Here is a 48,802-nt window from a genome sequence, read left to right on the forward strand (position 1 = left end):
CCACCAGGTTGGGGTCCTCCCGCATTTAACCCCCAAGAGACCCTTGTTGAATCCGGCGGGCAGCGCTGGCACCTGCGTAATAGCCATGGAAACCTTGGGAATTCCTTTAACCGATACAAACCCTTGGAATACCTTTAGCCGGCAAGCTATTTCGGGCATGAGCATTGTGAGGCCGTATTTGACCGGCTAGGGTTTGGATTCCTACCAGCCACCGCGGCGCAGGGTGCGTCGACCGGACCTTATAGGAGTCCTAGATGCGCGTCGTTCCTGGCTTCGCCTTGGGCAAAAACGGTACCCATAGGCAACGCTTTAGCCGTTCCTTCTCGAGGCACCGGTGGATTTCCCTGGCGTCCGTCCTTTTCCTCATGGCCGGCACAATTTCCCTTATTGCCGGCCCCGCGGAAGCCGCCACGCTGACCTTTTCAACGACGGCTGACGCCGTCGTAAAGCGTGACAGTCCCACCATCAACTTCCGCACGGCGACCGGCCTCAAGGCCGATAACTCGCCGGTCGAAATGATCTTCCTCAAACTCACGGTAACCGGTACTGCCGGCAGCACCGTGACCGGCGCCAAGCTCCGGCTGTTCGCTACGGATCCATCCAACTCAGGCGGCCAAGTCCGACGGGTCCTCAACAACTCCTGGAGTGAGAACACGATCACCTTCAACAACGCGCCCGTTGCGGAAACGCCGATTGTGGCGTCGCGCGGCGCTGTTGCCGATAACACCTATGTGGAGTTTGATCTCTTCGGCGCGATTAAGGGTGACGGGACGTATTCGTTCCGCATCAGCAACACATCCTCTGACGGCGTCATTTACAGTTCCAAGGAAACTTCCGTCACCACGCAACGGCCTCGATTGACTGTCACCACGAACGCGACGCCGCCGCCCCCGCCTCCGCCGCCACCGCCGCCGCCTCCGCCCCCCGGCGACAATCCGTGCGGCACGGCAACCGCCCCGCCGGCGAAATACGACCACGTCATGTGGGTGATTTTTGAGAACAAGACCTATTCACAGGTCATCGGGAACGCCAGCGCGCCGTACATGAGCACGAAAGCGAACCAGTGCGCCTCGGTTTCCACCTGGAGTGACGCCGGCCTGGGTTTGCCCTCGTTGCCGAGCTATCTGGCCATGACCTCGGGCAGCACGCAGGGCGTCACTTCCGATTCGAACCCCTCGGGCCTGCCGCCCATTACGGCCGACAATATCTTCCGGCAGGTGCGTACGTCCGGCCAGTCCTATAAGAGCTATATGGAGGACATGCCTTCGAATTGCCGGCTGAGCGCGTCCGGCCTGTATGCCGAGCGGCACAACCCCGAAATCTACTACCAAGGGACGGGGGACCGGGCGGCATGCGCGGTCAACAATGTGCCTCTGGGCACCGTGAGCGCCGGGCAGCTGGCAGGCGACCTGGCCAACAACACCCTGCCGAATTTCTCCGTGGTGGTGCCGAATGTTTGCAATGACATGCATGACTGCAGCGTCGCGACGGGCGACACCTGGCTTTCGCAATGGCTGCCGGTCATCTTGAACAGCCAAAGCTACCGGGCGGGACGAACGGCGATATTCGTACTTTTTGACGAAGATACTCCGATCCCCAATTTCGTGGTGGCTCCATCCGTGGTCCCGGGCACCGTTATCCAGGGCAACTACAACCACTACTCCCTGCTCCGGTCCACCGAAGAAATGCTGGCCATCGGCCCGAAGTTGCAGAACGCCAGCACGGCCCTGAGTTTCCGGTCGCCGCTGCGCATCTAGGCGTTGCGGGAGATTCCCAGCAGAGTCCCGGAAGGCTCCCGGCTCCGGCGGAACGAACTCCCAGTTGCACTCGTTAGAATTCGACGGGGCTGGATTCCAAAAGACCAGCCCATCGCTTCGTTCTAAGGACACCTCAATGCCCGAGCGCACTATCGTCATCACCGGAGCCAGCGACGGCATCGGCGCGTCCGCCGCGCGGACCTTCGCCCGGCAGGGGGAACGTGTGGTCGTCGTCGGGCGTTCCGAGCAGAAGACCGAGACGATCGCGAACGAATTCGGCGCCGATTTCTTTGTCAGCGACTTCGCCGACCTTGCCCAGGTGCGGACCCTGGCGGTGCAGCTGAAGGAAAAGTACCCGCGGATCGACGTCCTGGCGAACAACGCCGGCGGCATCATGGGACCCCGCGAGCTCACCGTGGACGGCCACGAGAAGACCTTCCAGGTCAACCACCTGGCCCCGTTCCTGCTCACCACCGAGCTGATTGAGGTGCTGACCGCAAGCCAGGCCACCGTCATCAACACCTCGAGCGTCGCGAATTCGGTCTTCGCCAAGTTCGACATCGACGACCTCGACGCGGCCACGAGCTACTCCACCAACCGCGCCTACGGCAACGCCAAGCTCGCCAACATCCTCTTCACCACCGAACTGCACAACCGCTACAACACCGAGGGGATCTCCACGGCGGCGTTCCACCCCGGCGGCGTGGCCACCAACTTCGCGGCCGAGTCCACGAGCCCCATGCGCCTGGCCTACAAATCCTTCCTCAAGCGCTTCATGCTGACCCCTGACCAGGGCGCGGACACCCTTGTGTGGCTCGCCAACGCCACCCCGGGCCACGACTGGATCTCCGGCGCTTACTACGCCAAACGGACGCTCTCCAAGGCCAACAGGCAGGCCTACGACGCGGGCCTGGCCAAGGCGCTGTGGCAGCGCAGCGAGGCGATGGTGGCCCAGGACCTCGACAAGCTGGACCCCCGCCCCTGAGCCTCACCGGAAACGCCGAAATCGTGGGTTAGCATTTTCCTGCCCCTCGCCGATCCGCGGCCGAGGGCTTCTACCTGGGGGAGTGCTCTTAAACGTGCGCCTGAAGAAATTGCTTATCGCGTCCCTGGCGGCATCCGCCGTCGTCCTGAGCGCTACGGCCGTGCCGGCATCCGCCGCGCCCGCGCCGAAGTCGTACAAGAACTGCACGGAGCTGAACAAGGTCTACCCGCACGGCGTCGGCAAGAAGGGCGCCCGCGACAAGACCAGCGGAAAGCCGGTCACCACGTTCCGCGTCGACAACACCCTGTACAGCTACAACGACGGCGGCGCGCGGCACTGGGGCGAGTACGACCTGGACCGTGACAACGACGGCATCGCCTGCGAAAGGCGCTAGGTCCGGTCCAACGATTGGCCAAGAACGGCCGCTAAGCCATGCTGCTTAGCGGCCGTTTGCGTCCAATGGCGGGGTGCAGCATCGATGGGGCGCGGTAGGCGTCGACTGAGGGTGCCGCACGCCTACCGCGCGGCGTCGACCTTGTCCAGGGCGTTCAGGGCACTCTCCATGGTCCCGGCCAGGTGGCTGGCGGGGGCCGGCTTGGCGAACAGGTAGCCCTGCAGGGAGTCGCAGCCGCGGTCCATCAGGTACTTGGCCTGCGCGGGCGTCTCGATGCCTTCCGCCGTGACCTTCAGGCCGAGGGCATGCGCTGCGCTGATCATGGTGGCGAAGAAGGGGAGCTGTTCCTGGCCGGTCTTGATCATGGCCACGAAGGAGCGGTCGATCTTGACCTTGTCCAGGGGCAGTTCCTGGAGCCGGCCGAGCGTGGAATATCCGGTGCCGAAGTCGTCCATGGCAATCCGGACGCCGGCGCCGCGCAGCTGCCGCAGCTGGCCCAGCACGTCCGAGGAGGCGTCGAAGAACACGCTCTCCGTCAGCTCAAGGGTGAGCTGGTGCGGGTCAATGCTCGTGGACGCGGCAATCGCGAGCACGTCCGCGGCGAAGTCCCGGTGCTGGAACTGCAGGCCCGAGACGTTCACGGCGACGCTGTAGGCAGGGTCGCCGGCCAGCCACGGCCGGATCTCGGCGCAGGCGCGGCGCAGGACTTCATCGCCGATCTCGCGGATCAGGCCGCTCTGCTCCGCGACGGGCAGGAACTGGTTCGGCGGCACCAGCCGGCCGTGCCGTTCCCACCGCGCGAACGCCTCGAACTGCACCACCGAACCGATGCCGGGCGACACCACGGGCTGGTAGTGCACAGAGATCTGGCCCAGTTCGACGGCGCGCCGGAGCCCGGAGTCGCCGTCGGCCTTGTGGGCCGCGGTGCTCAGCATCTCCGGCCGGAACCGCAGCCAGTTGTTTTTCCCGGCAGCCTTGGCTGCGGTCATGGCGGCGTCGGCCTGCCGCAGCAGTTCCGCCCCGTCCAGCGTCTGCCCTGACTTCGACGCCAGGCCCATGCTCACGCCGGGCCGGACCATGGAGCCGCCCACGCGCAGGGGCGCGTAGAGGGACTCGGCGATCCGCTTGGCCACCGCGTCCGCGTTGAGGCATTCGGTGAGCAGCACCGCGAACTCGTCGCCGCCGAGCCGGGCCACGGTGTCATGCGGGCGGACGCAGTTGCGCAGCCTGCTCGCCACCTCCACCAGCAGCTCATCGGCCGCGGAGCGTCCCAGCACGTCATTGAGGTGCCTGAAGTCATCGAGATTCAGCAGCAGGATGTCCACCGGATCCGGGCGGCGCAGGGCCGCGGCGAGCCGTTCGTTGAAGAGGGGGCCGTTGGGCAGCGCCGTCAAAGGGTCCCGGAGCGAGCCGGCCTTGAGTTCGTCGTCGTGCTCGGCAAACGCTGCGGGCGCGGCAGCCGCTGGACCTCCGGAAAGAGAAGCTCCCGCTGAACCGGAAGTACGACGGCGGGCAAAGTCGCCGCTGAGGGAACGGCCGGCGCTGCCGGCGCCCGGGTTCCCTCCGGCGGCGCCGCGGATGGAGAGGGCAACGGACGTTCCGGCGTTGGCCGCTCCGGCCGGGGCGGGGACCAGCGAGCAGGTGATTTCGACCGGGAGTTCGGTGCCGTCGGCGCGGCGGCCCGAGCCGGCAAACCGGGGGCTGGCGGACGCGGAGCTGGAGAACGGCGAACCAGGGCTTGCGGCCTTGCCCAGCCCGGCCAGGACGCCGTGGAATTCCTCCCGCGAGGCCTCGGCCAGGAGCATGCTGTGGTCCGCGCCGAGCAGCTGCGCCCGGGAGTAGCCGAAGAGCCGTTCCGCGGCCGCATTGAGGAAGGAAATGGCTCCGTCCTGACCGACCAGCAAAAGTGCGTCCGGGCTGTACTCCAGCAGTTGTTGTGCGAAACCAGCTTCCACGATGTCTAACAGCCCCCCGGCGATGAATACGGATAGCGGGCACCTTGCGGAGAGCAGGCGCACTGCGCTGACTGAATCATATGCGGTGCGGGCTCCCCGGACGTGATGGCCATCATGCCGCAACAAAATGTGTCGGACCCGCCGGCTGCGGCGGCCTACCCGGGCACCAGGAGTGCGTTGCACTGCAGCCTGGCCGCAGTGCAAGTTCGCCCGGAATGTCAGGTGCCGGGAGGCCGGTACTTAATCTGTTCGGCTTTCCGCAGGGCTTCCATCGTTTCGTCGACGGTCAAGAGCACTGTCGTTTCGAAAGAGCTCAGTGCGCCTCCTCCGCTGATCGCCAATGCAACCGCGGCCATGGACACGTTGTCGGGAGCCTCCCACAAGTTATAGCCGTCGTGGGCGCCGAATGCGTACCAGAATCCATGGAGTTTTCCGCCGACCGATTCGATGTAGGCTTGGGCGGCCTTTCCGCGGTCCTCGGGGTTGCTCATCAGCCTCGCCCAGGTCTCCGGTGTGTAGCTGAACTTCGACAGATAGAGCGGCATCGTCTCTTCCTTTCGTTCGCTTTCGGATGTGCGGATTCACCAAGAATGGCAGTCTGCTGCCACGCCAGCAATGAGGAACATCTACGTTGGGCAGCTGAATTATCGGCCGGAGACCAGCACCGGAGACGTTCAATGCCAGCCCGGCTATCCGGGCAGCGGCACGCCCTCGAGGTCAGCGATGGCCGCCGCCGAATTCCGGACGGCGCGCTGCCTGGCCGCCCCGGGTTCAGGGCGGGAGAAGAGGAAGCCCTGCAGGGCATCGCAGCCGTGGTCCATGAGGTAGCGTGCCTGCGCCGGTGTCTCGATGCCCTCGGCCGTGACCTTCAGCCCCAGGCTTCGGGCCATGTGGATCATGGAGGTGAGGATGGGCAGCTTTTCGGCGCCGGTCTGCAGCATCGACACGAAGGACTTGTCGATCTTCACCACATCCACGGGCAGGTCCTGCAGGCGGCCCAGCGAGGAATAGCCGGTCCCGAAGTCGTCCAGGGCCACCCGGATGCCGGCCTGGCGCAGGGTTTCGAGCTGGCCGATCACGTGGGAGTGGGCGTCGAAGAACACGCTCTCGGTCACCTCCAGGACCAGCTGGCGCGGGTCCACGCCGCTCCAAGCCGCAATGTCCAGGACGCGCTCGGCGAAGTCCCGGTGCTGCAGTTGCACGCCGGAGACGTTGACGGCCACGCTCCGGAACGGGTCCTCCCCAAGCCACGGGGCGAGCTCGGTGCAGCTGCGCCTGAGCACCTCGGCGCCGATTTCCCGGATCAGGCCGCTTCGTTCGGCGGTCTCGATGAACTCGTCCGGCGGAATCAGCTCACCGTCCCACTCCCAGCGGGCCAGGGCCTCGAACTGCACCACCTCGAGCCGGTCACTGGAGATGACGGGCTGGTAGTGCACGGTGATCTGCCCCAGCTCCACCGCCCTCCGCAGCCCGGCCGTGAGCTGGGTGCGCTCCAGCAACGCGGCCAGCATCTCGGGCCGGAAATGCACATAGCAGTTCTTCCCGGCCTCCTTGGCCGCGTACATGGCCAGGTCCGCCTGCCGGAGCAGCTCCGACGAGGTCTCCGTGCCGGCGTCGCGCGAGGCCACGCCCAGGCTGAGGCCGGGCCGCATGAGCGTTCCCTCGATGGAGACCGGGGCGTTCAGGGTGCTGACCACGCGCTGGGCCACGGTGTCGGCGTCCCGGCAGCCGACCAGCAGGACCACGAACTCGTCCCCGCCCAGCCGGGCGACCGTGCCGTGCGGACCCACGCAGTTCTGGAGCCGGCGGGAAATCTCGACCAGCATCTCGTCGCCGGCATGGTGGCCCAGCACGTCGTTGACTTCCTTGAAGTCGTCCAGGTCCAGCAGCAGCACGTGCACCGGTTCCGGGGTCAGCAGTGCCGCGGCGGCCCGTTCGTTGAAGAGCATCCGGTTGGCCAGCCCGGTGAGCGGGTCCTGAAACGCGAGTTCCTTGAGCTTGCCGGCCTGCTCGGCCAGTTCGTCCATGGCGCGGCGGGCCTGGTCCTGGGCGCGCCGGCGCGAGGTGATGTCCCGGAAGTTCCAGATCCGTCCCACGATCGCGTCCGCCACCTTCTGCGGCCGCGAGTACAGCTCCACGGTGCGGCCGTCGGCGAACTCCAGGACGTCGTGGCTTTGCATCAGGCTGTCCGCGTAAAGCGCTTCAACTTTCTGCAGGAAGGAGTCGGGATCCACCAGCTGGTCCGCAATGAACCGCACCAGCGCAGTGGGGTCCTCGGCCGCGATCAGTTCCGGCGGCATGCCCCACAGCTTCAGGTACTGGTCATTGATCCCGGTGATTTGGCCTTCGCTGGAGAGCACGACGATGCCGTCCGACGTCGATTCCAGCGTGGCGTCCACGAGGGAGAGGGCCAGCCGCCGGCCGGAATCGGGGTCGTTGCGGTGCTCGGCGTCGCGGACGGCTACCGCCATGGCCGTGCCGCCGTCGACGCTCACCAACGAGCACGTGATCTCCAGGGCGAGGTCCGAGCCGTCCCGGTGGAGTCCGGCGGCGGCGAACGGCCGGCTGCCGGCCGGGCTTTTGCGTCCCAGCCGGCCAAAGACCCGCAGGAAGCCGCCGCGGGCTTCCTCCGAGAGCAGGATGGTGTGCTGAACGCCGAGGAGTTCCTCGCGGGGGTAGCCGAACAGCCGTTCCGCGGCCGAATTCACGAAGGCGATGGTCCCGTCCGCGGTCAGCAGCAGAAACGCATCAGGACCCTGCTCCAGCAGGTCTTCACCAAATCCAGTTCCCACGACGATACCGGCCCCCAAGCGACGGAAGTTCATAGAGCGATGATGTTCCCGGCCGAGGTGCCCGGAGCAATGCATTTCACTGAATCATAGGGTCCTTCGGCCCCGTGTCCAGCACATCGGCCATGGAACTTTGCGGGTCACCGGTTGCCGGGCACCCGATCGCCCCGCAGCGCGGCGATGGCCAGGGCCGCCCGGTCCAGCGCGGGCTGGAGCGTGGCCTCCGGCTGGGGGCCCGAGAACAGGAAACCCTGCAGGGAGTCGCAGTGCAGCTTCATCAGGTAGCCGGCCTGGGCCGCTGTTTCCACGCCCTCCGCGGTGACGGTCAGGCCCAGTCCGTGGGCCATCCCGATCATGGCGTTCAGGATGGGCAGCTGCTCGGTGCCGGAGTTGATCATGGACACAAAGGACTGGTCGATCTTCAGCGTGTCCACGGGCAGGCCCTGCAGGCGTCCCAGGGAGGAGAAGCCGGTGCCGAAGTCGTCCAGCGCCACCCGGGCACCGGCCGCGCGCAGGGTCATGAGCTGCTGGATCACATGGCAGTCGTCCTCGAAGAAGACGCTCTCCGTGACCTCCAGGACCAGCTGGCGCGGGTCCACGCCGCAGGATTCCGTCACGGCCAGGACCAGCTCGGCGAAGTCCCCGTGCTGCAGCTGGACACCGGAGACGTTTACGGCCAGGGACCGGGAGGAGTCCTGGTCCAGCCAGGGCTTGAGCTCGGTGCAGCCGCGCAGCAGCACCTCGGTGCCGATCTCGACAATGAGGCCGCTGCGTTCCGCTGCCGGAATGAAATGCTTGGGCGGAACGAGCGCCCCGTCGCGCACCCAGCGGGCCAGGGCCTCGACCTTAGTCACGGTCCCGCTGCCCGCGGAGACGATCGGCTGGTAGTGGACGGCGATCTGGCCGTTGTCCACGGCGTGCCGCAGGCCGGCCTCGAGGTCGTTCCGGTCGACGAGGGCCTTCATCATCTCCGGCTTGAAGCGCATGTACCGGTTCTTCCCGGCGGCCTTCGCGGCGTACATCGCGACGTCGGCACGGCGCAGGAGCTCGGAGGCGTCCACGACGGCCTCTCCGATCGAGGCGAGCCCCAGGCTGAGGCTGGGCCGGAGCATGGTGCCGTCGATCCACACCGGGACGCGCAGCGAGTCGACGATCCGCGCTGCGACCGCCTCGGGCTCCAGCGAGTCGAGCAGGAGCACCACGAACTCGTCGCCGCCGAGCCGGGCCACAATGTCGCTCGGGCGCACGCAGGCCCGCAGCCGCCGGCCGACCTCAATGAGCATCTGGTCCCCGGCATGGTGGCCAAGGATGTCGTTGACTTCCTTGAAATCGTCCAGGTCCAGGAGCAGGACGTCGACGGCGCCGCCGTGCCGGTCCGCCAGGGCGCTGGCGAGGCGGTCGTTGAACAGCTGCCGGTTGGACAGCCCGGTCAATCCGTCCCGGAACGCCAGCGCCTTCAGCTGGGCGGACTGTGCGGCGAGGTCTGCCATAGCCTGGGTGATCCGGTCCTGGGCAACCTTGGCCGCGGTCACATCCCGGAAGCTCCACACGCGTCCGACCACCTGGTCCGCGACTTTCTGCGGGCGGGAATAGCGTTCAAAAGTCCGGCCGTCGCGGAATTCCAGGATGTCGTGGCTTTCCGCGGCGGGATCGGCGTAGAGGGCCTCGACCTTCTCGACGAACTGGGCCGGATCCCGCAACTGGTCCAGGACGAAGGCCATGACCGCCTCGTCGTCCCCGGTGGCCAGCATCTCCCGCGGGATGCCCCACATGGTGAGGAACTGATTGTTGACGCCGGCGATCTCGCCCTCGCTGCTGACCACCAGGATGCCGTCGGCGGTGGATTCGAGCGTCGCGCTCAGCAGCGACATGGCCTCGCGGAGGCTGTCATCGTTCTCCGGCCGGTGCGAGGTGTCCCGGACCGCGGCGATCATGCTCGCGGAACCATTACCAGTCCCGTCCCGGGCGCCTGTACCGGTGAAGAAAATAGATCCGGCCACCTCGGCCTGGAACTCCGTACCGTCCCGCCGGACCCCGTAGGCCTCCACAGGCGCAGTGTCGGTGTCAGTTTCGGCGGCAGCGGCGCCGCCGTCGGTGTGGGCGCCGCGGCGGAGGTTGAAGAACAGCCGCTCGAGTCCGTTGCGGAACCCCTCGGCCAGGAGCATGCGGTGGTCCGAACCCACGAGTTCCCCGCGGGCGTACCCGAACATTCGCTCCGCGGCGGTGTTGACCATCCTGATGGTCCCGTCCTCGGCCACCACCAGCAGGGCGTCGGGGCTGGATTCCACCAGGTCCCCGTAGCCCGGGACCGCGGCGGAAACCCCCTGGGGGACTGTCCTGGGGACTGCGCCGGGCGCTTCCTCCGGGTACGACGACGCCGTCACCCGGCTACCGCCGCGCGAACCTGAGACCACCAACGAGACATTTAGAACCCTCCCCTCGGGAAATCATAGGCGCCGGGAGCCTGCCTTGGGTGTCAAGAAGGTGTCAACACGTGGGCGGCGCCGGATCCCTGCCCCTGTGGGAGGACCAAACGGGCCAGTTGCGCTATCACCTAGGGTGCTTAAAACCCCGGTTTGGCAGCCCCAAGTGATAGGGCAACGTGGGGGGAGCGGCCCACCTGGGACTCACCGATCACGGCCTTGTAGTGGTCAACGAGTTCGGCGCCGAGCACGGACCACGTCCGGCCCTGGACCGAGGCGTGCGCGGCCGTGGCGAACGCGCGGCGCTTGGCGTCGTCGCCCATCAGGTCCGTCACCCGGGAACGGAACCCGGCGAGGTCGCCGGGTTCGTACAGCCAGCCGGTCCGTGAGTTCTCCACGAGGTCCAGCGGGCCGCCGCGGCCCGTGGCCACCACCGGCACCCCGGACGCCATGGCCTCCTGGATGGTCTGGCAGAAGGTCTCGAACTCGCCGGGATGGACGAAGAGGTCGAAGGACGCCACTGCCCGGGCGAGGTGGTCGCCGCCGAGGAACCCGGTGAAGACTGCCTGCGGCAGGGCAGCTTCCAGAGCGGCCCGCTGGGGCCCGTCGCCGACGATCACCAGCCGGGTCCCGGGAACATCCGCCAGCACCGCCAGATCCTCCACCTGCTTCTCCGCCGCCAGCCGGCCCACGTAGCCGATGAGGCGCTCGCCGCCGGGCGCCACGGAAGCCCGCCAGCCGGCGTCGCGCTTCGCGGGGTTGAACCGCTGCGTGTCCACGCCGCGCCGCCACATGTCCACGCGCGGAATGCCGCGGCCGCGGAGCTGGTTGAGCGCGAAAGTGGAAGGGACCAGAGTGCGCGAGGCCAGCATGTGGATCTGGTCCACCCTGTTCCAGGCCCAGTTCTCCAGGAACGGGACACCGTAGCGCCCCGCATAGCCGGGCACCTCGGTCTGGTAGATGGCGACCGTGGGGATTCCGAGCTGGTGGGCGGCCTGCGCTGCCCGCCAGCCGAGCACGAACGGGGACGCGAGGTGCACGACGTCGGGCGCGTAGTCGGCAAGGATTCGCTTGACCCGATACACACCGCCCATCGCCACCCGCAGGTTCGCATAGCCGGCCAGCGGGACCGAAGGGAGCCGGAGGACGTGGGCGCCATAGACCTCGTCCGGTACATCCGTGTCCTGCGTGGACGGCGCGATCACCAGCACCTCGTCCCCGCGCTCCTGCAGATGCTCCAGCACGCGCAGGATGGAGTGGGTAACCCCGTTCATGAGCGGCAGGAATGATTCGGCGACGATTGCGATCCTCACCCCTCCACGGTGCGGGCGGCGGTTTGCGGCGCGGGGGAGCAGGCGTGGCCGGGAGGGGAAGAGTGGGTTAACAGGTGGGCGAACTCAGGAGGGAACCGCCACGGGCGGGCAGAAAGGCGGGCGGTTGCCGGGATCTAGTCGGGCACCCTCAAGTGGGCGCAGTCCAGCGCGGCCATGCGTCCACGGCGCAAACCCCACGAAGCAGCGGTGCCGGATGGCATGACGAAAGTCGAGCTACAGCGGGTCGGGCCAGTTGCCGACCGGGAAGCGGGCACGGATGCCGGAAACCGGACCGCAACGCGCACGCTTGTTGCCTTCCATCAGAAATACCTCCAGAGGCTACGGAACTTCAGAATACGCCCGTCGCCTCCTACCGTCCAGAGGGTCAATCGGCCTTGAGGACATCCGGAAGTTCGTCCACAAACACCGTCTGCGGCGGCTCAAAATAGATGACCAGGACCTGCTCGCCGACGGCGAAAACGCTGGTCTTGTCGAAGGGGTGCGCGTGGAAGGCACTGGTTCCGCCGCGGACGGGCAGCATGACCTCGCCGATGGTGCCCGGGCCGATCCGTCCGGTGACGCGCCCAATCTTTCCGGTCAGGCTCCGGTCGACATCCTTATGCATCAGAACCCCATTACATCAGAATCCCAGTTCATCAGGTCCTCCGGCTCTCCGCGCGCACGGCCGCCCCCTACGCCTCGGGCGCCTTCGCGGGCCGTTTGCCGCCATCCCGGGTGTTTTTGAGGGCCGTGGAGAGCGCCGGGAGGTAGTCGCCCACCTGTGCCAAAATCCCGCCGATCATCCGGTTGACCCCTTCGCCGCCGTTGAGAACGGTCATCTGGCCGACGTGCGCGAACGGCTCGGCCGCCGCCGCCACGATCGCCGGCATGTTCTCGGCGAGCTGCTGGGAGATGACGGCGTCCTGGTTGGTGCCCAGTGCTTCGGCGCGGGCCTTAATGCCCTCTGCCTCTGCCAGTGCCTTGGCTTTGATGGCGGAGGCGGCGGCATCGCCGCGGGCCTTCGTGGCGGCGGCCTCGGCCTCGCCGGTGACCTTGGTGGCCCCGGCCGCTGCTGCTGCCGCCGTCGCGTTCGCCTGGGCCTGCACCTCGGTCCGCCGGGCGTTGGCCTGGGCCTCTAGCTCGGTGCGCCGGGCCAGCGCCTCGGCAGCGCTGATGTCCGCGGATTTCTGGCCTTCCGCGTCGGTGCGCTTGGCGTAGGCCCTCGCGTCGGCGGGCTTGCGGACGGTGGTCTGCAGTTTCTGTTCCTCGCGGTCGGCCTCGAGCTTGGCCACCTCGGTTTCCTGGACCACCACCTGCTGGCGCGCCGTGGCGTCGGCCAGTGGCCCGGCCTGGGCCGCGTTCGCCTTGGCGCGCTCGGCATTGGCCTGCGCCTCGGACTGCCGGATGGCGGACAAGCTCCGGGCGTCGGCAATCAAGGCCTCGGCCTCCGCTTCCTTTTCCGCCGCCTCGCGGTTCCGGGTGGCCTCCGCGATGCGGGCCTCCATCTTGACCATGGCAATGTGCGGCTTGGCGATGTTCTGGATGTAGCCCGTGGGGTCCTGGAGGTCCTTGATCTGCAGCGAGTCGACGACGAGGCCCAGCTTCTCCATTTCGACGCCGCTGGCGCTGCGGACCTGGGAGGCCAGCTTGTCGCGCTCGCGGATGATTTCCTCGACCGTCATGCTGCCGATGATAGAGCGCAGGTGGCCTTCGAAGACGTTGTATACCTGGCTTTCCATCTTGGGCTGCTGGCCCAGGAACCGCCGTGCGGCGTTGGCAATGAACGGCGGGGCATCCCCGATCTTGTAGATGACCACGCCGTCGACAATCACCTGGATGCCCTGGGAGGTGACGCAGGAGACCTTGAGCTCGGTTTCGTTCAGCGTCAGGGACAGCGGCCGCACGGTCTGCAGGCCCGGCAGCACCAGGGCCCCCTTGCCGGTGACGATCTTGAAGTCCATCCCCTCCCGGGTTTCCAGCGTGCCGCGCGTCAGCCCGGAGATGATGAGGGCCTCGTTAGGTTCCGCCACCTTCCACATCAGTTTTGTTGCCACCCAGATGACGCCGACGACGGCGACCGCCCCCAGGATGATCGAAATGAGCGGATACAAAAATGACAAGTCCGGCATAACCAGGTCCTTTCACGGCGGTGGAAAAGATATAAAGCAAAGCCCCAAACGATGCTGCTGGCAGTCCCCGGCCGGCCCTGGAGACAGGAATTCCCACGCCGCCCAGCCAGCTGTTGTACACAGTCTGTGGTGCTTCCGGCCGGGAAGTCCAGCAATTCGACGGTGTCCGGGCATATGCCCAAGTCCCGCCGGTGCCTAAAGCCCCTGTTGGGAGCCTCCGCCGCCGTGCCAGCGTGGAAGAGGGTGCGAGCGCGGAAGGGTTTGAACGAGCCTGCCTGTCTGGGGGAGCGGGGAAGGGCCGAGGTCATGAGTGCCTGCCCGTGAAAGGAGTGATGGGTGATGCTCGGCTCTCCTCTCGGGATGACCCGGACCACCGGGATCGCGTGGGACATCTGGCGGGCCGGGCGGGCAAGCCAGGACGAGATCGGCCGCCGGCAACGGGACCGGCTCGCCGCGCTGGTTGAGTGCGCACGGTCCTCCTCCCCTTACTACCGCAGGCTGTACCGGGACGTCCCGGACATGGTCTCGGACTCAGCCACGGACCGGGCCAAGGATCTGGCCAGGTACTTAGGGGAGCTGCCTCCTGTGGGCAAGCGCGAGCTCATGGAGAACTTCGATGACTGGGTGACCGACCCCCACATCACGCTCGCCGGGCTGAAGGACGACCTGCTGGGTGACCCCTCACGGATCGGCAGCCTCTACCGCGGGCAGTACCTCGTGGTGACGACGTCGGGGTCCACCGGTGAGCCCGCGGTCCTGGTACATGACCGGACCTCGCAGCTGGTGGCCAGTCTCCTGGGCCCGATCCGCGAACGGCGGACCTTGATGGCGGCTAAGGAGGCGCGGGCTTTCCTGCGCCGGGGGCTGCGGGCCGCGGCGCTGATCGCGGACGGGGACCACTTTGCCGGCGTCGTGCTGACCGAAGCTGCTCGCCGGCGCAGCCCCCGCATCGCCCGCCGGGTGCGCGTATTCTCCGTGCTCCGGCCGCTCCCGGACCTCGTGGCGGACCTCAACGACTTCCAGCCGACCGTGCTCTACGGGTATCCGAGCGCCATGGCGCAACTGGCCGCCGAACAGCAGGCGGGACGGCTCCGGATCCATCCGCTCCTGGCGGTCGCGTCCGGGGAGGGCCTGGCGGCCCGCGCCGCGGCCGAGATCGAGGCGACCCTCGGCTGCCGGGTCAGCGTGCGCTACCTTGCCTCGGAGGCGCTCGCCTTGACCAGCCGCTGCCGGCAGGGACTGTTGCACGTCAACGCGGACTGGACCATCGTGGAGCCGGTGGACGACGCCTTCCGGCCAGTCCCGCCCGGCGAGCTCTCCCACACAGTGCTGGTCACCAACCTGGCCAACCGGGTCCAGCCGCTGATCCGGTACAACCTGGGCGACCGGGTGCAGCTGGGTGCCGGCCCGTGCGCCTGCGGCAGCCCGTTTCCCACGCTGCGGGTCGAGGGCCGCAGCGGCGACGTGCTGACCTTCGCTGCCGCCGACAGGGCAATGTCGGGAGGGACAGGGTTGGAAAGGACAGAGTTGGAAGGGGCAATGTTTGACGGGACAGCGTTGGACGGCAAAGTGGTGACCGTGCTGCCGTTGGCGCTGGGCACGGTGATCGAGGAGACCGCTGGCGTCCGCCGGTTCCAGGCGATCCGCACCGGGCCGGGCTCGCTCACGGTGCGGCTCGAGCTGTGGCCGGAGGCCGCGACGGCGGCCGTGCGGACGGCGGTGGGGGAGCGCCTGGGTGCGTTCTTCGCGGCCCAGGGCGCCGCCGGCGTCGACGTCCGGTTTAGCGATGAGCCGCCCCGGCCGGATCGCAGCGGCAAGTTCCGCGAGGTGTGGTCCGCCTGAGCCGGCTGCGGCCGTCGCTGCCGTTAGGTCTGTTGGTGCTGTTAGTGCTGTTCCAGGATCCGCCGGGCGTCCTGCTGGGCCTGGAGCTGCTCCGGGGTCACGGATTGTCCGGTCAGGAACCCGGCGGCGGCCATGATCCGGCGCAGCTCCGCGACGCTTCGCGGGGTCCGCACCCCGTGGTGCGCCATGGCGTGGCAGTTGGCGCAGAGCGGGACGAGGTCTGTGACGGGGTCCAGTTCATACCTGCTGCCCAGCTGTGACACCGGGACCAGGTGGTGGACCGGAATGAAGTCCTTGCCGATCTCGCCGTAGGCGATTTCAAACGAGAATCCGCATGCGGCACAGCTGGTCCCGTGGTGGGCGACGCAGACCCGCCGGGCGTCCGGACTGAGTTCGTACTTGTTGACTTCGACCCGGGTGACCGCGGCCGCCGGGACGGTGCCGGGCACGGGCTGGGTGGGGTCCGCCGGCACCGGGCCGAACTCGCCCCAGAGTCCGCGGAGCAGGGGCTCGACGGCGGAGTCGACAGCCAGCGCGGGGCCGTGAACTGCTTCCCAGTCGATGCCTGGCACGGCCTCGGCGAGGACCGCGGGCGGGATCTGGTCGCCGGCGGGCAGGAGGGCGTCGAAGTCCACTTGGATGCAGAGCGCGGATGCGGCCTGCGCGCCGGGCTGTGCGTCGTCCTGTGCGCCGGCCCGGGCGGCGCTCGCGGAGTCCGGTGCCTGGGCGCGGGGAGCCGGCCGTTCCGAGACGATAACGCCATGGCCGATCAGGCCGCACCCGTGGCGGCCCTGGAGCACCAGCCACGCGTCCGCGCCGGAGGCAGCCGCCCCGGCGGCGTCCGCGCCGGCCGCGCTGCCGGGTCCGCTGCCGAGACCAGCCCCGACGTCCCAGCTGGCCAGGTGCCGGCCGGTTTCGGCAACCTCTTCCAGCACGGCCGGGTAGGTCCAATCGTTCCATTCGTCGGGGTTCCAGACGAGGATGATTGCTGTCATCTGCCCATTGTCGCAGTCACCTCTGCCTGATGGTCAGAGCAACGGCTGATTGTCACGACTACGCCTGAATGTCAGGACTACGCCTGATTGTCACTGCTACGGCCGATTGCCACACCGGCGGCCCCCACTAGCCTGGACTGCCTGCGGCATTGTTCAGCGGCCCGGTCGGCCCGGTCTTGCAGGTGGCGTTGAGGGTGTCCTCCGCGATGGACTCCATTTGGTGCAGAATGTGCGTGTCGCCGCGTGGGAGCGGTTCCGGCGGGTAGGCCACGGCCATGGTGAGCTGCCGGGTTCCGTCCGCGCTGGTCATGGTGATGGTGCCGTAGCCGGGCACGTCGCCGGGATGGCCGTAGTAGAAATCGTTGGTGCACAGATCGTTCCAGCGGACCACGCCGAGTCCGTACCTGGCGTAGAGCGGGCTCTCCATTTGCGTGATCGTGGCCGGTTTGAGCAGCTTGTTCTGCAGCAGCGCGCGGTAGAACGTATTCACGTCCCCCACGGAGGACACCATGCCGCCCGCCGCGTTGTCGATCTGGGCGGCCGGATAGGTGACGTCGAGTTGTTTGCGGTCCAGGGCGATGTAGCCGTGGACCATGGACAGCGGCGCCGGCCCGGCCGCCGTCATCAAGGTCTCGCTTAAGCCCAGCGGCTCGATGATGTCGGTGCTGATCACCTCGCCGATCCTCCGGCCGGTGAGGCGCTCGACGATCAGCGCCAGGGCAATGTAATTCGAGTTGGAGTACTCAAATCCCTGGGCCAGCTTCGCCTGCCAGGAGATCCGTCCCGCCATGGCCAGCAGATCCGCCAGGCTCACCTTGGTGGTCAGGGCTTTCCGCACCGTGGCCGGATCGAACAACGGCCCGTCCACGGACGGCATGCCGGAGCGGTGCTGCAGCAGTTGGCGGACCGTGACCGGCCCCGGCGGGTGCATCACCTTGTTGAACTCCGGCAGGTAGGTGCTGACCGGCGCGTCCAGCTCCAGCCGGCCCTCCTCGGCCAGTTTGAGCACGCAGACGGCCACCATGGACTTGGTGACGCCGCCGATGTGCACCGGGTCCGTTATCTCGGCCCGGGACGGGCTGTTCAGGTTTCGGACCCCGTAGGCCGCGGACCACTCGTCCCCGCCCACACGGACCTGGATGAGGACGGCCGGGGCGCCGTCGTCGAGCAATCTCCTGCTGAACTGTTCGAGCACGGTCCGGTAGCCGGAATCGGGCGACACCGGCGCCGGAGGTTTCGGCCCGGGGATGCAGCCGCCGAGGGCGGCCGTAAGCACGACGGCGAGGATTGCGGCCGTGAGCCGGCGGAATGATGCGCGGATCCAGACCATCGGCATGAGGTCCTTCTTGCAGGTCGGGGGTGCAGTCAGGGCAGGAAGATGCCCCCAGCCAGGCACAGTCCTAATGCTTGTGATGGTCCTCAGACGGGGTGCAGCCGTCAAGGGCCAAAGGGGTGTGATCATGCGAAAACGGCCGCCAAGCAGTTGTGCTTGGCGGCCGTTTTTCGGCAAGCCGGCGACAGGGAGAGTCAGCCCGTGGCGCCGGCGCCTAGAGGCGCACGCGCCACCACAGGGTGGTCGCGGTGCAGGTTTCCGAGGGCTGAGGCGCCCTGCGGCGACCCCAGTTCCTCGAAGAATTCCACGTTGGCGCGCACGTAGTCGGCCCACTCGTCTGGGACATCGTCCGAGTAGTAGATCGCCTCGACCGGGCAGACAGGATCGCAGGCGCCGCAGTCCACACATTCGGACGGGTGGATGTAGAGGGAGCGTTCACCCTCATAGATGCAGTCCACCGGGCATTCGTCGATGCAGGCCTTGTCCTTGACATCCACACAGGGCTGGGCGATCACGTACGTCATGGCTGGCTACACACCCGTGTAGACGGTCTTGCCCCACGTGAAGAAGTCCAGTGCGGACTTCCCCTGCTCACGGAACGTGTTGGTGGAGGAGTCCTTGACGCCGCCGAACGGCACGTTCAGGTCCAGGCCCGCCGTCGGACGGTTGACCTTGATGACGCCGGCCTGCGCCCGCGCCGCGAAGTCCGTGGACAGCGCCAGGGAGTCGGTGCAGATGCCGGCGGTGAGGCCGTAGCGGGAATAGTTGATCGCGGCCAGTCCGGCCTCGTAGTCGGCGACCTCCAGCACGGCCACTACCGGTCCGAAGATCTCCTCGGTCACGGCGGCGTCGTCGAACGGCAGTTCGGTGAGCACCGCGGCCGGGAACAGCAGCGGCCCGGCGGGGTCGCCGTCGTATGCTCCGGCCAGGAGGACAGCGCCGCGTTCGACGGCGGAGCGCACGGCTGCCTGGTTCTGCTCGAACTGCTGCGGGCTCACCACGGCCCCCATGGCGGATTCCATGCCGTCGCCGGGGGTGTAGGCGGCGGCTTCCTCGGTGAGGGCCTCGAGGAACGCGGACCGGATGCCGGGCGTGACATAGACGCGGGACGTCGCGGTGCATGCCTGGCCGGTGAGCCCGAACGCGCCGGCGGCGACCACCTTGGCAGCCTTGCGGGGGTCGGCGTCGTCCAGGACCAGCACGCCGTTCTTGCCGCCCATTTCGAGCTGCACGCGGGCGCGGCGGGCGTTCAGGATCTCCTGCAGGCCCAGGCCCACCGCCGTCGAGCCGGTGAACGACAGCCCGGCGACACGCGGGTCGCGGGCCAGGGCGTCGCCCACCACGCGGCCCTTGCCGTGCACCACGTTGAACACGCCGGCCGGCAGCCCGGCGTCCTGCAGGGCGCGGGCGAGGTGCGTGGCGGAGAGCGGGGTGAGTTCGGCCGGTTTGATGACGACGGCGTTGCCGCTGATCAGCGCGGGGGCGGACTTCCACGCCGGGATGGCGATGGGGAAGTTCCACGGGGTGATGAGCCCGACGACGCCGAGCGCCTCGCGCCGGGTGGTGATGGTGGTGTCCGGCAGGCCGCTGGGCAGGACTTCGCCGGTGGCGGCCCAGCCGAGGGAACCGAAGAAGCGCAGCACGTCGGAGGCGCGCTTGACCTCGCCCTTGGCCTCGGCGAGGGTCTTGCCTTCCTCGCGGACCAGGTCCTCGGCGATGGCGGTCTGGCGGTCCAGGAGCAGGTTGCCGGCGGCCATCAGGATGGCGCCGCGGGAGGGGGCGGGCAGCGCGGCCCAGCCCGGCTGCGCGGCGGCGGCCGCGGTGATGGCGGCGTCGACGTCGGCGGCGGTGCCGCTGGGGGAGAGCGCGGCGAGCTCGCCGGGGCGGGCCGGGTTCGTCCGTTCGGTGTCCGCATCGCCGAGCCATTCGCCGTTGATGAGGTGCCGTGCGGTGATGAGCGCGCGGTCGGTGGAAGTGGCGGTGGTGTGGTCTGTTGCCGTGGAAGTCATGGGGTTCCTTCGGATGGTCGGGGGAGGGCGGGACGTCTAGAGGCTGCGGATCAGGCCGCCGTCGCACCTGAGCGCGACGCCGGTGATGTACGACGCCGGGGCGCTGCAGAGGAACGCGGCGGCGGCGCCGAATTCCTCGGGTTCGCCGTAGCGGCGGGCGGGGATGGTCTTGCGGGACTCGAGCTGGATTTCCTCGATCGTGGTGCCGCGGCGTTTGGCGGCGGCGTGGTCCAGTTCGGCCACGCGGTCGGTGGCGATCCGGCCGGGGAGGAGCATGTTCACCGTGACGGCGTCGAGCGCCACCTCGGCGGCGAGGGTCTTGAGGTAGCCGGCCAGGGCTGCGCGCCCGGTGTTGGACACGGCGAGGTTGGGCAGGGGAGCCACCACGCCGCTGGAGCCGACGGCGAGGATCCGGCCCCAGCGTCGTGCGCGCATGCCGGGCAGAACGTGCGAAACGAGCGCGTGGTGCGGTTTGACCAGCAGCTCGAACGCCGCGGCGACGTCGTCAGCGCTAAGGGTGGCTGCAGCTCCGGGCTTGGGCCCCGGGCCGTTGAGCACCAGGATGTCGATGGGTCCGAGTTCCGCCACTGTTTGTTCGACGGCGGCTGCCACACCTTCCGGGGTGCTGAGGTCCGCCTCGATGGCGACTGCGCCCGGCCCGTAGGCCTCTGTCAGTTCGGCAACGATCTCCTTGGCGCGGACCTGGCGCCGTCCGGTGATGGCGACGCGCACGCCTTCCGCGGCGAGGGCACGGGCGATGGCGAGCCCCAGGCCGCCGGTCGAGGCGGCCACGAGGGCGGTCTTGCCGCTGATTCCGAGATCCATCAGAAGCTCCCCACCGTGGTGAGGGCCGCCGCCGGCGTCAGCGTGGTTGCGGACGAGCGCGCTTCCAGAGCCGCGGCCGCCTCCGCCAGATGATTGAGCATGCCCGGCCGAAGGACCTCCGGAAACGGTGCCCCCGGTGCACGGACCCCGGCGTCGGCGATGAGTCCGCGCCGGCGCAGGCATTCCTTGCGGACCGGCAGCGCGATCCGGGCCTGTTGCTCGAAGTTGATCAGGGGCAGGTAGGGCAGCAGCGCGTCCCGGGCGGCCTCGTACCCGTCGGTCTGCCAGGCGCGGACGCAGGCGATGAGGGCTTCCGGGTAGGAGAACCCGGTCATGGCTCCGGCTGCCCCGGACAGGAGTTCGTCCAGCAGCCCCTGTCCGCCGAGACCGCCGAATACGGACACGTCAAGCGCTGCGGTGAGCTGCTCGATGGCCACCGACGTGGGCGGGGCCTCCGCCTTGACCGCGATGACGAAGCGGCAGGCCTGCACCACGTTGATGAGCGAGTCGGTGCTGATGCTGACGCCGCTGGCCAGGGGATAGTCCTGCAGCACCACCTTGGCGCCGGTGGCCTGGTGGATGGCGTTCAGGTGGGCGATGACCACGGCGGGGTTCGCGGAGTTGGCCTGTACCATGACGGCGGCCAGGCGCTCGCCGGCCGTGGCCTGCGCGGCCCGGATCTCCTCGACGGCAGTGCCGGTGTACAGCGAGGTCACGCCCACCACGAGGGGCAGGCCGGTTTCCTCGACGGCGACCTCCAGGACCAGGCTGCGTTCGGCCGCCGTCAGCGCGGCGGCCTCGCCGAACACACCCAGGACCGTGAGGCCGGTGGCGCCGATGGATTCGTAGTACTCCACGAGTCCGGCCAGGCTGTCGGTGTCCACGTCCAGGGTGCTGCCCTGGAACGGCGTGGCGACGACGCCCCACACTCCGGGTGCCAGTGACTCCCGCATCTGTTTCTCCTTAACTGGTTGTTCCTGCATGGTCAGCGTCCCGGCCATACGGGCGGGCGCTTTTCCTGGAAGGCGCGGACGCCTTCGGCCGAGTCCTCACTGTCCAGCGCCGCCATGAGGGCCGGCAGCCGGAGGCCGCGCGCCTCGGTGGCGGTCAGGTGCGCGGTCTGCGTGACCATCTGCTTGACGGCCCGGACGGACGTGGGGGCGCAGGCGAGGATCTGGTCCACCCAGCGCTGCACCGCGGCGTCGAGCTCCTCCGCGGGGACCACCTCGTTGACCAGGCCCATGGACTGCATTTCGGCGGCCTCGGCCTTCCGCCCGGTGAGGAGCATGCCCATCGCCTGGGTGTACGGGATGCGGCGCACCAGCTGGTGGATGCCGCCGTCGAGCGCCAACCGGCCGACGCGCGGTTCCGTGAGCCCGAAGCGGGCGGTGTCCGCGGCGATCACGATGTCCGCGCCGAGCACGATCTCCATGCCGCCGCCCAGGGCGTAGCCGTTGACCCGGGCGATGACCGGGATGTCCAGCGTGGTGCGCAGGCTGAGCCCGCCGAAGCCGTTCGGGTCCAGGCCTGCCCAGTATTCGAGGCCGGTCTTGTCCACGGCTGAGGAGGACATGTCCGCCCCGACGCAGAATGCCCGGGTGCCGGCCCCGGTGATGACGATCGCGCGGACGGTCGGGTCGGCTTCGAGCTGGGTCCAGATCTCGTTGAGCCGGGCCTGGGCTGTGCCGTCGACGGCGTTGAGCACGTGTTGGCGGTCGATGACCACCGTCGCGACGTGGTTCTCGATGGTCAGGGTGACCTCGTCCACGAGTGTCTCGGAAACGGCCGTCACCGGAGCACCCCCAGTTGCTGCAGGCGTTCGATGGTCTCGGCGTCGAAGCCGTTCTCCAGCAGCACCTCCACATTGTGTTCGCCGAGCCGGGGCGCGACGCGCCGGACGGTGGGCGGGGTGGCCGAGAGCCGGATCGGGGCGTTGAGCATGCGCACCGTTCCCACTCCCGGGTGCTCGGCCTCCACGATCATGCCGTTGGCGTGGGTCTGCGCGTCGGCGAGGGTCTGCTCCAGGGTGTGCACCGGGGCGTTGAGCAGGCCCTGGTCTTCCAGCCTGGTGGTCCAGTACTCGGTGGTGTTGGTGGCGATGCGCTCGCGGAAGATCGCCTGCAGGGCCGGCTTGTGCTGGAACTGCTGCTCCAGGTTGGCGAACTCCGGCCGCAGCGTGAGGTCCTCGTCCAGGCCCAGCGCCTCCGAAATGCGCATCAGCGGGTCTGGGGTGAAGCCGCCCACCATGCACACGGCGCCGTCGGTGGTTTCGAAGACACCGCTGAGCGGCATGGCGCCCCAGTTGACCTCGTAGCCGCGGTTGAGCTGCATGCACGCCTCCTGCATCTGCAGGTGCAGCATGGAGTCGTACATCGTCACCTCCACCTTTTGCCCGACGCCGGCGGACTCGCGGGTGCGCAGGGCCAGCAGGATGCCCTGCATGAGGTGCATGCCTGTGATGTAGTCGCACAGCGTGGTGGGGTAGATCGACGGCTTCATCTCGTCCGACTCGCGCCGCCACATGACGCCGGAGTAGGCCTGGGCGATCGCGTCCTGGCCGCCCTTGTGCGAGTACGGGCCCACAGGGCCGAAGCCGGTGCCGGAGGCCCAGATGATGCCCGGGTTCTGCTCCTTGAGCTCCTCGTAGCCGAAGCCCATCCGTTCCATCACGCCGGAGCGGAAGTTGCTGACCACGACGTCGGCGTCGGCGAGCAGCCGGCGGAGCACGTCCTTGCCCTCGGCGGTGCGCGTGTCCACGGAGATGCTGCGCTTGTTCCGGTTGATGGACAGGAAGATCGGGTTGTCCTGGCCGTCCTTGTCCGGGAACGAGTTCCGGGAGATGTCCCCGGCCCCCGGGCGTTCCACCTTGATGATGTCCGCGCCGTAGTCGCCCAGCAGCTGGGTGCAGGACGGGCCCATGAACACCTGGGTGAAGTCCACGATCTTGATCCCGTCCAGGGGGAGCGGGGTGCCGGCTGGCGCAGCTTCCGTCCCGGCGGCGGGGGCCGCCGTCGTGCCGTCAGTTGACGCCAGCAGGTCCTCAATCACGGTGCTCATGCCCCCACCACCGCGTCCAGGTCCAGGGTGGCGTTCGACGACGGGACGTCGCCCGGGTCCGCGCCGTGGCGGCGCATGCCTTGCTGGATGTCCAGCGCGGAGACGTCGCGGACCAGCGTGCCGTTTTCGATCGCCAGCGCGGCGGCGACGCCGACGGCCTGGCCCATGGCCATGCAGGGCGGGATCTCGCGGGACATTTTCTGCGCTTCCGGGGTGGCCGAGTAGTGCCGGCCGGCGACGAGGAGCTGGTCCACTTCCTTGGGCAGCAAGGAGCGGTACGGGTAGTAGTAGTCGCGGCCGCGGGCCACGGTGTCCGCGAAGTGCCGGCGGGAGGTGACGTCGTCCTTGGTCATGACGTACTCGCCCTCGAGCAGGCGGGTCTGCCGGACGCCCATCTGGGACGCGACGTCGAGCATGTAGCAGTTCTCGAAGCCGGGCAGGTTGGCGCGGACGTAGTCCACGGCCTCGGAGATCCGGTCCCGGGCAGCGAACTCGGCGGCGGTCATGTCCGCCGGGTCGACGCCGTCGAAGCCGGTCATGTGCGGGGCGTTGCACCAGACGACGCCGTCGATGGGGGTCTTGAGCCACCACAGTTCCCAGGCGCCGCCGAGGAGGCGCTTGATCTTGCGGTTGATGGCGCGGGCTTCCTTCGGGTTGGCCTGTTCGAACGCTTCGGCGGCGTTGGTGTCAACGTTGCCGAGGCGGAAGACGAGGGTGGTGAGGTAGCTGTCCTTGACGTAGCTGGCGCCGGCCCGGGAGGCGACGTCGATGTCGCCGGTGGTGTCGATGACGATGTCCGCCATGAACGCCTGCGGGCCGGACTTGGTCTCGCAGATGACGCCCTTCATGACGCCGTTGTCCACGATGGGGCGGGAGAACCAGGAGTGCAGGCGGAGGTTGACGCCGGCTTCGCGGACGAGGTCGTTGGAGACGCGCTTCCAGCCGTCGGGGTCGAACGCCGCGGCGTAGCAGACCGGCTTCGGCGTGGTGTGGGAGTGGAAGTCGAAGGTGCCGTAGCGGCCCCACTTGTTCCAGAGTTCCTCGGAGGTCTTGCGGTCGTCGGCCGGCGGCACGATGGCCAGGCCCAACTTCTGCAGGCGCTCGACGTACTCGGAGACGATGCCGGTGACGGTGATTTCCTGGCCGTTGATCATGTCATCCAGGACCAGAACCATTCCGCCGGAGGCGAGGCCGCCGAGCGAGGAGTAGCGTTCCAGCAGCGTGACGGAGGCGCCGGAGCGGGCGGCCGTGACGGCGGCGGCGACACCTGCGGGCCCGCCGCCGACCACCAGGACGTCGGAGCGGGAGATGACGGGGGCGATGAGGTCCGCCGTGGTGGTGCTGAGTTCCAGCGACGACATGGCTGTGGACGGGTTCATGGGGATCCTTACTGTTTCGGCCGAAGCGCCGTTAGAGGCGTGCCGTTGGAGCGGTGCCGTTGGAAGGGCGGCCGGTGACGTAGAAGACGGTGCTCAGGAAGACCTCGCGGCGACGCTGACCGCGAATTCCACCCGGCAGAGGGTATGACGCATCGCGGCCCGTTGCGGGCCGTGCTGCGGACTGTTGGAGGGGTTCCGGCGGACACCGCGGTATAGAAGAGGCGTCCGGACCGGAGAAAGGCGACGGCGGCTAGGGCCGGCGGATCACCACGCGTGAGGTGCGTTAACCCAGATCGCTACGCAGACCTCTTCGTAGCTGTTCTTGTACCAGTGGGGCGTATCCGAGGAGAAGGTGATCGAATCGCCTTCCTCCAGGGTGTACTTCTCGCCGTCCAGGAAGACGTCCTTCCGGCCGGAGATGACGATGCCGAATTCCTCGCCGCTGTGGCGGAAAGGAGTGGCGCTGGTGTCGTGGCCTGGCGGACTCACGATCCATTGGGCCTCCAGCGCACCGTTGAGGTCCGGGGTGAGCAGTTCATAGACCGCCTCACCCACAGACTTCTTGGTCACGCCCTTGAGGTTTCGCCGCTCGGCCTTGCGGACCACGGGGGACCTGGTTTCCTCCTGTCCGAGGAAGAACTTCCCCACCGGAATGTCCAGGCCGTGTGCCAGCTGCGCCAATGTGGTGAAAGACGGATTGGCCAGGCCGCGTTCGATCTGGCTGACGATCGCCGGGCTGAGGCCAGTGACTTCCGAGAGCTTCGCAAGGGTCATTCCTTTGTCCTTGCGCATGTTGCGGACCTTGTTGCCTACGGTGGCAAGAAGGACGCTCGTGCCGGCGGGGGAATGTCCCGTGACGATTTCGTTGGCCATGCTCCGACTCTCTCTTGGTGAGCTAACACACATAACTATAGTGAAAACTTTTAGCGAATCAAGGTTTTGGTAAATATTTTTGCGCTTCCGGCCTGAATTTGCGCCTGACGTGCGGCTTTGTCATCCAGTCCGGACGCGGCCTGCCTTGGGCGGGCGGGACTTCTCCGAGAACCATTGACTCTGTGAAGATCTTCAATATAGTTGTGTGAGCCGCAACACTTTGGGAAGAACGCTTTGAACAGGTTAGGGCGCACGGCCTTCTGGCGGAAGGCGCATCCGACCCGCGAACACGTTCTTTTCCTTAAGCAAAGCTGCCGTGACATCTGCCAAGCCATCCGCAGAACACGATGTTGGCCGGTCACCAGGGACCAGTTCCTTGTTGCCGAGCTGGATGGCCCGTTTGCATTCAAGCGCTACGAAGAGGCATGCGTAGCTATCTGGGCTAACTCGCCTCCCATGTGGTGAGCCGGTCCCGCCCCGCGGACCAAGCCAAACGATAGTTTCGATTGCCGGCGACCCCTATGGGGGTGCCGCCGGCAGTCCGTACCCTCACGCACCCCGAAAGTGCGGGGGAAGGAAAAAGGAATCATGACTGACACTGTCGTCAAGACTGACCTGGAGACCGGCCGCAAGTCCCGGCTATCTCCGGAAGTCCGCCGGGGACTGCTCGGCCTTGGACTCGGAAACACCCTGGAATGGTACGACTGGATGGTCTTTGGCCTGCTGTCGGCCTTCATCGGACCCAAGTTCTTCCCGTCGCAGGACCCCGTCGCCGCAACGCTGAGCGCGCTGGCAGTCTTTGCCGTCGGCTTCGCGTTCCGTCCGCTGGGCGGCGTCCTGCTCGGCACCTTCGCCGACAGGATCGGACGACGGCGGGTAATGCTCTGGTCCATCATGATGATGGCGATTACCACCCTGATCATTGCCGTGTCCCCGACCTATGACCAGATTGGCCCCGCGGCCGGTGTCATCCTGCTGGTCTGCCGCATCGTTCAGGGCATCTCCACCGGTGTTGAAGCTCCGCTGTCCACCGCCCACGCCGTCGAACTCGTCCCCGAGGGACGCGAGGGCTTCGTCGCCGGCATCATCTCCTTCTACGTCAACGCCGGCATCCTGCTCGCCTCGCTGGTCAGCTACCTGTCGTCCCTGATGCTCGGCGGAGCCGTCATGGCCGACTGGGGATGGCGTGTGCCGTTCATCGTCGGCGCGGCCTTCGGCTTCGTCGTTGTCTACCTTCGCCGGACGCTCCCTGAAACCATGAAGCCGGAAGAACTGGCGAACAACTCCGCCAAGACCGTCTGGGGTGGAGTGCGCAAGCACTGGCTCAGCGTCCTGGCCATCACTTTCGTCGTCGGCGCGGCGCAGGCCTACAACTACGCCTGGAACACCGGCCTCCCGACGGCCGCCCGCACCGGCTTCAAGGAGGACGCAACCGCCGTCTTCGCGCTCACCACCATCCTTGGCGTCGTGCTGGTTGTCGGTAGCCTCATCATCAGCAAGGTCGCTGACGGCAAGTCGATGTCCAAGTGGTTCCTGATCACCCGTGCGCTGGCCATTCCGTCCGTCTTCCTGATGCTGATGTACGTCAAGCCCGGCATCGCCGGCTTCGCGGCCGTCCTCCTCGGCGGCTCGGTGGTGCTGGTCCTGAACATGACCCTGTACAACGTGGTCACCAGCTCCCTGATGCCGAAGGGCTGCCGCGGTGCCGGCACCGCGCTCGGCTACGGCCTGGGCGTCGCCCTCTTCGGTGGCACGGCCTCCTACCTCCTGGTCTGGCTCCAGTCCATGAACGCGTCCTGGATCTTCCCCGTCTACGTGGCCGTCCTGTCGGCGCTCAGCATCGTCTTCTACCTGCTTGCCCGGAAGAAAAACGGCATCTTCATCGGCCGGTAGAACACACAGCCGGCCACGAACACAGCCGGGTACGAACACAGGCACGTACGAACAGCGGTAAGTAGGAACGGAAAGTGGGAACCCTCATGGACGCGAGTCGCCCGAACGGAAGCGGTTTGCCGGCAAACGTAATCTCCTTTGATCTCGACGTCTCCGACGTGGAGCTTTACGAGGCAGCGCGCGGGCTGTTGCTGACCGCCCACCACAGCGAGAACCACCGGGTGGCGGCCGCCATGCGCGGCGAGTCGGGGGCCATCTATCTCGGACTGCACATTGGCGCCAAGCGCATCAATGTGTGCGCCGAATCCAGCGCCCTCGCCAATGCCCGCATGGCACAGGAGCCAGCAATCCACTCCGTGGTAGCCGTCAGCATGGACGGGCAGGGACAGCCCCAAGTCACGAACCCGTGTGGCCTCTGCCGGGAGCTGCTGCGTTCTTACGGAACCGAGACCTCTGTACTGGTCGATGCCGGGGGCGAGGTGGGCAAGGTTCGGATCAAGGAACTGCTGCCCTTTCCCTGGATGCGTGCCACCGAAACGGAGTGGGACACCCTCCCGCCCCGGGTTCAGGAACACGCAAGCTGACGAGCCGCCGCAATCACCAGCGGCAACGGCAGCGGCAGGGCATCACGGAAGGCCGGGACTCACAAAGTCCCGGCCTTCCGGCCTGCCGGGACGTCCCGCCGTCGGGCGCTCCGAAGCGGCACGCAGAAAGCTGGTGCAGCCGCCGCGTTTCCGCTAAACCACTGCACCAGCAGGTAGTACGAATTTTCTGAATACTATGAAACGTTACTCATTCGCGGCTCCCTATGTCCCGGGGGTTGATGACCGGGTCTTTACGTCTTCTTCCAGGTGCCTTGTCATCAGCCAGCCTGCGCCGGCCATTACTACGCCCATTACCATGAAGGCCCAAGTGTCCATGGTGTTCAGCGACAGGAAGTTGGCCGCCGAATCCACGCCGACGATGAAACCGTAAATGCTAAGGACGACGTACAGCAGACCGGAGCCCATGAGGAAATTCCGGGCGCCCAGGGCAGTCCGGGACATGGTCAGGCCGGTGGCGCCGATCGCGAGCTGAACGATGTTCAGCAACATCGACACCTGGAACAGGCCTAGGAACAGGGCCTTGGAATCGGGCCCAAAGAACCTCAGTTCGCTGTAATTCGTAGTGATGCCGGGGATGAACCCCAGGATGCCCACGACGATCAGGACGATACCTACACCCATGCCAACGTTCTGTACATCTGTCCGACCAAAATGAACGCCATGCGCATGAGGAGATGCGGTAGTCATTATCTGCCTCCAACCACTGATTGCGGACATTTACAATTTTACGACCGGGGTGTGCAAAAAGCTCCGGGCGGCCCCGACGGCAAATACGGCGGATCCGGCCAATGTGCCTGTCGGAAACCGGCCGGATGCCGGGCCCGTGGCACCATGGATCTCGATGAAACTGCGCGCTGATCAGACCGGACAACGTGGCCTTCCCATGCCCCTGTGGCTGCAGGGTGCCCTCGAATCCGCCCAGGCCGCCGTCATTTCCGCCCTCGTGGTGGTGGCCCCGATCGTCATCGTCTGGGCTACGGCCGGATTCCAGCACGGCGGATTCGACGTCCTGGCGCGCCTGGCCGGCCAGGCCTGGCTGCTGATCCACGGCGTACCCCTGCTGCTGGACACAGCCGGTGCCGGGTCCGCCGCGCAGCCGGAATCCGGGACGCTCTCGCTCATCCCGCTGGGGCTGGCCCTCATCCCGTTCCTGCTCGCCTGGCGCGCCGGACGGCGCCTGGCCCGCGCCTCGTATACGGACCAGCTCTGGCAGACGCTGCTTGGCTCCTGGCTGGCGTACGCGGGATTCGGGATCGCCACGGGCTTCGTCTGCCGCACGGCCGACGTCGGGATCAGCCTCTGGGCCGCCGCGTTCATTCCCCTCATCCCGTTCGGGCTCGGCATGGTGGTCGGCGCGCGCCGCGAGGCCGGGTCGTGGAGCCGGCTGATCGGCGTCGACGCGGTGGCCTGGCTGTCCCGCACCAGCCAGCACTCGCGCTGGGCCGGGTCCTACCTGGGCTCGGCCATCAAGGCAGGATCGGTGGCGCTGATGGCGAGCCTGGCGATGTCCGCCGCGCTGCTGGCCATCGACCTCTTTATCCACTGGAACCTTGTGGTCGCCGTTTATGAAGGGCTCGACGCCGGTGCCATGGGCGGCGGTGTCCTCACCATTGTGCAGCTCGGCTTCCTGCCCAACCTCGTCGTCTTTGCCCTGGCCTGGATCTCCGGCGCGGGGTTCGCCCTCGGCGTCGGGTCGCTGGCCGGACCGCTGGGGACCGCCGTCGGGCCGCTGCCGTCCATTCCGGTGTTCGCCGCGCTGCCGTCCGGTTCCCTCGACTTCGGCTTCGTGGCCCTGGTGGTGCCGGCGCTGGCCGGGGCGCTGGCCGGCTGGTGGTTCCTGCGCGAAGGCGAAAACCACTTTGACGAATGGCTGTCCATCAAAGTCCGGGCCCGCTGGTTTACGGCCGCCGCCTCCACCCTGGTGCTGGGCGCGGTGATCGGCTCCGTCGCCGGGCTGCTCGCGGCGGGGCTCGCATGGCTTGCCCGCGGTTCGGCCGGCATCGGGCGGCTGACGGAGATCGGGCCCGATCCGCTGCGCACGGCACTGTTCGTGGCCGCGGAGGTGGGGATCGGCGTCGTGATCGGATACGCGGCCGGACCCTGGCTGGAACGCCAGCAGAAGCTGCGCGAAGCAGACCTGGAGACGGTCAACAACCGCTAGCACGGCGGCGTGGGTGCAGCTGTCAGCGCAGCTGCGTGGGCAGTTGCGTGGGCAGGGATTTCTCCAGCTGCGTCCTGCATTCCGAGGTTGCCTGCTGCGTCAAGGCGTAGCGGACGCACTGCTGGTAATCGCGGATCTGGTTGAAGAACAGCGTCGAGGCCAGGACCACCAGGAGCATCACCGCGGTGACCACCAGCCCGGATATCGCGCCGAACAGGACCAGCCGCGATTCCTTGTATTTCACCGCCCGGACCAGCACCACGATGCCCAGCACAATCCCCGCCACTGTGAGCAGCGCCGTCAGCCACACGTAGCCCACGTCGAGCTGGAAGACGAAGAACGAGCCCAGGACCGCGACGACGAACAGCCGGAACAGGGTGTGCGTCAGGCGTGCGGAATCTTGTGCCGCCTGGCCGGCCGGTGGCCGGTCCGGCTGGCCGCTGCCGGATTCCGTGGGGGGATTCATGTTTTCCAGCCTACGCGAGCGGCCCCATAAGCTAGGACCATGCGCATAGTTGTCCTCGTTTCCGGCACCGGCTCCAACCTCCAGGCAGTAATCGATGCCGTGAAATCCGGCGGGCTCGACGTCGAGATCGCCGCCGTCGGCGCCGACCGGCCGGGGACGTTGGGGGTGGAACGCTCCGCCGCCGCCGGGATTCCCACGTTTGTGGTCGACTTCAAGGCCTACCCGGACCGGGCGGCCTGGAACGCGGCCCTGACCGAGGCCGTCGCCGGATTCGCCCCGGATGTGGTGGTGTCTTCGGGCTTCATGCGGATTGTCAGCGCCGACTTCATCGACGCGTTCGGCGGCAGATATCTCAACACGCACCCGGCGCTGCTGCCGTCCTTCCCCGGCGCCCACGGGGTCCGGGACGCGCTGGCCTACGGCGTGAAGGTCACCGGCTGCACGGTGCACTGGGCCGACGCCGGGGTGGACACCGGGCCGATCATCGCGCAGGAAGCCGTGGCGGTTGGGGACGGCGAGAGCGAGGAATCCCTGCACGAACGCATCAAGGTGGTGGAACGCCGGCTCCTGGTCTCGACGCTCGCCTCCCTCGCCGCGGCCCACACCCCCGCCTGATCTGCCCGCCCGCCTGATTTACCCGATGCGCTATCACTTGAGGTGGCTATCAGGGCTCAGAACAGCCAGGAGACGGCCCGAAGTGATAGCGCATCGAGTGGTGGGCGCGTAGGGGCATTTCCGGCCAAACCAAGTAGCCGGAGCCGCAAAAGCGAGTACACGTTCAGAAAGTCAGGTACTGCCGGGCCAAAGACAGGTATTTCCGAGCCGGTGCAAGTAGTGAAATGGGCAATAGTCTGACGCAGTCTCATTCATTCGCCGCATCTCCGGGGGTTCTTCGTGTCTCGATTCAGCCTTGCCAAGACAAGTCCAAAAGTCCTGTGTCTCACTGCGGCGCTCGTTCTCGGAACGGGCGCCGTTTCTGCTGCCATCGCCGCCACTCCAACGTCGGCAAGTGGCGAAATCAAGGGGTGTTTCAACAACAACAACGGCGGTGAGCTGCGGGTACTCCCCGCGGGCGCCTCGTGCGATTCCAAGAAGGAAACCGCAATCTCCTGGAACGCCCAAGGCATCCAGGGCATCCAGGGCCTCACCGGTGCCCAGGGGATCCAGGGACTGCCCGGACTGAAGGGCGACACCGGTGCCACGGGCGAGACCGGTGCCGCGGGGGCCACCGGTGAAACGGGTGCCCAGGGCGAGAAGGGCGACACCGGCGAGACCGGTGCCGCGGGGGCCACCGGTGAAACGGGTGCCCAGGGCGAGAAGGGCGACACCGGCGAGACGGGTGCCACCGGGGCCACCGGTGAAACGGGTGCCGTAGGCGCGACAGGTGAGACGGGCGCTCAAGGCGTCCAAGGCGAGAAGGGTGATGCCGGTGACAAGGGTGACACCGGTGCCACGGGTGCTGCCGGGGAGCCCGGCCTTCAGGGCAAGACGGGTGCCACCGGCGCAACCGGTGCCACCGGCCCCGCGGGCGCCATTGGTCCGGTCGGCCCTGCAGGGGTCAAGGGCGAGACGGGTGCCACCGGTGCCGCAGCGTCCACCAGTGTGAGCGTTGCGTCGGCCAGCGGCTCAACGCTCACCGTCGTCGCCAGCTGCCCGGCCGGCCACGTCGCCACCGGCGGCGGCTTCGCGATCAACAGCAGCAACGGCAACCAGGTCGTGGCCAGCCAGCCGGTCGTGGGCGGATCGGGTCAGCCCACCGGCTGGTCCGTCACCCAGCTCAAGGCGAACGCTCTCTCGGTTACCGTGACCTGTATCCAGTAGGCGGTTGATCGAACCACAGACGACGGCGCCCCTCACCACTCGCAGGTGAGGGGCACAGCACGGAGAGCAGCACGAGGCCGCCGGCCAGGGCGAACGACGTCGCGAGCCCCAGCTCCGGCCACAGGAAGGCCGCGAAGATCAGCGGACCGAACCCGGCGCCGAGCCGGGAGAACGTCGAGGCCCAGCCGAAGCCGGAACCGCGCAGCTCTGTGGGGTAGAGCTCGGAGACGTAGGCATAGAGCACCGGGATGGCCACCTGCACCACGAAGCCGAACACCAGGAGCCAGAACACGGCGGCGGTGGGGATGTCCACCACGATCGCCACGATCACCAGCGTCAGCGCGGACAGCGGGCCGGTGATGGCCAGGATCCATTTGCGGCCCACCCGCTCCACCAGCAGCGCGGCCACCACCACGCCGAGGAGTCCGACGGCGGCCATCGACGCCGTGGTCAGGAAGGCCTTGTACTCCGCGAAGCCGGCGCCGATCAGGATCCGCGGCATCCACGTCAGCGACAGGTAGTACACCAGCAGGATGCTGAAGAAGAGGGCCCATGCCGCCGTCGTGATCTTCCAGTTGAACTGCCAGAGGGCGCGCAACTGCGTCCACGCGCTCCCTGCCGAGAGGCGTGGTGCATCCTGCGGCGCGGGCAGGCTGTAGACGCGGGCCTCGGCGCCGGTGGCCTGGACCAGGCCGTCGATCACCTTGGCGGCCTCGTCGCGGCGGCCCTTGCGGATCAGGAACAGCGGGGATTCCGGCACGCTGCGGCGGATCCAGAACACCAGCAGCGCCGGGAGCACCATGACCAGCATGGTCAGCCGCCAGTCCGCGAAGGCCGCGACCAGCCCGGCGGAGACAAAACCGCAGAGGGCGGCGCCGATCGGCCACCAGCCGTCCATCGAGGTGAGCACCCGGCCGCGCTGTTTGCGGGGGGTGAACTCGCCCACCAGCGCATAGTCCACCGGGATGCAGCCGCCCAGGCCGAACCCGGCCAGGAACCGGAAAACGACGAACCACATGAAGTCGGGGGAGAAGGCGCCGAGCACGGTGAAGATGGAGAAAATCAGCAGGGTCGCGGTGAAGGCCTTCTTGCGGCCGATCGTGTCCGCGATGGTGCCCCAGACAAACGCGCCCAGGGCCATGCCAATGAGGTTCGCCGTGCCGATCCAGGCGGCATCGCCCGGGCTCAGCGACCAGTGCTTGGACAGCAACGGAATGAGGATGCCGTTGAGGGTGACGTCCCAGGCATCGAACATGAAGCCCAATCCGCCGATCAGGAAGATCCGGCCTTGGACCTTCCACCGCCACGGCAGTTCCTGGACCACCTGTTCGCCGCTGGGCACAGTGGTGTACGTGTTCATCTTGGCCTCCTGTGAAAACTCTACGTGGCCCGGGCCGCGGCCCGCGCCTGCTTCACACTCCGGCGCGCGGGAGGGCCCGGCGCCGGGACGCGATAAACTGGCCGCATCCCCACCACCCGCGGCCGCGCCGCGATATAAGACGGAGACTTTTGTGAGCTTCACGCAGCTTGACCGTGTATCCATCGACCGAGTTCCCATCCGCCGGGCACTGATTTCGGTCTACGACAAGACCGGTCTGGAGGAGCTCGCTCAAGGCCTGCACACCGCCGGCGTCAAGATCGTCTCCACCGGCTCCACGGCCAAGAAGATCGCCGCCGCGGGCATCCCCGTGCAGGAAGTCGAGGAAGTCACCGGCTCCCCGGAAATGCTGGACGGCCGCGTCAAGACCCTGCACCCGCGCGTGCACGGCGGCATCCTCGCGGACCGCCGCGTCCCGGCCCACATGCAGACCCTGGCGGACATGGAAATCGAGCCGTTCGATCTCGTCGTCGTCAACCTCTACCCCTTCGTGGAGACCGTAAAGTCCGGTGCCGCGCCGGACGACGTCGTCGAACAGATCGACATCGGGGGCCCCGCGATGGTGCGCTCCGCCGCGAAGAACCACGCCGCCGTCGCCATTGTGGTGGACCCGGCATCCTACGGTGCCGTGGTGGAGGCAGCCGCCTCGGGCGGCTTTGACCTGAAGGCCCGCCGCCGGCTCGCCGCCAAGGCGTTCGCGCACACCGCGGCCTACGACACCGCAGTGGCCACCTGGACCGCCAGCCAGTTCCGCGATGAGGACGGCGACGGCGTGATCGACTGGCCCGCCTACGCCGGCCTGGCCCTGGAACGCTCCGAGGTGCTCCGCTACGGCGAGAACCCGCACCAGCAGGCCGCACTGTACGTGGACAAGGCCGCCCCGGCCGGCATCGCCCAGGCCGACCAGCTGCACGGCAAGGCCATGAGCTACAACAACTTCGTCGACGCCGACGCCGCCCTGCGCGCAGCCTTCGACTTCGCCGAACCCGCCGTCGCCATCATCAAGCACGCCAACCCGTGCGGGGTGGCCGTCGGTTCCGCGTCCGCGGCTGACCCGATCGCCGACGCCCACGCCAAGGCCCACGCCTGCGATCCCGTGTCCGCGTTCGGCGGCGTCATCGCCGCGAATCGCACGGTCACTGCCGGAATGGCACGGACCGTCGCCGGCATCTTCACGGAGGTCGTCATCGCGCCGGGCTTCGACGACGAGGCCGTGGAGATCCTGTCCAAGAAGAAGAACATCCGCCTCCTGGCCCTCCCGGACGGATACGGCCGCTACCCGACCGAGTTCCGCCAGGTCTCCGGCGGCATGCTGGTGCAGGCGACGGACAAGGTCGACGCCGACGGCGACACCCCCGCGAACTGGACGCTTGCCGCGGGCGACGCTGCTGACGCCGCCACGCTGGCCGACCTGGCGTTCGCCTGGACCGCGTGCCGCGCGGCGAAGTCCAACGCCATCCTGCTCGCGGACAACGGTGCCGCCGTCGGCATCGGCATGGGCCAGGTCAACCGGCTCGATTCCTGCAAGCTCGCGGTCGAGCGCGCCAACACCCTCGGCGTCACGGTGGAGTCCGACGTCGACGCCGCCGGCGGTGCCTCCGGCGCCGTCGCGACCGACGCACCCGAGCGTGCCCGCGGCGCGGTGGCGGCCTCCGACGCCTTCTTCCCGTTCGCCGACGGACTGCAGATCCTGGTCGATGCCGGCGTGCGCGCCGTCGTCCAGCCCGGCGGCTCCGTCCGGGACGAGGAAGTCATCGCCGCGGCCAACGCCGCCGGCATCACCATGTACTTCACCGGAGCCCGCCACTTCTTCCACTAGGTCTCTGCCACCCGGGCTGCGGTCCGCGAGCAGGAGACTCGGACAAAAAATGGACATGCCCTCCCTTTCCGGGGACATGTCCATTTTTTGTGCCATCGAGTGGGTTGGCAGCCGGTCCGCGGGACATGCTCATTCTTTCCGCGGCGCAGAGGGCCAAGCGTGGGGCATGCTCATTCTTTCCGCGGAACATGCTCATTTTCCGCGGCAAGGAGTGGGCATATGGAGGATATGTCCAGGCTTCTGGGTGTGGGGAGGACATGTCCCGTGAGCTTCGGAGCTGCCAGAGCCAAGCGTGGGACATGCTCATTCTTTCCGGGGCGCCGAGGGCCAAGCGTGGGACATGCCCACACTTTGCCGAGCACAGAAGTCCCGCCCGGGAGGACATGTCCATTCCTCATGGCAAGGCCCGGACATAGGGGGTATATGTCCGGGCCTTGGTGTCAGCGGAGGGCATGTCCAGCGGCGGGGGGCGGTCCGCCGTCGCAGATTAAAACCGGCGCGGGGCCACTGCGTCCTCCTCACTGCTGAAGATGGGCCGCAAGTGACCCCGCGCCGGGGTAAACAGGGTAAACAGGGTTGCCAGGGTAGATAAGCCTGGCTGCACGGGCCCCGCGGACGGAGCCCGTGCCCTCAGGTTAGGAAGCGGCCGCCGTGGTGTAGGCCTGCTGGATCACGCTGCCCCAGTACGGGCCGTACATCTTGGTGGAGTTGCTGCCGTAGCCGTAGCTGTTGATCGAGTTCTGGTAGCCGGAGGCGCTGGTGCCGATGAACCACGGACCGCCCGAGGACCCGCCGGTCATGTTGCAGGGGATCCCCTGGGTGTTGAACTGCGGGTTGTAGGGATCGTTGGTGGCGGTGCCGGAGCAGCTCTTGAGGGATTCACCGTTGAAGGGCGCCGCGGCGGGGTAGCCGTAGGACTTGTAGGTCAGGCCGCGGGCGGTGTTGAACTGCAGCCCGGAGCCGCCGACGACATCGCTCAGGTACTGGCCGTTGAGCGTGGACATGACGGCGAAGCCGGTGTCATAGGTCATGTCGCCCGAGGAGCTCCACTGGGTGGGGGCGTAGAGGGCCTTGGCCGTCCACTTGCCGTAGGGGGCGGCGCCGTTCAGGTACGCCGGGACGAACGTGAACTTGGTGGCGAAGGCGCCCGGGCCCTCATTCACGCAGTGCCCGGCCGTGGAGACCGTGCTCTTGTTGCCGGAAGAGACCGAGTTGCCGGAGCAGACATAGTTTGTCCCGCCGAGAGTGAAGAAGACCTTGCCGATGTGCGGGACGGGGGTCTCGCTCGCATTGGCCTTCGTCTGGAGCGTCTGGGACTGCAGCTTGGGAGCCGCGGCCTCGACCTTGCTGGGGGCGCCGGTTTCCGCCGGGCCACTGGCCGCGGCGGCCTGGCCATTGCGCTTCATGGCCCTGTCGGCCAGGACGTCGCCGGGGACGGCGCTGCGCATGCGTTCCGCGGTCCAGTAGTCGGCCGCGCCCGTCTCGGTGACGGTGTGGCTGGCGACATCGGAGGAGGAGACCGGTGCCTTGGCCGGTGCGGGGGAAGCCGTGGCCGCCCCCGCGGCACTCAGGGCCAGCAGCGCGGCGGCCGAAAGAGTCAGCAGGCTGGTGGCCAGAGTCTTGGGTGTTCTCATGGGTGTCCTAACCGGTGGAAAAGCGGGGCGGCCGCTGTTGGCGGCCGCTGGATGGAACGAAACTACGGCAAATTGACTAACCTGTAAAGTCACTTGTCAATTTTTGTTATGCCGTGTTGGGGTGTCACTCTTCCGTCCGCGCACGACGCAGGTAGGCGTCAACGGGGGCACCTCGGGTAAGTTAGGGGTGTTGAGATAACACAAGATTCCGGAAATACCCAGACCTTCAGGGAGACGCCCGCGCAATGGCAAAGATTATCTATACCCACACCGACGAAGCGCCGATGCTGGCCACCTATTCGTTCTTGCCGATCATTGAGGCGTTCGCCTCGACGGCCGGTGTGGAAGTGGAGACCCGCGACATCTCGCTGGCCGGCCGCATCATCGCCGTGTTCGGCGACTACCTCACCGAAGAGCAGCGGGTCAGCGACGCCCTGTCCGAGCTTGGTGCCCTCGCCAAGACGCCCGAAGCCAACATCATCAAGCTGCCCAACATCAGCGCCTCCGTGCCCCAGCTGAAGGCCGCCATCGCCGAACTCCAGGGCCACGGCTACGCGCTGCCGGACTACCCGGACAACCCCTCCTCGGACGAGGAAACGGACATCCGGTCCCGCTACGACAAGATCAAGGGCTCCGCCGTGAACCCGGTCCTGCGCGAAGGCAACTCGGACCGCCGCGCCCCGCTCTCGGTCAAGAACTACGCCCGCCAGAACCCGCACAGCATGGGCGCCTGGACGCCGGAGTCCAAGACCAACGTGGCCCACATGGAGGCCGACGACTTCCGCTCGAACGAGCTGTCCGTGGTGATCGAGGCCGACACCAACATCAAGATCCAGCTTGTCAAGGAAGACGGCACCGTCAAGGTCCTCAAGCGTGCCTTCCCGGTCCTGGCCGGTGAGGTCATCGACGGCACCGTGATGCGCGCCGCGGCCCTGGATGCGTTCCTCGCCGCCCAGGTTGTCCGGGCCAAGAACGAGGGCGTGCTGTTCTCGGCCCACCTCAAGGCCACCATGATGAAGGTCTCGGACCCCATCATCTTCGGCCACGTCGTCAAGGCCTACTTCGCGGACCTCTTCGCCACCTACGGCGAGCAGATCGCCGCCGCCGGCCTGAGCCCCAACAACGGCCTTGCCTCCATCCTCAACGGCCTCGACGACCTGCCGGAGGAGATCCGGGGCGACGTCCAGGCAGCCATCGAAAAGGGCCTCAACGAGGGCCCCGAACTTGCGATGGTCGATTCCGACAAGGGCATCACCAACCTGCACGTGCCCTCCGACGTCATTGTCGACGCCTCGATGCCGGCCATGATCCGCAGCTCGGGCCACATGTGGGGCCGCGACGGCCAGGAAGCCGATACGCTCGCCGTCCTCCCGGACAGCAGCTACGCCGGCATCTACCAGGTTGTGGTTGACGACTGCCGCGCGCACGGAGCCTTCGATCCCACCACCATGGGCACCGTCCCGAACGTCGGCCTCATGGCCCAGGCCGCCGAGGAATACGGCAGCCACGACAAGACGTTCGAAATCCAGTCCGCCGGTACCGTCCAGATCGTCGACGACGCCGGCACCGTGCTGATCGAGCACAAGGTGGCCCCGGGCGACATCTGGCGCGCCTGCCAGACCAAGGACGTGCCGATCCGCGACTGGGTGAAGCTGGCCGTCACCCGGGCCCGCGCCTCCGCCACGCCCGCCGTGTTCTGGCTGGACAAGGGCCGCGCGCACGACGCCCGGATGATCGCCAAGGTGGAGGAATACCTCAAGGGCCACGACACCGAGGGCCTGGAAATCGCCATCATGTCCCCGGACGAGGCCACGGCCTTCACGGTGGAACGCCTCCGCAAGGGCGAGGACACCATCTCGGTGACCGGCAACGTGCTCCGCGACTACCTCACGGACCTCTTCCCGATCCTGGAACTGGGCACCAGCGCCAAGATGCTTTCCGTGGTGCCGCTGATCAACGGCGGCGGCCTGTTCGAGACCGGCGCCGGCGGATCCGCCCCGAAGCACGTCCAGCAGCTGCTGAAGGAAAACCACCTGCGCTGGGACAGCCTGGGCGAATTCCTCGCCCTGGCCGTCAGCTTCGAGCACCTCGCCACCAGCACCGGCAATGCCCGCGCCCAGGTCCTGGCCGACACCCTGGACCGCGCCACCGGCACGTTCCTGCTCGAGGACAAGTCCCCGAAGCGCAAGGCCGGCGAGCTGGACAACCGCGGCAGCCACTTCTACCTGGCCAAGTTCTGGGCCCAGGAACTGGCCCGTCAGAATGACGACGCCGAGCTCGCTGCGGCCTTCGCCGCCGTTTCTGACGCCCTGAACTCCAACGAGGACACCATCACCGGCGAACTCCTGGCCGTGCAGGGTTCCCCAGTGGACCTCGGCGGTTACTACCGGCCGGACGCGGCCAAGGTCGCAGCGGTCATGCGCCCCTCGACGAAGTTCAGCGAAGTGCTTGCAACGCTGACCAAGTAGGCCCAGCCGCAGCGCGCAGCCGGTTCTTTGGCAATACCCGGCCGGTCGCCACGCAAAACGCCCCGTCTCCCGAAGGGGAGGCGGGGCGTTCTGCTGCCCGCCCGGGATTCCGGAGCTCGCGTAGTTGCAGGACGGCGGAAGGCGGTCGGGCGGGCGCGGCGAGCGGCCGGAAGGGCTGCGGGATCAGCCCTTGCCGTTCCCCTTCTGCTTCGATTTCCCGGTGGCGGATTTGGCCGGGGCCGGGCCCGGCGCCGGGGCGACCGCGGCCGGGGCCGTCCGCGCGGCAGCCGCCGCCTGGGCTGCCGCCTGAGCGGCGGCTGCCTGTTCAGCCGCCGCTTTTTCAACCGCCGCCTTTTCAGCCGCGGCCTTTTCCGCCGCCTTTCGGGCTGTCTCGGCCGCCTGCTGCGCGGCAAGATCCGCCCGGACGGCATCAATCGATGACTTGATGCTCTGGTGGCGTCTGAAGGACACCTCGCCGCTCGCGGCGAGGGCATCCAGGCGGGTCAGCAGCTCGTCAAGGTGCTGCAGGGAAGCGGCGGGGTCGTTGGCGGCTGCGGCCTCGCTGACAGCGAGGACGTGGGATTGCAGCTGCCTTGCCGCGCTGGGGCCCAGTTCGGGGGCGGGGGAGCCGCAGCCGGCCAGTGTCCCGGCCGCCAGTAGTCCTGCGAGGAGGCTGGCGGGTATCCGGTGCCTGGTGCCGCTGCGGTGCTGCCCGGCGTTTCGCGAACGGCTCATGGTTCCACGCCCTTCTGCAGTTCCCTCAGGTGATCGCCGAGCGGTCCGGTGACGGTGGGGTAGGGGACGACGTCGGGCGCCGCGGGGGCGGACAGGGCGACCGCGATCGTTGCCCCGACGGCAAGAACTGCCAGCATGGCGAGCAGCACGGCGACGCGGGTGCGGGGCCGGGCTCGGAGGAACCATCTGGCCCCACGTGACAGGGAGCGGCGGCGGCGCGGCCGCAGCGGCAGGGCATCCGGGTCCAGCAAGTCCAGGGGGCGAGTTCCCGACGCCGCAGCCGCCGCGCCTCCGGGCCGGGGCGGGCGGGGCCGCCTTGGCGGCGGGGCCGGGAGGACCCGGGTGGGTTCCGCTTTGACGGGCCCGGGCAGCGATCCGGGAGAAACGAGGGCCATCCGAAAGGCTGCCTCGAGGTCGGCGGCCGCGGGGCGGTCCAAGGGGTCCAGGACGGTCATGGCCTGGATCAGCCGGGCCCACTCCTCGGGCACGGTGTCCGGAATGATGGGGGCGCGGTGCAGGCGGGCCACGGCGGATTCGACGGCGCTGCCCGGGTACTCCACCTCGCCCTTGAGGCATTCGAGCAGGACCAGGCCCAGGGAGTAGATGTCACTCGCCGGACCGAGGTCGGCGCCGCGGGCCTGTTCCGGACTGAGATAGGCGGCGGTTCCCACCATGGTTCCCGTGGCCGTCAGCCGGGTCCCGTCGATGATCCGGGCGATGCCGAAGTCTGTGAGTTTGGGCCGGAGCGGCTCGCCCGGCCGGACGGGCACCAGGAGGATGTTGGCGGGCTTGATGTCCCGGTGGACGATGCCGAGGCCGTGGACGTAGGCGAGGGCGTCGGCGATTCCGGCGCCGACCACGGCCAACTCGTCCAGCGGCAGGGGGCTGTGGCGGATCCGGGTCCGCAGATCCTGGCCGTCCACGAGCTCCATGGTCAGGAAGGGCCTGGGCTCTTCGGGAATCCGGGTGTCCGTCCCGGCGTCGAACAGCGTCACCAGGCTTGGATGGTTCAGGGTCGCCAGCAGTTCGATCTCTGCTTCCTGGCGGCGAAGCTCGTCGGGATCGGCCGATTGCGGTGCGAAGAGTTTCAGGGCCACGTCCCGGCCAAGGGTCAGGTCCTTGGCCGTGTAGACCGACGCCATGCCGCCCCGGCCTATCACCTCCCCCAGCTGATAGCGGCCGCCCAAGGGCTCCGCCGTGATGCTGTTGGGCGAACTGTTCACGATGTCCCCGTATCTTCCGTGTGCGCACCAACGGCGCACCTAAAGAATGATAAGGGTAATTAGCATCTGCTTTCGTTCAGCACGGCTGCGGCAGACGCGCCGGTCCCGGCAATGAAGCGCATTGCCAGGCAGGCCGCTCTCCGCAGGCGTCCTTCCGCCGGAGCGTGCCGTTGGGTCCCCCCGCGGGCCCCACGGCCCCGCGGCGGCGGGGGGGTCAGGCCGGCGGGAAATGGGGTGCCGGAAACCCGGCGGGGGACGGTCGTGTCCATGGGGGATTCTCCTGGGTGACTGTTGTCGGGCGGCAAAGGCAGCCCGACGGGCCGTGCTCTGTGGAGACAGAGACGGCCCGACTAGTCAGGAGAAGAACCGGGATCAGCGCTAACGGCTGCGTACTCGTGCTGGAGCGGACCGCCGATGGGGTCGGCCCCGATGGTGGGCAGATAGAAGACCGGGCTGGGCATCCACGCAGCCGTCCCGGCAGGCCCGCCGCCGGAGTGCCCGCTGCCGGACCCCGAGCCCGGAGCCGGCGGGAGTGCGTCAGGCGCGGGCAGGCCCGTGCCGCCATGCAATGGGCTTGGACCCGGGTTGCCGGAGGGAACCGGAGGTTCACCGGTCCCGGCAGGGGGCTCGGCCGGCGGGGCAGCGCCGGACCGGACAGGTGCCGCGCCGCGGGGTTCAGGGATCAGCAAGGCGGGATAGGCAACCGTGGCACCCGGGGAAGGATATGCCGGGACGGGACGGGCCGCCTCGGTGCCGGTGCGGGCAGGCACCGGCGGTTCAGGTGGTGCTGCCTTGGCGGCGGTTGCCTTTGCGGGGGCCGCCGGTGACGATGCGCCGTCGACGGCGGCCGGCGTCCCCGGCGATGCCGCTGGGACGTCGCCCGGGACGTCGCTCGGAGGCCCGGCCACCGGGTCGCCAGGGAGCGGATCGGCCGGATCGGGAACCGGAAGGGCGGGGTCCACGACCGGCGGATCAACGCCGGGAAACGGAACCGCGGGGTCCACGACCGGCGGAACATCGCCGGGAACCGGAACCGCGGGGTCCACGACCGGCGGAACATCGCCGGGAACCGGAACCGCGGGGTCCACCACGGGCCCGGTGGCCGGCGGGGTGACGGCCGGTTCAGGGAGCGAAGGGTCAGGGTTCGAAGGGTCAGGGACCGCCGGGTCAGGGACCGCAGGGTCCGGTGCCGTCTGCCCAGGGGCGGCCGGCGGCGAGTCCGGATCCGCAGGGGCAGCGTCGGTGCCCGCTGGCCCGCCCGGGTTGGCAGAAGCGACGTCCGCGGCCGCTACTCCCGGCCCCGGAACGGCGCCCGCCGCCCAGGTGCCCGCCGGGACCGCAGCGATGTCCACGGAGACCACGCCGTCGAGGGAGGGGACAGGGAGGTCGTCGGCGTCCGTACAGGAGACGGCGGCCGCGCTCTCACCGGCGTCGTCGGCCGTCCCGAAGAACGCGCAGGCATCGTCCGCTTGTGCGGCCGTGCAGGTCAGTGTCAGCCACGCGGCGCCGGCAACGGCAGCCAGGAGCACGCGGCGCAAGGGGCGGAGGGTCCGGCCCGCGCGGGAGGCCGCAGCTGCTGGATCCATGCGTGCACCCCCGCTCCCGGAAGACTGGACAATTGCCTACAGGGTAAGTCGGCCCCAACAGGAGAGTCCAGAGCGGAACCGAAACTGTAGGCATACCGAGACACTTGGGATGCGCCCGGTTCGTTGCCCGGGGGCGTGCAAAGTGGGAGCCGTTAGTGGGCGTCGTTGGGGTAGCTCACGCCGAGTTGCGCGCGTACGCCGTCGAAAAGCCGCATGGTGTTCAGGGAGTCCTCCAGCGGCATCACCGGGCTCTCGGTGAGCCCCTGCTGGATGCACCGGGTGACCTCGCGGAGCTCGTAAGTGTAGCCACGTCCCACCACGGTGAACTGCTCCGTCCGGGGCTCCTCGAAGCCGATCCGGACCAGCAGTTCCTTCGGGTTGTTGATCGAGCCCGGGCTTTGGAGGTAGCCCTTGCTGCCGGCGACAGTGGCCGTGCGGGGTCCGTAGGCCATCAATGACGAGGTCAGTTGGGCCTGGGCACCGTGGTGGTAACCGAGCGTCAACGCATTCTGGGCGTCCACGCCGTCGTCGTTCAGCCAGCCGGTGGCGCTGACCGTTTGCGGGAACCCCAGGGTGCCGAGCGCCCAGAGCAGGGGATAGACCGTCATGTCCAGCAGGGCGCCGCCACCGTCCGTGGGTGCCCAAAGCCGGGAACCGGGCGAGTACGGCGCCGGAAAGCCGAGGTCGGCGGCGACCCATTTCACCTCGCCGATCTCGCCCGAGGCAGCGATCTCGAATGCCCGCTGCATGCTGGGCAGGAACCGGCTCCACACCGCCTCCATCAGGAACAATCCGTTGGTCCGGGCCGCAGCGATCAACTCGGCTGCTTCCCGGGCGTTGATCGTGAGGGCCTTCTCGCAGAGCACGTGCTTGCCGGCGCTGAGGGCGGCGAGGGCCATTTTGTGATGGTGGGCGTGCGGGGTGGCGACGTAGACGACGTCGACGGCGTCATCGGCAAGCAGGCGGGCATAACCACTCGCGCCGTCCTGGTCACCGTAGGCGCGGACAAAGCCGTAGTCGGCCGCGAACGCCTCCGCGGCCGCCTGGGTGCGGGAGCTGACGGCGTACAGTTCCGCATCCGCCAGCAGCGCAAGGTCGCGGGTGACCGAAGCGGCGATCCCGCCGGTGGCGATCACCCCCCAGCGCAACCTGGCACCGGTGGCTGTGCGGGGATCCTGGTCCGGCTGGCTGAACAGCCACGGCTTCGCGATGAGGGCAGACATGGTGCCATCTTCTCACCCGGAGGCGGACAGGCCGCGGCGTCGACGGCCCTGGCATGGCGGAGGTTCAACGCGGGAGGTTAAGTTTGGGAAGTTCAGCTCATGCGGCTCGACGCCGGAGCCGCGGGCGGGCCCCCAAGGCCTGCCCGCAGCTCCGACTTCAGCCGGACCTCAGCTGGTCAGGGCCGCCGTCGCACGGGTCCGGGCCGTTTCCTCCGTGAGCCGGCCCTGCTGGAGCCGGAAGCGCCGGTCCGTCTTGTTGGCCAGGGCGCGGTCGTGGGTGACCACCAGGATGGTGGTGTTGTGGTCCCGGCTGAGCGTGCTGAGCAGCTCGATGATGTGCTCTCCGGTCTGCTCGTCCAGGTTGCCGGTGGGTTCATCGGCCAGGATCAGCTTCGGTTCGTTCGCCAGCGCCCGGGCGATCGCCACCCGCTGCTGCTCGCCGCCGGAGAGCCGGTTGATGCGCCGCCCGTGCTTGTCCGGATCGAGCTGGGCCTGTTCGAGCAGCTGCCGGGCCCGCTCGGCCCGTGCGGCCTTGCGTACGCCGGCGAATTCCATCGGCAGCATCACGTTGTCCACGGCCGAGAGGTTCGGGATCAGGTTGAACTGCTGGAACACGAAGCCGATGTCCCGGCGCCGGTAGTTGGTCAGCTTCCCGTCCGGCATGCTGGCCAGGCTCACGCCGTTGACCACCACATCGCCGCTGGTGGGCTTGTCCAGCGCCCCGAGCAAGGAGAGCAGGGTGCTCTTGCCGCTGCCGCTCTTGCCCACGATCGAGGCCAGGGTGCCCTGCTCGAGCTCGAAGCTGACATCGTTGACCGGCTTGATGGTCCGGTCGCCGGACTTGAACGTGCGGACCAGGTTCTTGACTTCGATCATGGCTATTCTCCTCGGAGGACTTCGATGGGACGGATGCGGGCCGTGAGCAGGGCCGGGACGAGCGCGCCGATGATGGCGACGCCGAATACTGCGGCGATGCCCGCGGCAATGACGCCGGGGGAGGCGCTCGCCGTCACGGAGGTCAGCAGCTGGCCGGCCCCGCCCAGCGGTCCGCCCGGGAACCCGCCTCCGGGAAAGCCGCCAGCGCCGCCGCGCTGGCCGGTCGCCGCGCCCGTGCTGCTGCTCGAGCTGATGAGGGCACTGGCGATGCCGCCGCTGGCAAGGGAGGCGACGGCGGCGCCCACCACGCTGCCCAGGGCCACCAGCACGAGGGCCTCCAGCACAAACTGCAGGCCGATGGTGCGGTTAGGGGCGCCGATGGCCTTCAGGACACCGATCTCGCGGCGGCGTTCGCGGACCAGCATGACCATGATCAGGAGGATGATCAGGCCGGCGGTGCCAAGGGCGGCGACGAAGGCGATGAAGGAAATGTTCTTGACGCTGTCCAGCGAGCTGACGGCGGTTTCAAGGTTCCGCTGGCCCTGGGTGACGTCGGCTTTGTCGGAGCCGAGCGCCGCCTGCAGGGCGGTCTTGGCGGCGTCGACGTTTTCCATGCTGTTGACCGTGACGATCATGGTGGAGAGCTCGTCTGGCAGCGCTGCGAGGGTCTGGGCGGTCGGCAGCGTCACGTAGAGCGCGTTGTTGCCGAACGCGGTCCCGGAGTCGAACAGTCCCTGGACGGTGAAGCTCTGGTCTCCGATGGTGAACGTCGAACCCACGCTGAGGCCGTTCTTCGTGGCCAGGGTGGTGCCCAGCAGGGCGCCGGTGGATGCGGCAGTGTAGTTGCCCAGGCCGGTGCCCTGCGTCAGCTGCAGGGCCTTGCCGGTGGAGTCCACCTCGGCGCCGATGCCCGTTGCCGTGATCGGCAGGGAGAACGCCGGCGCGGCCTGCGTGGTGCTGCCGGTCGTGCCGGAGGCGCCGGTGCCAGCTTGGTTACGGTTGCCGAGCGTGCCGGCGTCGACGGCGGCCGTGAGGCTCGTGGTGACGGACGTGGCCGACTGCCCGCCGGGCCCGCCTTGGCCTGTCCGTCCGGACGCGGCTTCTGCGGCGATGTCAGCGGCGTTGCGCAGGCGCAGCGCCTTGGTGCCGACCACGCTGCTGACGTTGGGGACAGCCGCCGCTGTGGCTGCCTGGGCGGACGTCAGCGGTTCGCCGCCGCCCTCGAACCCCTGGCCGCCGGCCGGGTTCACGGTCAGGACCGTGCCCACCGAGGCGTTCAGCTCGGCAACCTTGCCGGTGACGGCCTGGTTGGCCACGAGCATGGCCAGGGCGAGCCCGATGGCTACGGCCAGCACCGCCACGACTGCGGCGGTCCTGACCTTGTTTCGAAAGGCGTTGCCTACACTCCGGGCAAGAACGCTCACGGTACTCCTAATTTTTCTTGGGTGTTTCTTGGGTGTCTCCTGCCGGACCCGATGCCCGGCGCTGGTCCCACAGTGGTACGGGCCGCTGTGCGAACCTCCCCGTGAAGCTATGTCTGCGCTGTGAAGCCGTTTGCCGCAGGCAAGGTCACCGCCAAGGGCCAGCCGGTGCATCACGGCCAACGCAAAAGCCCCGGCCCTCCCTTGCGGGGGAGCCGGGGCTCTGTTGTCTGGCGCGGCCTGTGAAGGGAGCGCCTAGATAAGGAACTACTGCTTGGTGATCGGGCCGAGTACCGGATCGTTCTCGTATGCCGTGTGGACGTTGTCCTTGGTCACGATGACCGGCTCCAGCAGGTAGGCGGGAACAACCTTGGCCGTGTTGTTGTAGGACTTGTCGTCGTTGATCTCGGGCGTCTTGCCTGCCTGAATGTCGTTGACCATGACGATCGAGTGCTCAACGAGCGCGCGGGTGTCCTTGTTGATGGTGGAGTACTGCTCGCCCGCCATGATGGACTTGACCGACTCAACCTCGGAGTCCTGGCCGGTGACAACCGGGATCGGCTTGCCGGCGGCCTTGACGGAGGTGATGATCGCGCGGGCCAGGGTGTCGTTCGGGGACAGCACGCCATCAAGCGGGGCGGTGCCATAGGTTCCGGCGAGCAGGGTGTCCATGCGCTTCTGGGCGTTCTCTGCCTTCCAGCCCTGGGTCACGGCCTGCTCGAAGGTCGTCTGGCCGGAGAGGACCTTGAGGGTGCCGTCGTCGATCTTCGGCTTCAGGACGCTCATGGCGCCGTCGAAGAAGACCTTCGCGTTGGCGTCATCAGGGGAACCTGCGAAGAGCTCGATGTTGTACGGGCCTTCCGGCTTCTTGGCCTTCATGCCGTCCAGCAGCGCCTTGCCCTGGAGTTCACCGACCTTGAAGTTGTCGTAAGCCACGTAGTAGTCCACGTTCGGGGTGTTCAGCAGCAGGCGGTCGTACGCGATGATCGTTGCGCCGGCGTCCTTGGCCTGCTGGAGCTGGGTGCCCAGCTGTGCACCGTCGATGGCGCCGACGATGATGACCTTGTCGCCCTTGGTGATCATGGCGCTGATCTGGTTCTGCTGCTCCGAGACGCCGCCGTTGGCGAACTGCACGTCCGGCTTGTAGCCGGCCGCCGTCAGGCCGTCGTTGAACAGCTGTTCGGCCAGGACCCAGTTTTCGGAGGTCTTCTGCGGGAGTGCGACGCCGATCGAGGAGCCCTTCGGGAATGCTTCGCCTCCGGTGGAGGAACCGCTGGTGGTGCCGGTGTCGGAACGGCCGCAGGCCGTCAGCGCCAGTGCCGCAATAGCAGCGATTGCTGCTGCCTTTCCTGCTTTACCAATCATTCGCATTGCTTGGTTCACTTTCTTTTGGTGGTGTGCGGAGAATTGTGGGATTGGGGGGGGGGGGGGGGGG

Annotated in this window: 39 protein-coding genes; 11 read left to right on the top strand and 28 right to left on the bottom strand. The window is 67.9% G+C overall.

Features of this window, described 5'->3' with window-relative positions; translation table 11 throughout:
• Window positions 1-254 precede the first annotated feature (254 nt).
• The 3 genes from AC1DXI_RS00805 (at window position 255) to AC1DXI_RS00815 (ending at window position 3,136) form a co-directional block, all read left to right on the top strand.
• Window positions 255-1,757, top strand: coding sequence for a CBM96 family carbohydrate-binding protein (locus tag AC1DXI_RS00805; protein WP_476937042.1), 1,503 nt, complete (start codon window positions 255-257; stop codon window positions 1,755-1,757).
• Between the two features lie 136 nt (window positions 1,758-1,893).
• Window positions 1,894-2,742 carry an SDR family NAD(P)-dependent oxidoreductase gene (locus AC1DXI_RS00810; RefSeq protein ID WP_476937043.1) on the top strand — a complete coding sequence of 283 codons (849 nt, stop codon included), beginning with the start codon at window positions 1,894-1,896 and terminating at the stop codon, window positions 2,740-2,742.
• A gap of 94 nt (window positions 2,743-2,836) precedes the next feature.
• Complete coding sequence (locus AC1DXI_RS00815; RefSeq protein ID WP_476937044.1) at window positions 2,837-3,136, top strand: excalibur calcium-binding domain-containing protein; 300 nt, start codon at window positions 2,837-2,839, stop codon at window positions 3,134-3,136.
• Between the two features lie 122 nt (window positions 3,137-3,258).
• On the opposite strand, the gene AC1DXI_RS00820 is transcribed toward AC1DXI_RS00815, so the two are convergent.
• The 7 genes from AC1DXI_RS00820 to AC1DXI_RS00850 form a co-directional block, all read right to left on the bottom strand.
• Window positions 3,259-5,091: a putative bifunctional diguanylate cyclase/phosphodiesterase gene (locus tag AC1DXI_RS00820; protein ID WP_476937045.1), complete on the bottom strand. Its 1,833-nt coding sequence runs from the start codon at window positions 5,089-5,091 to the stop codon at window positions 3,259-3,261.
• A 218-nt stretch (window positions 5,092-5,309) separates the two neighbouring features.
• Window positions 5,310-5,636, bottom strand: coding sequence for a GYD domain-containing protein (locus AC1DXI_RS00825; protein WP_090583485.1), 327 nt, complete (start codon window positions 5,634-5,636; stop codon window positions 5,310-5,312).
• Between the two features lie 144 nt (window positions 5,637-5,780).
• Window positions 5,781-7,916 carry a putative bifunctional diguanylate cyclase/phosphodiesterase gene (locus AC1DXI_RS00830; protein ID WP_476937046.1) on the bottom strand — a complete coding sequence of 712 codons (2,136 nt, stop codon included), beginning with the start codon at window positions 7,914-7,916 and terminating at the stop codon, window positions 5,781-5,783.
• 104 nt (window positions 7,917-8,020) lie between these two features.
• Window positions 8,021-10,294 carry a putative bifunctional diguanylate cyclase/phosphodiesterase gene (locus AC1DXI_RS00835; protein ID WP_476937047.1) on the bottom strand — a complete coding sequence of 758 codons (2,274 nt, stop codon included), beginning with the start codon at window positions 10,292-10,294 and terminating at the stop codon, window positions 8,021-8,023.
• A 149-nt stretch (window positions 10,295-10,443) separates the two neighbouring features.
• Window positions 10,444-11,616, bottom strand: a complete 1,173-nt coding sequence (locus AC1DXI_RS00840) for a glycosyltransferase family 4 protein (protein WP_476937048.1) — start codon at window positions 11,614-11,616, stop codon at window positions 10,444-10,446.
• Between the two features lie 385 nt (window positions 11,617-12,001).
• Window positions 12,002-12,241, bottom strand: coding sequence for a hypothetical protein (locus AC1DXI_RS00845; protein ID WP_143264731.1), 240 nt, complete (start codon window positions 12,239-12,241; stop codon window positions 12,002-12,004).
• Between the two features lie 67 nt (window positions 12,242-12,308).
• Window positions 12,309-13,745, bottom strand: a complete 1,437-nt coding sequence (locus AC1DXI_RS00850; RefSeq protein ID WP_079553343.1) for a flotillin family protein — start codon at window positions 13,743-13,745, stop codon at window positions 12,309-12,311.
• Window positions 13,746-14,084: 339 nt separating this feature from the next.
• On the opposite strand from AC1DXI_RS00850, the gene AC1DXI_RS00855 reads away from it, so the two are divergent.
• Window positions 14,085-15,587: a phenylacetate--CoA ligase family protein gene (locus AC1DXI_RS00855; protein WP_476937049.1), complete on the top strand. Its 1,503-nt coding sequence runs from the start codon at window positions 14,085-14,087 to the stop codon at window positions 15,585-15,587.
• Between the two features lie 41 nt (window positions 15,588-15,628).
• On the opposite strand, the gene AC1DXI_RS00860 is transcribed toward AC1DXI_RS00855, so the two are convergent.
• From AC1DXI_RS00860 to AC1DXI_RS00905, 10 genes are all read right to left on the bottom strand, one after another.
• Entirely contained in the window at window positions 15,629-16,582 is a 954-nt protein-coding gene (locus AC1DXI_RS00860) for an HNH endonuclease (protein WP_476937050.1), read from the bottom strand.
• Window positions 16,583-16,709: 127 nt separating this feature from the next.
• Window positions 16,710-17,918, bottom strand: coding sequence for a serine hydrolase domain-containing protein (locus tag AC1DXI_RS00865; protein WP_476937051.1), 1,209 nt, complete (start codon window positions 17,916-17,918; stop codon window positions 16,710-16,712).
• A gap of 191 nt (window positions 17,919-18,109) precedes the next feature.
• The gene (fdxA, locus tag AC1DXI_RS00870; protein ID WP_026537861.1) at window positions 18,110-18,439 is read right to left on the bottom strand and encodes a ferredoxin; all 330 of its coding nucleotides are present in this window, start codon (window positions 18,437-18,439) and stop codon (window positions 18,110-18,112) included.
• A gap of 6 nt (window positions 18,440-18,445) precedes the next feature.
• A complete protein-coding gene (locus AC1DXI_RS00875; protein ID WP_476937052.1) occupies window positions 18,446-19,924 on the bottom strand; it encodes an aldehyde dehydrogenase family protein in 1,479 nt (492 codons plus the stop codon).
• Window positions 19,925-19,960: 36 nt separating this feature from the next.
• Complete coding sequence (locus AC1DXI_RS00880; protein WP_476937053.1) at window positions 19,961-20,749, bottom strand: SDR family oxidoreductase; 789 nt, start codon at window positions 20,747-20,749, stop codon at window positions 19,961-19,963.
• A complete protein-coding gene (locus tag AC1DXI_RS00885) occupies window positions 20,749-21,702 on the bottom strand; it encodes a dihydrodipicolinate synthase family protein (RefSeq protein WP_476937054.1) in 954 nt (317 codons plus the stop codon). The genes AC1DXI_RS00880 and AC1DXI_RS00885 overlap by 1 nt, the downstream gene beginning before the upstream one ends.
• Before the next feature lie 32 nt (window positions 21,703-21,734).
• The gene (locus AC1DXI_RS00890) at window positions 21,735-22,541 is read right to left on the bottom strand and encodes an enoyl-CoA hydratase-related protein (RefSeq protein WP_476937055.1); all 807 of its coding nucleotides are present in this window, start codon (window positions 22,539-22,541) and stop codon (window positions 21,735-21,737) included.
• Window positions 22,538-23,806, bottom strand: a complete 1,269-nt coding sequence (locus AC1DXI_RS00895; RefSeq protein ID WP_476937056.1) for a CaiB/BaiF CoA transferase family protein — start codon at window positions 23,804-23,806, stop codon at window positions 22,538-22,540. The genes AC1DXI_RS00890 and AC1DXI_RS00895 overlap by 4 nt, the downstream gene beginning before the upstream one ends.
• Window positions 23,803-25,185 (bottom strand): FAD-dependent oxidoreductase, encoded by a 1,383-nt coding sequence (locus AC1DXI_RS00900; RefSeq protein WP_476937057.1) that lies wholly within the window; start codon window positions 25,183-25,185, stop codon window positions 23,803-23,805. Before AC1DXI_RS00900 ends, AC1DXI_RS00895 begins: the two co-directional genes overlap by 4 nt.
• 264 nt (window positions 25,186-25,449) lie before the next feature.
• On the bottom strand, window positions 25,450-26,058 hold the full coding sequence (locus tag AC1DXI_RS00905) for a helix-turn-helix domain-containing protein (RefSeq protein WP_018774791.1): 609 nt from the start codon (window positions 26,056-26,058) through the stop codon (window positions 25,450-25,452).
• A gap of 588 nt (window positions 26,059-26,646) precedes the next feature.
• Between AC1DXI_RS00905 and AC1DXI_RS00910 the strand changes: the two genes are divergently transcribed.
• Both AC1DXI_RS00910 and AC1DXI_RS00915 read left to right on the top strand, forming a co-directional pair.
• Window positions 26,647-27,951: an MFS transporter gene (locus AC1DXI_RS00910; RefSeq protein ID WP_476937058.1), complete on the top strand. Its 1,305-nt coding sequence runs from the start codon at window positions 26,647-26,649 to the stop codon at window positions 27,949-27,951.
• 116 nt (window positions 27,952-28,067) lie between these two features.
• Entirely contained in the window at window positions 28,068-28,535 is a 468-nt protein-coding gene (locus AC1DXI_RS00915) for a cytidine/deoxycytidylate deaminase family protein (protein ID WP_476937059.1), read from the top strand.
• A 222-nt stretch (window positions 28,536-28,757) separates the two neighbouring features.
• Here AC1DXI_RS00915 and AC1DXI_RS00920 read toward each other — a convergent pair whose 3' ends face one another.
• Window positions 28,758-29,177 carry a DUF4383 domain-containing protein gene (locus AC1DXI_RS00920; RefSeq protein ID WP_476937060.1) on the bottom strand — a complete coding sequence of 140 codons (420 nt, stop codon included), beginning with the start codon at window positions 29,175-29,177 and terminating at the stop codon, window positions 28,758-28,760.
• 220 nt (window positions 29,178-29,397) lie between these two features.
• On the opposite strand from AC1DXI_RS00920, the gene AC1DXI_RS00925 reads away from it, so the two are divergent.
• On the top strand, window positions 29,398-30,717 hold the full coding sequence (locus AC1DXI_RS00925; protein ID WP_476937061.1) for a cell division protein PerM: 1,320 nt from the start codon (window positions 29,398-29,400) through the stop codon (window positions 30,715-30,717).
• A gap of 22 nt (window positions 30,718-30,739) precedes the next feature.
• Here the strand turns inward: AC1DXI_RS00925 and AC1DXI_RS00930 are convergent, their stop codons facing one another.
• Window positions 30,740-31,183 carry a hypothetical protein gene (locus tag AC1DXI_RS00930; RefSeq protein WP_476937062.1) on the bottom strand — a complete coding sequence of 148 codons (444 nt, stop codon included), beginning with the start codon at window positions 31,181-31,183 and terminating at the stop codon, window positions 30,740-30,742.
• 39 nt (window positions 31,184-31,222) lie between these two features.
• Between AC1DXI_RS00930 and purN the strand changes: the two genes are divergently transcribed.
• Together purN and AC1DXI_RS00940 are read left to right on the top strand one after the other, a co-directional pair.
• Window positions 31,223-31,798: a phosphoribosylglycinamide formyltransferase gene (purN, locus tag AC1DXI_RS00935; protein WP_476937063.1), complete on the top strand. Its 576-nt coding sequence runs from the start codon at window positions 31,223-31,225 to the stop codon at window positions 31,796-31,798.
• A 279-nt stretch (window positions 31,799-32,077) separates the two neighbouring features.
• A complete protein-coding gene (locus AC1DXI_RS00940; protein ID WP_476937064.1) occupies window positions 32,078-33,004 on the top strand; it encodes a hypothetical protein in 927 nt (308 codons plus the stop codon).
• Here AC1DXI_RS00940 and AC1DXI_RS00945 read toward each other — a convergent pair.
• On the bottom strand, window positions 32,982-34,364 hold the full coding sequence (locus AC1DXI_RS00945; protein WP_476937065.1) for an MFS transporter: 1,383 nt from the start codon (window positions 34,362-34,364) through the stop codon (window positions 32,982-32,984). The genes AC1DXI_RS00940 and AC1DXI_RS00945 overlap by 23 nt on opposite strands.
• A gap of 151 nt (window positions 34,365-34,515) precedes the next feature.
• On the opposite strand from AC1DXI_RS00945, the gene purH reads away from it, so the two are divergent.
• A complete protein-coding gene (gene purH, locus AC1DXI_RS00950) occupies window positions 34,516-36,201 on the top strand; it encodes a bifunctional phosphoribosylaminoimidazolecarboxamide formyltransferase/IMP cyclohydrolase (RefSeq protein WP_476937066.1) in 1,686 nt (561 codons plus the stop codon).
• A gap of 635 nt (window positions 36,202-36,836) precedes the next feature.
• Here purH and AC1DXI_RS00955 read toward each other — a convergent pair.
• Entirely contained in the window at window positions 36,837-37,835 is a 999-nt protein-coding gene (locus tag AC1DXI_RS00955) for a trypsin-like serine peptidase (RefSeq protein WP_476937067.1), read from the bottom strand.
• A 245-nt stretch (window positions 37,836-38,080) separates the two neighbouring features.
• Here AC1DXI_RS00955 and AC1DXI_RS00960 point away from each other — a divergent pair, with 245 nt between their 5' ends.
• Complete coding sequence (locus AC1DXI_RS00960; RefSeq protein ID WP_476937068.1) at window positions 38,081-40,303, top strand: NADP-dependent isocitrate dehydrogenase; 2,223 nt, start codon at window positions 38,081-38,083, stop codon at window positions 40,301-40,303.
• Between the two features lie 183 nt (window positions 40,304-40,486).
• Here AC1DXI_RS00960 and AC1DXI_RS00965 read toward each other — a convergent pair whose 3' ends face one another.
• The 7 genes from AC1DXI_RS00965 to AC1DXI_RS00995 form a co-directional block, all read right to left on the bottom strand.
• Entirely contained in the window at window positions 40,487-41,038 is a 552-nt protein-coding gene (locus AC1DXI_RS00965) for a mucin-associated surface protein (protein WP_476937069.1), read from the bottom strand.
• Window positions 41,035-42,264: a serine/threonine-protein kinase gene (locus tag AC1DXI_RS00970; RefSeq protein WP_476937358.1), complete on the bottom strand. Its 1,230-nt coding sequence runs from the start codon at window positions 42,262-42,264 to the stop codon at window positions 41,035-41,037. Before AC1DXI_RS00970 ends, AC1DXI_RS00965 begins: the two co-directional genes overlap by 4 nt.
• Window positions 42,265-42,611: 347 nt before the next feature.
• Window positions 42,612-43,847, bottom strand: coding sequence for a hypothetical protein (locus tag AC1DXI_RS00975; protein WP_476937070.1), 1,236 nt, complete (start codon window positions 43,845-43,847; stop codon window positions 42,612-42,614).
• Between the two features lie 152 nt (window positions 43,848-43,999).
• Window positions 44,000-45,070 carry a Gfo/Idh/MocA family protein gene (locus tag AC1DXI_RS00980; protein WP_476937071.1) on the bottom strand — a complete coding sequence of 357 codons (1,071 nt, stop codon included), beginning with the start codon at window positions 45,068-45,070 and terminating at the stop codon, window positions 44,000-44,002.
• 168 nt (window positions 45,071-45,238) lie between these two features.
• The gene (locus tag AC1DXI_RS00985; protein ID WP_476937072.1) at window positions 45,239-45,946 is read right to left on the bottom strand and encodes an ABC transporter ATP-binding protein; all 708 of its coding nucleotides are present in this window, start codon (window positions 45,944-45,946) and stop codon (window positions 45,239-45,241) included.
• Window positions 45,947-45,948: 2 nt separating this feature from the next.
• Complete coding sequence (locus AC1DXI_RS00990) at window positions 45,949-47,370, bottom strand: ABC transporter permease (RefSeq protein WP_476937073.1); 1,422 nt, start codon at window positions 47,368-47,370, stop codon at window positions 45,949-45,951.
• A gap of 264 nt (window positions 47,371-47,634) precedes the next feature.
• The gene (locus tag AC1DXI_RS00995) at window positions 47,635-48,738 is read right to left on the bottom strand and encodes a substrate-binding domain-containing protein (RefSeq protein ID WP_476937074.1); all 1,104 of its coding nucleotides are present in this window, start codon (window positions 48,736-48,738) and stop codon (window positions 47,635-47,637) included.
• Window positions 48,739-48,802 lie beyond the last annotated feature (64 nt).

The organism is Arthrobacter sp. P1_H7, assembly GCF_056405215.1.

What these genes read in the sequence shown, in the direction of transcription:
- AC1DXI_RS00810 (WP_476937043.1), top strand. Translation starts at nt 1,894, where the DNA reads ATGCCCGAGCGCACTATCGTCATCACCGGAGCCAGCGACGGCATCGGC.
- AC1DXI_RS00860 (WP_476937050.1), bottom strand. Translation starts at nt 16,582, where the DNA reads ATGACAGCAATCATCCTCGTCTGGAACCCCGACGAATGGAACGATTGG.
- fdxA (WP_026537861.1), bottom strand. Translation starts at nt 18,439, where the DNA reads ATGACGTACGTGATCGCCCAGCCCTGTGTGGATGTCAAGGACAAGGCC.
- AC1DXI_RS00925 (WP_476937061.1), top strand. Translation starts at nt 29,398, where the DNA reads ATGAAACTGCGCGCTGATCAGACCGGACAACGTGGCCTTCCCATGCCC.
- AC1DXI_RS00830 (WP_476937046.1), bottom strand. Translation starts at nt 7,916, where the DNA reads ATGAACTTCCGTCGCTTGGGGGCCGGTATCGTCGTGGGAACTGGATTT.
- AC1DXI_RS00825 (WP_090583485.1), bottom strand. Translation starts at nt 5,636, where the DNA reads ATGCCGCTCTATCTGTCGAAGTTCAGCTACACACCGGAGACCTGGGCG.
- AC1DXI_RS00875 (WP_476937052.1), bottom strand. Translation starts at nt 19,924, where the DNA reads ATGACTTCCACGGCAACAGACCACACCACCGCCACTTCCACCGACCGC.
- AC1DXI_RS00955 (WP_476937067.1), bottom strand. Translation starts at nt 37,835, where the DNA reads ATGAGAACACCCAAGACTCTGGCCACCAGCCTGCTGACTCTTTCGGCC.
- AC1DXI_RS00880 (WP_476937053.1), bottom strand. Translation starts at nt 20,749, where the DNA reads ATGGATCTCGGAATCAGCGGCAAGACCGCCCTCGTGGCCGCCTCGACC.
- AC1DXI_RS00900 (WP_476937057.1), bottom strand. Translation starts at nt 25,185, where the DNA reads ATGAACCCGTCCACAGCCATGTCGTCGCTGGAACTCAGCACCACCACG.
- AC1DXI_RS00905 (WP_018774791.1), bottom strand. Translation starts at nt 26,058, where the DNA reads ATGGCCAACGAAATCGTCACGGGACATTCCCCCGCCGGCACGAGCGTC.
- AC1DXI_RS00850 (WP_079553343.1), bottom strand. Translation starts at nt 13,745, where the DNA reads ATGCCGGACTTGTCATTTTTGTATCCGCTCATTTCGATCATCCTGGGG.
- AC1DXI_RS00945 (WP_476937065.1), bottom strand. Translation starts at nt 34,364, where the DNA reads ATGAACACGTACACCACTGTGCCCAGCGGCGAACAGGTGGTCCAGGAA.
- AC1DXI_RS00995 (WP_476937074.1), bottom strand. Translation starts at nt 48,738, where the DNA reads ATGCGAATGATTGGTAAAGCAGGAAAGGCAGCAGCAATCGCTGCTATT.
- AC1DXI_RS00975 (WP_476937070.1), bottom strand. Translation starts at nt 43,847, where the DNA reads ATGGATCCAGCAGCTGCGGCCTCCCGCGCGGGCCGGACCCTCCGCCCC.
- AC1DXI_RS00805 (WP_476937042.1), top strand. Translation starts at nt 255, where the DNA reads ATGCGCGTCGTTCCTGGCTTCGCCTTGGGCAAAAACGGTACCCATAGG.
- AC1DXI_RS00960 (WP_476937068.1), top strand. Translation starts at nt 38,081, where the DNA reads ATGGCAAAGATTATCTATACCCACACCGACGAAGCGCCGATGCTGGCC.
- AC1DXI_RS00965 (WP_476937069.1), bottom strand. Translation starts at nt 41,038, where the DNA reads ATGAGCCGTTCGCGAAACGCCGGGCAGCACCGCAGCGGCACCAGGCAC.
- AC1DXI_RS00930 (WP_476937062.1), bottom strand. Translation starts at nt 31,183, where the DNA reads ATGAATCCCCCCACGGAATCCGGCAGCGGCCAGCCGGACCGGCCACCG.
- AC1DXI_RS00920 (WP_476937060.1), bottom strand. Translation starts at nt 29,177, where the DNA reads ATGGGTGTAGGTATCGTCCTGATCGTCGTGGGCATCCTGGGGTTCATC.
- AC1DXI_RS00855 (WP_476937049.1), top strand. Translation starts at nt 14,085, where the DNA reads ATGCTCGGCTCTCCTCTCGGGATGACCCGGACCACCGGGATCGCGTGG.
- AC1DXI_RS00985 (WP_476937072.1), bottom strand. Translation starts at nt 45,946, where the DNA reads ATGATCGAAGTCAAGAACCTGGTCCGCACGTTCAAGTCCGGCGACCGG.
- AC1DXI_RS00895 (WP_476937056.1), bottom strand. Translation starts at nt 23,806, where the DNA reads ATGAGCACCGTGATTGAGGACCTGCTGGCGTCAACTGACGGCACGACG.
- AC1DXI_RS00885 (WP_476937054.1), bottom strand. Translation starts at nt 21,702, where the DNA reads ATGCGGGAGTCACTGGCACCCGGAGTGTGGGGCGTCGTCGCCACGCCG.
- AC1DXI_RS00910 (WP_476937058.1), top strand. Translation starts at nt 26,647, where the DNA reads ATGACTGACACTGTCGTCAAGACTGACCTGGAGACCGGCCGCAAGTCC.
- AC1DXI_RS00980 (WP_476937071.1), bottom strand. Translation starts at nt 45,070, where the DNA reads ATGTCTGCCCTCATCGCGAAGCCGTGGCTGTTCAGCCAGCCGGACCAG.
- AC1DXI_RS00845 (WP_143264731.1), bottom strand. Translation starts at nt 12,241, where the DNA reads ATGCATAAGGATGTCGACCGGAGCCTGACCGGAAAGATTGGGCGCGTC.
- purN (WP_476937063.1), top strand. Translation starts at nt 31,223, where the DNA reads ATGCGCATAGTTGTCCTCGTTTCCGGCACCGGCTCCAACCTCCAGGCA.
- AC1DXI_RS00865 (WP_476937051.1), bottom strand. Translation starts at nt 17,918, where the DNA reads ATGCCGATGGTCTGGATCCGCGCATCATTCCGCCGGCTCACGGCCGCA.